This is a genomic window from Erythrobacter sp. S259, from assembly GCF_057364965.1.
Window position 1 is genome coordinate 1,707,679 of record NZ_CP200286.1, and the last position, 55,493, is coordinate 1,763,171.

Genomic DNA, 55,493 nt, shown 5'->3' on the forward strand with positions numbered 1-55,493 from the left:
CGCCGCGACTGTGGTTTGCTGTAGCATTACCTCCGACAACCACACACGGTAGGGATAGGCCGGGTCATTGGGCCGCGCTACGCCGGGCGGAACCCGCCACGGCAATTCGCGCGCATGCTTATCATACCAGTCCAAAAGCGTGTCAGAGATGGTGGCGGTCACGCGCGCTCTATGGCATGGGTCCTTGCACCATGGGAACCACAGGCGACGAAAAGCCCCCAACTAAGGGCGGCACCAAAAAGAGACGCGGAAAAGCGGGACAACATTATTCCCGTCCGCGCGGCCGCGGTGCCAAAGCCATCGGCGACCTTATGCCTGAAATCGGGCGCACAGCTTTTAGGCGCTTTGGCTTTGTCCAAAGCTCGGTTGTCACCCGCTGGCCGGAGATTGTTGGGCCGACCCATTCGCTAATCTGCGCACCAGAAGCGATCCGTTTCCCTCCGGGTGAGAAATCCGAAGGCATCCTGCAATTGGTGGTAAAGCCCGCACACGCGCCGCTGATCCAGCAAGTGCTTCCTGAAATTATCGAGCGGGTGAACCGCTTCTTTGGCTATAAAGCGGTGGCTCGCGCCAAAATCCGGCAAGGCGAGGTTAAGCCGCCATCTGGCAACGCCCGCCCCAAACCGCCGCCTTCTTTGAAGCCTATTCCGATGGAATTGGGCGACAGTTTGCGCGATATTGGGGACCCGGAACTGCGCACCGTACTGGAATCGCTCGCGCGCAGTCTTGGTGATGATGAGAAAGACGACTGAGAAATGACAAGTTTTAAGCGAACAGCCCTTGGCGTCCTTAGCACAGCGGGATTGATGTTGGCAGGCGGCGTAAGCGCGCAAGAAACAACGCAGCAAAATCAGCTGAAAGACGTGCCAAGCGCATTCATGGTCGATAAGCGCCGCGCCTCTTGGCATGCGGAGGTCCAGAAAACCGAGCGTGGGCATATGATCGGCAATCCCGACGCAGAAGCCGCATTGATCGAGTGGATCAGCTACACCTGCGGTCACTGCGCTACATTTGCCCGCGAGGGCGAAGGAGCGCTCGATCTTGCCTTGCTTGCGCCGGGGCACATGAGCGTCGAAGTCCGCCCCGTTATTCGCAACGCCATTGATCTCACCGTTTCGCTTCTCGTACAGTGCGGCGGAAGCGAAGGGTTCAAGGATCGGCACCGTATGTATCTGATCCAGCAAGACAAATGGTTGGATAAAGCACGCAAAGCACCGCAGAGCCAAATGGCCGCGTGGTCACGCGGAGATCGGGCTTCGCGCATTAGCGCTGCAGCCGCGCTTGATCTTGATGATATGTTGGCCGAAACAGGTGTTTCTCGCAGGGATATCACCACGTGCCTGAGCGATGATGCCGCAGCGCAAGAGCTGATGAAAAATGGGGTCGCTGACAACGAGGAATTTGCAGTGCCAGGCACGCCAAGCTTCGCGCTTGATGGTGAATTGCTGGCCAATGTTCACAGTTGGGGCACGCTTTACCCGGTCATTGCGGAGCGCTTCAAACCCGAAAATTCGCCGCGCTAACTGCTAGTTTCAACCCGTTTCTTGAGCAAACCGGGGTGAACTTCCTTGTGTTTTGGCCTATCCACTCGTTTTTGCACACCGTTTTGCACAGGCCCCCATGCTTGTGCTCTTCCGACCCCCGGAACGTAACGTATAGTCTTTTTGCTTAGATCAGAGGATTCTTAACCGTCATGACCGCGCTTCGCAGCTCTTTCAAATTGGCTTTTGCCGCTCCGCTCATTCTTGCTTTGTCCGCCTGCGGTGATGAGGTAGTGGATGGCAGCGTCGAAGGCGACGTTATCGCTCCTATCGCCGCACCTGACGGGGCCAATTGGGTTGATACCGTCACGGTGAGTGAGGACAAGCAAGGCTACATCATCGGCAACCCGGATGCGCCGCTAAAGCTCACTGAATACGCCTCGCACACATGTTCTGCATGCGCGCGCTTTGCTCAAACGGGCAAGGAACCGCTCAAAGAATACGTCAAACAAGGGATCGTCAGCTTTGAACAGCGCGAGGTTTTCTTAAACCCGTTTGACGCAGTGGTCGCGGTGATCGTTCAGTGCGGCGCCCCCTCACAGGTTCAAGCGCTCTCTGATGAAATGTGGCAAAACTTTTCATCGGTCATGACCAATCTTCAATCCAATCAAGCCGCCATCCAGGCCGCTGACCAATTACCGCCAGAACGCAAGTTTGCAGCGCTTGGCGAGGCCACCGGATTAATCGACTTTTTTGCAGCACGCGGCATCTCCGCTGATCAGGCGCGGGCCTGTTTGACCGATGTGGACAAGATCAAGGCCATGAATGAAACGGTCACAGCAAAGGCTGAATCTGTGCCTGTCACCGGGACGCCGACTTTCGTGCTCAATGGCCGTAAACTCGACGCGCTCAGCTGGGACGACCTTGAAGGGATCTTGCAGCGCGCAGGTGCCAGACAGGAGTAAGCTACAAGAATAAGCGCTAAGAGTAAGAGGGAAGCGCACAACAACGATGCAGATCAATCGGCTCAAAGTTTCAGGCTTTAAAAGCTTTGTAGAACCGGCTGAATTGCGCATTGAACCCGGCCTTACCGGGGTTGTGGGGCCCAATGGCTGCGGAAAATCCAATGTTTTGGAAGCCATCCGCTGGGTCATGGGGGAGACGTCCGCCAAGTCGATGCGCTCTGGCGGGATGGAAGATGTGATCTTTGCAGGCACCGACGCAAGGCCGCAGCGCGCCTTTGCCGAAGTGGTCTTGCACGCCGAGGATGACCGCGGCGAAGAGCTGGTTGTCACTCGCCGGATCGAACGCGGTGCTGGTTCTGCCTACCGCGTCAATGGCCGCGATGTGCGCGCCAAAGACGTCGCTCTGACCTTTGCCGATGCAGCGACCGGTGCGCATTCGCCTGCTTTGGTCAGCCAAGGCAAGATCGCTCAAGTGATTGCAGCAAAACCTGCCGAACGGCGCATGATGCTGGAAGAGGCTGCGGGGATCGCTGGCCTGCACGTCCGGCGCAAGGATGCCGAGAGCAAGCTGCGCTCGACAGAGAAGAATTTGGAGCGGCTTGAGGACCTCATGGCAGGGCTCGACGCGCAAATGGCAACCCTGCGTCGTCAGGCAAAGCAGGCGGAACGCTACACCAAGCTTACCGAGCAGATTGCCCACGCCGAGGCGCGCGTTGTCTTCGCAAGGTGGCGCGATGCAGCCTATGCGGCGAAAGAAGCGCGCGAGGCTGCACAAGGGGCAGAGGACCGTGTAACGCTGGCTCAGGCGACCGCGGCTGAGGCTCAGAAACAGCAGGCGGAAGCAGCGTCAAAACTTGCCGACGCGCGCGAGGAACTGGCCGACAGGCGCGATGATGCCAGCGCACATGGCCACCGCATGGCCGCTTTGTCGGAGAAATTGGAGGCCGCCGAACAGCGGCTCAAAGACCTCGACCGGCAGCGCAATCGCCTCGAAGAAGACCGCAAGGACGCCGACCGCCTGACCAAGGACGCAGCCGAAGCGCTCACCCGGCTTGAGCGCGAGGTGGAAACATCGCGCGATACGCTCGCCAAAGCGGAGAGCGAGCGCCCTGCCCTTGCCAACAAAAGCGAAGACGCCGAACGCGCAAGCCGCACCGCCGAACTCGCGCTTGCCAAGGCGACAGCAGATCACGCAGGTGTAGAAGCCGAATGGCGCGTGGCAGAAGCCGCGATTGGTCAGGCCGAAGCACGCCTAGCCCGCGTAGAGCGTGAGGGTGAACGCATTGCCCAGTGCCCGCGCAAGTCTCGAAAGCGGCGAAGATATCGAAGCGGCGGTTGCCGAGGCGCGTGAGGCGGTGGATGATGCCGCCAAAGATGTGGCCCGGCTGCGCACTCGTCTTGAAGAAGAGCAGGCGCGCAAAGGCGAGTTACAAACTTCGCGTGATGATGCGGCAACGGCATTGGCAAGCGCTAAAGCTGAGCTTGCCGGAATTGAGCGGGAATACACAGCCCTCGTGCGAGACCGCGACGCGCGGGCAAAACGGGAAAGGGGCCGCCAAGGGCTTCCCGCAGCGCTCGACAAAGTGCGTATCGCCAAAGGGTATGAGCGCGCCATTGCCGCCGTCCTTGGCCGCGATGCGAAGTCGCCTTTGGGTCGGCCCGCAGATAATCCCGATGGGCGGTTTTGGACAGGCGGCGCGGATGGGGCCTCGGCTGTGGCAGACAATCTGCTCGATCACATCACCGATTGTCCAGAAGAATTGCGCGCACGCCTCGCCCTCGTCCATGTAACGGACAGCGATGATGGCCGCACGCTTGGCCCGGGCGAATGGTTGGTCACAAAGGCGGGCCATTTGCGCCGCTGGGACGGCTTTGTGGCGCGGGGCGAAGGATCTGCGGAAGCCGCGCGTTTGGAAGCGGCCAATAGGCTCAGCGAGTTGGAAACCCAGCTGCCACCCTTGCACGAGGCGCTGGAGGCGGCACAAGCTGGCGAAGCGTCCGCGCGTGAGGAACTCTCAGCGCTGCAAACCGGCCTCATTGCCCGCGAACGTGAACTGGCCGGCGCTATCGAGGGGGAACGCTCGGCGCTTCGCTTGCTCGACCAAGCCGAAGCCGCGCGCGAGCGCAACGCTGCGCGTCTTGAAGAACTCGCTGCATCGAGCGCCGATCTTGAAGAACAACTGACCTCAGCCAAAAATGAAGTCACTGAGGCGGCGCAGGCCCGCGCTGCGCTTCCTTCGCCCGACACTGGCCGCGCGGCTCTAGAGGCTGCGCGGGCCAAGCATGAAGCGGCAAAATCAGGCGTGCAGGCGGTAGTGGCAGAGCTTGCCGCGCATGACCAAGGCCTCGCCGTGGCCCGCGAAAGATTGGCCGCTCAACAGGCGGACAAGAACAATTGGGAAGCGCGCTCTGGCGAGGCGACCAAGCGCGTGGCCGATGCCAATTACCGCCTCGAGGAGATTGAGCAGGAGCGCAATGTCGTCGCTGCCAAGCCCGCCTCGCTTATGACCGAAATCGAGCAAGGCGAAGGAATCGCCAAGCGCCTCACCGAAGAGCTCCAAAAGGCGCAAGGCGAAATGGATCGCTGTCAAAGCGCCATCACCGAAGTCGATCGCCAATTGGCGGCTGCGCAAGAAGCCCTCGCCGTCGCGCGCGAAGGCCGAGCCACGCTCGCCGCACGCGCAGAGAACGAAGAGGCCCGCCGTCAGGAAATGGCGCGGATCTCAGGCGAGAAATTTCAATGCCCGCCCCCGCTGCTCGCCGAACGCTTTGAGTTTGAAGAAGACAGCGTAGAGCCCGCCTCAACCGAAAGCGCGGAGATGGAGCGACTTACTGCCAGCCGCGAACGCATCGGTCCGGTCAATCTTGTCGCCGCCGAGGAACTCGCGCGGATCGAAGAAGAAGCGGGCACAAGCGCCTCTGAACAAGCGGAATTGACCGAAGCGGTCGGACGCCTGCGCGCCTCTATTGGCAACCTCAACCGCGAAGGCAGGGAGCGTTTGCGGGCAGCATTTGAAGAGGTCGATGGCCACTTCCGGGTTCTGTTCACCCGCCTCTTCCAAGGCGGCAAGGCGCACCTCGCGCTTGTTGATAGCGATGACCCATTGGAAGCAGGCCTGGAAATCTACGCCCAGCCGCCCGGTAAGAAATTGCAAAGCCTATCGCTGCTTTCAGGCGGCGAGCAGGCACTGACCGCGACGGCTCTCATCTTCGGCCTGTTCCTCACGAACCCTGCGCCCATTTGCGTGCTGGACGAGGTCGATGCGCCATTGGACGACGCGAATGTCGAACGCTTCTGCGACCTACTGGAATCGATGGTCGAGACCACAAAGACGCGCTATCTCATCGTCACCCACAACGCAGTCACCATGAGTAGGATGCACCGCTTGTTCGGTGTCACGATGGCTGAAAAAGGAGTCTCACGCCTGGTCAGCGTTGACCTTGGCGAAGCGGCTTTGATGGCGGCGGAATAGCGGTGCCGAATGAAGCTTAGGCTTCAATGGCCCGAGCAAGCCGAGCGCGGATTTGTTTAAGTTTTGCAATGTTTTCAGCGAGCGCTGAATCGTCATTAGCATCCGGCGCAGCGTTAGGTTTTGCCTCGCCTCCCGCCGCTTCAGACGCCACAAACTCCTCACCATCACGGCGATCGAATTCGCGGCGCTCGGATTTGCGGCGTTCTGCACCCGAGACACCGCTTGCACGCAAAACAGCCTCAGCCCCTTTGAGTGTATAGCCCTCTTGGTTCACAAGCTGATCAATAGCCTCGACCATCTCGATATCACTTGGGCGATACAACCGCCGCCCGCCGCTGCGTTTCATGGGTTTAAGCAGCGAAAACTGCTGCTCCCAATAACGCAGGACATGCGGTTTTATGCCAAGCGCCTCGCTTACCTCGCCAATCGTGCGAAAGGCACTTTTCGCTTTTCCATCGGAGAAGTCTACCATGCGAAGTTTCTCAAAGTCCCGAAGCGGTCTTTACGACGCGTCGGCGATCTTTTCCTTAAGGAGCTGGCTCGCGCGGAATGTCAGAACACGGCGCGGTGTGATCGGAACCTCAACACCGGTTTTCGGATTGCGGCCAATCCGTTCATTCTTGTCGCGCAGGACAAAGCTGCCAAAGCCTGAGATTTTCACATTCTCACCCTTGGCGAGTGCGTCGGACATCTTGTCCAAAATCGCCTCAACCAAATCGAGCGATTCCGCACGGCTAAAGCCCATTTTGCGGTTGATTGTTTCGGCCAAATCGGCCCGGGTAAGAGTGCCAACTGAACGCATCATATAGAGGTCTCCAATAACCGGCGCGATCACAATAACTGCTGAGAGTGTAAGGCTTTTCTCAAGCGCGCGCAAACGAATGTGTTGGTAATACAACAAACTGGCGTTTCTGTACAATTTTGTCTCACATTCGGATGAGACTTGCACCCCACGTAAATCCGCCGCCCATCGCTTCCATCATCACCAGGTCGCCGGACTTGATCCGGCCGTCCTTGCGCGCCGTGTCAAAAGCGAGCGGGACGGAGGCCGCCGATGTGTTGGCGTGCTGGTCGACCGTCACGACAACCCGTTCAGCGCCGATTTTTAGCTTGCGAGCGGTCGCATCAAGGATGCGTTTGTTGGCTTGATGGGGAACAATCCAGTCGATTTCATCTGAAGAAATCCCTGCGTCGTCAATGACTTCTTTGAGGACGCTCGAAAGGTTTACCACGGCGTGCTTGAACACTTCAGGTCCGCGCATGCGCAAATGTCCAACAGTCTGAGTGGTCGATGGGCCGCCATCAACATAAAGCAAATCGTGCTGCGCGCCGTCTGCATGAAGGCGGCTTGCGATTATGCCGGCGCCGTCTTTTTGCACCGGATTGGACGCATCTGGCGCATCCAAGACGATGGCGCCCGCCCCGTCGCCGAATAGGACACAGGTTGTGCGGTCTTCCCAATCGAGAATTCGGCTGAAAGTCTCAGCCCCGATTACAAGCGCACGCTTCGCCATACCAGTGGTCAGCAACGAGTCGGCGGTGGTCAATGCATAGAGAAACCCGGAACACACCGCCGCCACGTCAAATGCGATCCCGCCATGACAGCCCAGCGCATGCTGCACCTTGGTCGCGGTTGCAGGAAAGGTGTTGTCGGGAGTGGCAGTTGCAATAACAATGAGATCAATATCCGCAGGCGTCAGCCCAGCATCATCCAAGGCTGCCCTTGCCGCCTCTGCCGCGAGCGTAGAGGTGGTTTCCCCTTCACCCGCAATATAGCGCTGACGAATGCCGGTGCGTTCGACAATCCACTCATCGGATGTGTCAACCATAGTGGCCAATTCGGCATTGGTGACAACGCGGCCTGGCAGGGCAGAGCCGGAGCCCAATATTCGCGAACCGGGCACTCTTGATCCTGGCACGTGGGTCTCCGCTGACTTTACGTTACGTTAGGTTGAGGCCGCTCTCGGCTTCTTTCACTTATGTTTCAAGGCCTCACCTATTAAAATCTGGGCCCAATTCACCCAGATCATCCGCGATCCGGTCGATCAAACGGTTCTCTAGGAGCCGCGCCGCGACGGTCACAGCTTGCGCCACACCTTTCGCAGTGGCGCTGCCATGAGACTTCACCACCACGCCGTTGAGCCCCAAGAAAACCGCGCCATTGTGGTTGTTGGGATCGAGATGGTGGCGCAAAAGCTCGGTCGCAGGCTTCGATACCAGAAAACCGATTTTGGAACGGAGCGAACTTGTGAAAGCCTGTTTCAGCAGGTCGGTCACAAAGCGCGCAGACCCCTCTATGGCCTTCAGCGCAATATTTCCGGAGAAACCATCGGTCACGACAACATGCGTCTCGCCGCGGTTGATTTTGTCACTTTCGACAAAGCCATCGAAATTAAGCGCAAGGCCCGCGGCATCCGTCAGCAAGGCGGCCGCATCACGCAGGCTTTCTGTACCTTTGATATCCTCTGTACCAATGTTGAGAAGCCGTACAGATGGGCATTCAAACCCATTAACAATCCGCGAATAGGCCGCTCCCATTACAGCGAACTGCACAAGGTTGCGGGCATCGGCTTCGGTATTTGCGCCAAGGTCAAGCATCACAACATCGTGCGGCTCAAGCGTCGGCATAAGAGCGGCCAATGCGGGCCGGTCGATGCCCGGAAGCGTGCGAAGGGCGATCTTGCTCATCGCCATCAAAGCGCCCGTGTTGCCAGCGCTCACCGCAGCGCCAGCCGCGCCCTCTTTTACCGCATTGACGGCGAGGCCCATGCTAGTGGTCTTGGCGCGGCGGATCGCCCTGGAGGGCAGCTCATCGCCGCTGATCACATCATCACAGTGGAGAATTTCTGAGGCGCCGGCCATACCCGGGTGGCTTTCAAGCGCGCGTTCAATCCGCTCTTGATCGCCCACCAGAAGAAATTGGAAACCTGCATGGTCACGGCGAGCAAGGCTCGCGCCTTCAACCATAACGCGCACGCCTTCATCGCCGCCCATCGCATCAATGGCGATACGCGGGAGGGTCATGCACGAATTCCTTCTTTAGTGACGGCTTAGATGCCCTTCGGGGCAAGCACCAAACGGCCGTTGTAATAACCGCAGTGGTGGCACATCGTGTGCGGACGCTTAAGCTCACCGCAGTTTGAGCATTCCGCGAAAGCTTCAACTTTCAGCGAATCATGCGCGCGCCGATTGCCACGGCGATGCGGGGATACTTTTCTCTTAGGGACAGCCATGGCTCAGCCATTTCCTCAAATAAATGTCGCAAGGAAAACCGCGGATTTGCGCGATTTCCTTATGTTTCGGTGACGCCCTTAAGCCAAGGGTGCCATACGCACAAGGTGAATCACCTCCGCGAGGGGCACGTCCGAGCCAGAAGCGGCGGGAAGGCGCGCGATATAACGCAAATTTCCAAGCTTGCAAGCAGGAAGCCTTACACAATTGCTCCGCTCCGGCGTTGCAAGATCAATGCGATCTCGTTAACTCAGTTTCAGAATAAAACCAAAAAGTGAATTTTGAGGGGATCGTTTAATGGAACTGCTTCCAGTTACTTTGTCTGCTGCGGCGGCGGCAGCAATCTTGAATGTTTGGCTGATGCTGCGCGTTGGCGCGGTTCGTAACGCTGAGAAAATCTCTATCGGCCACCAGGACAATGAGAACCTCGTGCGGCGGATGCGAGCGCAAGCAAACTTCGTAGAAAATGCGCCTTTTGTGCTCATACTTCTCGGCGCGATTGAGATATCGGGACGCGGCGAACCATGGCTGGCGTGGGTTGCAGGCCTCTTCATCATCGGCCGCATTGCTCATGCCTTCGGGATGGAGGGCGACAAGCTTATGGCAGGCCGCATCGTCGGCATTGTGATCACGATGCTTACACTGCTTGGTCTGGCTGTTGTGGCGGCCTTGATCGCAGCGGGCGTGATGTAGAAAGAGCTCGGGGCGTTCCCTTGAGCGCCCCGCTCAACTCAACACATAGTCGCTCACAAAAGCGTTCGTTTGGCGCTCTTGGCCAAAAGTGCTGGTGGGACCGTGGCCGGGGATGAAGGTGATGTCTTCGCCCAATGGCCAGAGGCGCTTCGTGATCGAATCGATTAGGTCTTGGTGATTGCCGCGCGGGAAATCGGTTCGGCCGATCGAGCCTTGGAACAAAACGTCGCCCACAATTGCAAACTTGCTGGGGCCGTGAACGAAGACGACGTGGCCCGGCGTGTGGCCGGGGCAATGGATGACGTCGAGGGTAAGCTCGCCCACCGTCACCGTATCGCCCTGCTCTAACCAGCGGTCAGGGGTAAAGCTCTTTGCCTCCATCCCGTAACGCGCGCCATCGCTGTCGAGTTGCTCGATCCAGAAAAGGTCGTCCTTATGAGGCCCTTCGATGGGAACGCCCAATTCTTCCGCAAGCATGCCTGCTTGCCCGCAATGGTCGAGATGGCCGTGAGTGATGAGGATCTTCTCCAAGGTCACGCCCGCCTTGGCGATGCCGTCTTTAAGCTTGTGCAAGTCCCCGCCCGGATCGGTCAACGCGGCCTTCATCGTCTTGGTGCACCAGATCAGCGAGCAGTTTTGCTGCAAAGGCGTCACGGGGATGATGGCGGCCTTCATGGGCGGTTGTTTGGTAGCGTCGTTCATGCACTGCGAAATGGCGCGGGCTTCATGCAAATGCAAGCGCTCTCAAAAATCGGTTTCCCAATAAGACCCAATCGCTATGGTTCGTGTGAAACGGGGAGAAACATTGAAATGACAATCGCAAGTACGCTCACATTGCCCTGCGGCACGGTGTTGCCCAATCGGTTGGCGAAAGCGGCGATGACAGAGGGGCTCGCTGACCCGCAAGGCCTCCCCACGAGTGAACTCACACGGCTTTACAGGATTTGGGCACAGGGCGGCGCAGGGATGCTGCTGTCTGGCAATATTCAAGTGGACGCTGATCATCTGGAGAGGCCCGGCAATGTCATTATCGACCGCGAACTGACTGAGGACGAGCTTGCCCTGTTCCGTGAGTGGACCGCGGCAGGCACCTCCAACGGCAACCACTTCTGGGCACAAATCAGCCATGCGGGGCGCCAATGCTTCAAGATCGTGAACGAGGCCCCTAAGGCTCCCTCAGCCGTCAAAGTCGGCATCCCCGGAGGCCAGTTTGGAGAGCCGGTCGCGCTTAAGGCCCACGAGATCGAGGCGATCATCGTTAGCTTTGTACGCGCAGTTCGCACCTGCAAAGAGGCCGGCTTTACCGGCGTGCAAATCCACGGCGCACACGGCTACCTCATCTCGCAATTCCTCTCCCCGCGCACCAATATTCGCACCGATGAGTGGGGCGGAAGCTTGGAAAACCGCGCGCGCCTGCTCACCGAAGTCATTCGTGGGTCGCGCGAGGCAGTGGGGCCAGACTTCCCCATCAGCGTCAAACTCAACAGCGCGGATTTCCAAAAAGGCGGCTTTGCCTTTGAGGACAGTTTGCAAGTGGTCGCATGGCTTGAGGAACTCGGCGTTGACCTGATCGAAGTCTCTGGCGGCACTTATGAGCAACCCAAGCTCCTCGGCATTGAAGGCATGGAGCCAGCCGAAAACCCCAATGTCAAAGCCTCGACTGCCAAGCGCGAGGCCTATTTCGTGGACTTCGCGAAGGCGATGAAAGAGGCGTGCAAAGTGCCCCTGATGGTCACCGGCGGCTTTCGCAGCAAAGCGGCGATGGAACAGGCATTGGAGAGCGGAGCGGCCGATTTGATCGGCTTGGGGCGGCCCCTATGCGCCGACCCTGACGGGCCCAAACGCCTGCTTGAAGGTGAGGATGCCTTGCACCGCTACGAAGACGAACTCTCGCTTTTCCCAGCACCTTTGCGGTTCCTCACGGGTATCAAAGCCCTTCGCGCAGCGGCGAGCTTTGCTGTGCAGTTCTGGTTCTATGGCCAGATTTACGCGCTGGGCCGCACGGGCAAACCGGATAAAGACCTCTCGGTCTTCGCCGCATGGCGTAAGACTGAGGCGACACATAAGGATTGGCTAAAGCGGCGGCGGAGTTAGCTTACACTTCCCTCGTCCGTTCGTGCTGAGCTTGTCGAAGCACGCTCGCCAAGGTCCCCGCGCGCCCTTCGACAGGCTCAGGGCGAACGGGTATGAAGCTGACATCTCCTAATTAGACCCAAAACTGGATCACAACCACCGTCATAATGACCGGACCTGCCATGAGCCGCGCAACCATTGTACGGGCAGAACGGCTAAGCACCATGATTGCCACGGCCAATCCTGAGAGCAAGACCATCGCGAGGCCACTTATTAAATCGGCCTCTTTGCTCGCATATCTCTAGATGCCTGCAACAGGTCCTTCCGCTCCCCAAGGGTAGCAATCAGGGCCTGCGCTTGGGAACCGAAAGCTTGAGCTCCTAGAGCTGAGGGTAAATCTGCTAGAATGATAATAGAGATCAAAGTGAAGATTCCGAGGACGACCCAAAGCACCGCGTAGCCCCTCTAAATGCGCCCTCCTTTCCAAACCACCCGTCCAATCACTTCCATCTCATCTGCCGCCACATCCACCGGCGGATAGGCCAAGTTCTGGCTAAGCAGCGAAAACCGCCCTGCCCCGGCTTGCGCCACGCGTTTGACCATCAGTGTATCGCCAAGGCGCACCACATGCACCCCATCTCGAAAAGCTCTCGGCGATGTATCGATCAGAATTTCGTCACCGTCATTGAGCAGCGGCTCCATCGAATCGCCCGCTACCGTGATCGCCTGGAGTTTTGCGCCCTCCAAACCCTGTTCCGTCAACCAGCGGCGGGAAAAGCGGAAGGCGTCAAAAGCCTTCTCAATATCGGGCGATGCCCCCGGCCCCGCTGAGGCCCCAATATTGAGCCTTGGAACATCAATCCAATCGCCAAAAGCTGCGCCCCAACTCGCCGAATAGGATTTTTCCTTTACTCCATTCTCTGGCGCACCAAGCTCTGATTCGTCCACACCAAAAAACTCCGCAAGCATCTTGCGGTCGCCTTCCTCAAGCTTGCGCGGACTGCCTTTCTTAATGAATTGCTGCAGGTAGGAGGCGTTTCTTCCCAATAATTCCGACAGGCTCGCAAGGCTTGTCCCGCGCTCTTTTGACAATTGTGCCAAGCGGTTACGTGCATCTGTCTGGCTCATTCTTCAGCTCCCTTTCGCGAAGTATTGAGGAACATCGTTCACAAATCCTTCCTACATGAAGGATTTTTCCTAGACAAGTAGGAATTCGGGTGGAACATAAATAGAACATCGAGCGAATCGCGGTGCAGGCCTTCAGCTCGATCGACGTGAAAGACAACACCTGAAAGGGGTCACCGATGTTGATTCGAAAAGTTGAGAGCTTCCTGCAAACCCACAAAATGGCCGCCACAAAGTTTGGCCGGCTTGCAGCGCATGATCCGCGCTTTGTGCTGGACCTTCGCATGGGCCGTATCCCGCGTAAGAAAACCGAAGAGCGCACGCTTGAATGGATGGATGAGTACAACGCTGGCCGCCGCGTGGAGGCCCGCCCTCATTCTTTCCGCGTCGTCTCAAACAAAGCGCCCGCTCTGGAAGTGAAAGGATTTCGCTATGCTGCTTGATCCGCAAATTTTGGGCGCAGCACCGTTTGGCGGAGCGCTTGGTTCGCTGCTTGGCCTCAAACCGCTGGAAACGAAATCAGCCGGCGTCAAAACCGGCGACCGCCCCCATCCCATACGCGCTCGGCGCACATCGTCAGACCATTTGCGCGATGCATTGGTCAAGCTGGGAGGAGGCTGCGGCACCTGCTTGAGCCATGATGAAAAGGCGTGGAGTTCAATCACCTTTTCCGGCACGCGTCACGAAATCGTCCTTCGCTTTGAGGGTGCAGAAGCCGTGGCGCAGGGCGAAGAGCTTATGGAGCTATTGCCTGAGCACGAGTTCGCTATCCCCGGTCAACTGGTAGCCGATGCGACCATTCGCGAGGTCGATCACCACTTCGGCATGCACGAACGGCTAGAGATCACAGCAGTACTGCTGCTGCTCGAAGACAGTTGATCCAAACCCGCCGCACAAACCTGCACTACACCGAGCGGCTGGCACGGCCGCGTTCGCCTTCAGATTGGCTGGCATGCGAGCCGCTCAAGATAAACCCTGAGGTCAACTCTCCTGACCAACCAGCGATGATGCCCCCCAGATAGGGGGCGCAGGTCAAACCTACGCGTTGATTACAATCATCTTCTCGATCGTCATTTCGTGCATTGTATAGGGGATGCCGCCGGTGCCATGGCCAGAGGTTTTAAGCCCCGCGAAAGGCATCCAATCCACCCGGAAGGCGGAGTGATCGTTCACCATCACGGCTGACGCATTGATGTTGCGATAGGTGTGCATTGCGCCTTTCAGGTCATTGGTAAAGACCGCCGCCTGAAATGACACATCCAGCGCATTGGCCTGAGCAATCGCATCATTCACATCATCATAGGAATAGATGCAGACCACCGGACCGAATACCTCATTGGTCGACACTTTGGCGTTTGCGGGCGGGTTCAAAAGAACGGTGGGCGCGTAGGTTGTATCGGACAGCTTTTGGCCGCCGCTCAAGACTTTCGCCCCGCCTTCGCGCGCTTCCTCCACCCATTCAGCGACTCGGTCGGTCTCCGCAGGACGGATCAAGGGCCCGCATTCGGTATCCTCAGCGATGGCGTTGCCCACTTTGAGCTCCTTCGCAGCCGCCGCCATGCGATTGCTCAGCTCTTCGACCACCGAAGAGTGCGCGAAGATTCGCTGAACTGATACGCACACCTGGCCCGAATGGTAGAAACCGCCCTTCATTAAAGCGGGCACCGCTGCATCAAGATCAGCTGTCTGATCTACGATGACCGGCGCGACGCCGCCATGTTCCAATGCGCAGCGTGTGCCAGGTGAGAGTTTGGAGCGAAGACCCCAACCGACACCAGCTGAGCCGATGAAAGTGAAGAAGGCGACGCGCGGGTCGGTCACCATCTTTTCAGACGCCTCACGCGATGGTGCAACCGCTTTGGCCCATTCCTTTGGCAGACCCGCTTCGTGCAATATGCCGATGAACTCAAAGCAGGAAAGCGGCGTGTCGCTCGCCGGTTTGACGATAACAGGGCACCCGGTCGCAACGGCTGGCGCGACTTGGTGGACGATCAGGTTCAGGGGGTGATTGAAAGCCGAGACCGCAACCACAGGCCCGATGGGCTCACGCGTGGTCCAGGCAAATCGTCCGTCCCCCGATGGGCTGAGGCCCATGGGTATTTCCGTGCCGCGCACATTTCCAAGATCTTCAATGCACAGCTCAACCCCCTTGATCGCCCGGTCTGCTTCGACCCGTGCATCAATCAATGGCTTGCCGCCTTCATTGGCAATCTGGAAGGCGAGATGATCGCGCCGATCCTTCATGATCTCCACGACCTTCTCAAGGATGGCCGCGCGCTCATGCGTTTTCATCCAAGTCGAGCGGTCTTCGCAAAGCTCATGCGCGCGGGCCAGAAACGCGTCGATTTCATCCCATTCGGCGGTCGGCACCTGGCCGATTTCAGAAAGGTCGAACGGGTTTACTACAGTCTTCATCGTCATCTCCTGATCAAAGCAGTGAAGCGATCAAAGCTCAGCGCTGCGTTCTTTGATGTCGATGTTCAAAATCTGGTCGTTTTCGGAATAATCGACCGGGCAATCAATCAAGTGCACGCCCGGCGTATCGCGGCAATGCGCCAGCACTTCGGTGAGGTGCTCGCTGCTCTCGACCCGATGTCCATGTCCGCCATAGCTTTCGACATATTTGACGAAGTCTGGGTTGCCATAGGTCAAACCAAAGTCGTTGAAGCCCATATTCGCCTGTTTCCAACGGATCATGCCGTAAGCATCATCGCGAAGGATCAGTACTGTGATGTTGAGCCCCAACCGCACAGCGGTCTCAAGCTCTTGGCTGTTCATCATAAAGCCGCCGTCGCCGCAAATCGCCATGACATGGCGGTCTGGATAGAGCATTGCGCTCATCATGGCAGACGGTAGGCCAGCGCCCATGGTCGCAAGCGCATTGTCGAGCAGCACGGTATTGGGCAGATAAGCGGTGAACCCTCGCGCAAACCAGATCTTGTAGACGCCATTATCGAGGCAGATAATGCCATCATGCGGCACACAATCGCGCACTTGCTTCACCAAATGCGGCGGGAAAATCGGGAAGCGTGTATCATTCTCCAGCGGCTCGGTATGCGCAACCTCTGCCGCGCGGTAAGCGAGCATCTGGTCAAAATTCCAGCTGCGGTTCGGCGAGATGTCTTCTTTCATCTGCCAGATCGCGTTGCCGATATCGCCGATAACCTCGATCTGCGGGAAATAGACAGGGTCCACCTCTGCCGTCTTGGTCGAGACGTGGACAACGGTGACACCATTGTCGTGCATGAAGAAAGGCGGCTTTTCGATTACATCATGGCCGACGTTGATGATGCAATCTGCCGCTTCAACCGCGCGGTGGACGAAATCGCCAGCTGACAGCGCTGCGCAACCGAGGAATTTCGGATGGCGTTCGTCAATAACGCCTTTGCCCATTTGGGTGGTAAGAAAGGGAATACCTGTCTTCTCAACCAATTGCTCGAGCATGCGGCCCGCGGTCTTGCGGTTGGCGCCAGCGCCGATGACAAGAATCGGGTTCTTCGAGTTTTCAATAGCCTCAACCGCCTTGCGAACAGCCTTGGCTTCAGCCGATGGACGGCGCGCAACGCTTTTGGGAAGCGGGTGCCAGTCGGTGGTGGGCTCTTCTGCGATATCTTCGGGAAGCTCGATGAGAGTCGCACCCGGCTTTTCCTCTTCCGCGAGGCGATACGCTTCGCGGACGCGGCTGGGGATGTTGTCGCCCGCAGCAATCTGGATCGAGTATTTCGTCACCGGCTCCATGAGGGAGACGATGTCGACGATCTGGAAGCGGCCTTGCTTGGACTTTTTGATCGGCTTTTGCCCGGTGATCATCAGCACCGGCATTCCGCCAAGCTGAGCATAGGCTGCCGAAGTCACAAAGTTCGTTGCCCCCGGACCAAGCGTTGCGACGCATACGCCGGTCTTGCCTGTGTGGCGGCCGTAAGTCGCAGCCATAAAGCCTGCGCCTTGTTCGTGGCGCGTCAGGATGAGCTTGATTTTGTCAGAGCGCCCGAGCGAATCGAGAAAGTCGAGGTTTTCTTCACCCGGCACACCAAAGATGTACTCGCAGCCCTCAGCCTCAAGACATTCGATGAAAACGTCGGACGCTTTTTTGGTATCAGTCATTTAGTATTCCCCCCAAGTTTTGCACGCAACCTAGGCGTCGGTGCGTGGGCCAAATTTTAAGCCGATTTCGCATAACGTAGCCAGTCTATTTCGTCGGCGCGGTGCACCTAATATCCAAGCGCGCGCACGACATTGCCACTTTGTATGACCATGTATTGCAGGAATCCGTCAGATTCCAAGTGCACAATACACATTTTGCAATCAGCGCAGATATTTGACAAAAATCAGTAACCCAGTTTTGGGTCGAAAACCGGGGCTACAGGCTCACCGCGAAGGTACTTTTGCAGGTTATCGAGAAACCGCTCAGCGCTGCGGATAAACATCATATTCTGCGCGCGGCCCGACAAATGCATCGAGATATGCGCATTATCGAGGGTCCAAAGCTCGTGATCGGATGGAAGAGGCTCCGGCGTCGTTACGTCAAGAAACGCGCCTTCGATGGACCGGGTCTTTAGCGCTTTGATCAAAGCGGGCTGGTCGACCACTTCGCCGCGCGCGATGTTCACCAGCACGCATTCGCGCTTCATTGCGGCCAGCTCATCGGCGCCGATCATGTTCACGGTCTCAGGCGTCGAGGGCACTGCAAGGATCACCCAGTCAAACTCGCCCAGTTTGCCGCGCCACTGATCCGGGGTCAGCACGCCCTCGCCTCCCGAGCGCCGGACTACAGTGACGTCCACATCAAAAGCTTCAAGGCGCGGTTTGATGAGTTTGCCAATCGCGCCGTAGCCGAGCAGAAGCGCTTTGGAGCCTGCAAGTTCGCGCTTGCCGGGGCTGTCCATCAGCCACTCGCGGCGTTCCTGTGCGCGAATAACCTCGCGGTAGCCCTTGGCGATGTTGAGCATGCCCATGATGGTATATTCGGCAATGGTGACCGCGTTGATACCAACACCGTTGGTCACCGTAATTCCGCGATCAATCAGTACATCCATCGGCAGGAAATCGAGGCCAGCGTAGATCGAATTGAGCCATTTGAGTTCGGTCGCGGCATGAAGCGCTGCTGCCATGGCCTCTTTCTCGTTCATATCGAACCAGCCGATCTCCGCGCCCTTGACCGCTTCGAGGGCTTCTTCATGCGTCATGAACCAATTGACTTCGAGGTCTTTGGCAAGCTTACGTTCGAGAAGCGGACGGATGAGGCCGGAAATTGCGAGTTTGGTCATGGCGCTTCGTTACGCGCGGAATGCAAGCCACGCCACCCCAAGTAAGAATGGAAGGCCTGCAAGGTCTGCAATCGCTATACGCTTAAGCGGCTCGGGAAAGCCGGCACCGGCGTAAAGCACTAGGAAACTCAGCATGCTGATCCCAACCACTAACACCGCCAATCTGCGCCCATCAGGCACAAACGCCGCCCAAACACAGGCGACGAACACCGCAAGAAACAGTGCGGCACGGTGCTGCATGAGGAGGAACAGCGGGCTGTCAGCTGCAATGCCATACAAAGAGGTCAATGTCGCAGGTCGAAACAAGGCGGCGGCTGGAAGCGCGTGGATTGCAGCAAGGACGAGCCATAATATAGGTTGCATCACGAAACTTACCTAGCGAAGGCTACGAGATGGTCAACCCAGCTTCCAATCCCAGCCCAGCGGATCGCCATCCATCACGTCCACGCCTTTGGCAGCAAGTTCATCGCGGATCGCGTCAGAGGCAGCAAAGTCCTTTTCAGCGCGCGCAGCCCTGCGGCGGGCGATCGCGTCTTCGATTTCATTCTCGGTAATCTCAGCGGAGACCGGACGAATACGCAGGTCTCCGCGGGTGAGCCCAAAAAGATTGAGCCCCAGCACCGCGTCCATATGCTCAACCACAGCACGCTTAACCTCAGGCGCGACCTTCTTGACCGCGAGGGCGTCTTCCAAAGCCGTCAGCGCCACCGGCGTGCCAAGGTCTTCGCAAATCGCCTCATCGAACTTGGCAAGCGGGGCTGCAAACTTCGGGTGCTCGGCAACCGGCTGGCTCTCGGCGTCCTTCAGCCGCTCGGCCGCCATCACCATGCGCTTCAGCCGCGTCAGAGCCGCCTCGAGCCCTTCCCAGCTAAACTCCAACTCAGAGCGGTAGTGCGCCTGCAGGCACATCATGCGGTAGGCAAGCGGGTGAAAGCCTTTGTCGACGAGCAGTTGCAGCCGCAAGAATTCCCCAGAGGACTTCGACATTTTGCCGGAGCGCTCAACAAGGAAATTGTTGTGCATCCAGATGTTCGCGCCCGAATTGCGCGCTTCGCTCAGCCCCTCACCCCCGCAGCATGAAAACGCCTGGTTCTGCGCGATTTCATTGGGGTGGTGGATTTCGCGGTGGTCGATCCCGCCGGTGTGAATATCGAAGGGGAAGCCAAGCAGCTTCTCGCCCATGACAGAGCATTCAAGGTGCCAACCGGGCGCACCTTTGCCCCAAGGTGACTCCCATTCCATCTGGCGCGTTTCGCCCGCCGGGGTCTTGCGCCAAATCGCAAAGTCGCCCGCGTTGCGCTTACCTTCCAGCTTCTCAATACGGCCCTCACCCTCTTCGGTCACGGCGCGCGCAAGCTTGCCGTAATCCGCGACGGTGGAGATGTCGAAATAGAGGCCGCTTTCAAGCTCATAGCAGTGCGCATCCGCGATGCTCTTGCCCCATGCGATCATCTCTTCGACATATTCGGTGGCGCGCGGGTGCTGCTTTTGCTGCACATTGAGGCGCGCCAGATCGGCTTCAAAATCGGCCTGATAAAAGGCGGCGATATCCCAGGCAGACTTGCCCTGCGTCGCTGCCATTTTCTCCATCTTGTCCTCGCCCTCATCAGCATCAGACGTCAGATGCCCCACATCAGTGATGTTGATGACATGGGTGAGTTTGAGCCCCTTGTATTGGAGCGTCCGGCCGAGCGTATCGGCGAACACATAGGCGCGCATATTGCCGATGTGCTGATAGTTGTAGACCGTGGGCCCGCAAGAATAGACCCGCGCCTCGCCATCGTGGACGGGGGTAAAGGGTTCGATTTCGCGGGTGAGCGAGTTGAAGAGTTTGAGCTCTGACATAGCCACGGGCTTTTATGCGAGCGGCGATTTGGGTCAACCGTCCCAATCGCGCGAGGCAAAGGTTTCTTTGGCAAAGGCGAGCGGTTCCGCCTCAAGCTCGCTGCCAATCGTGTCATTGTAGCGGTTGAGGAACCCGAAGAGCGATATCACCGCCACAATCTCAACAATCTGCTTGTTGGAATAGTGCTTTTTAAGCTCATCGAAATGCGCATCACTCGCGCCATTGGGCACCTGCCCACCGGCAAGCGCAAGATCGAGTGCCGCACGTTCGGCATCGGTAAACAGGTCGCTTGTTTGGTATTCCCAAACTCGCGCGACCTTCTCAGCATCCCCGCCAGCGCGCTGCGCCTGATGCGCCGTGTGCGCCATGCAGTATCGGCAACCCGCCGCACTACTGGCAACCGCTGCGATCATGTTCTTGAGAGAACGATCCAGCTCACCCCCACCAAGGATATTGGCCGCGAAAGGTGCAAAGGTCTGAGCCAATTCAGGCCAATGCGCCATAGAGACAGAGGAATTGGGCAAGAAGCCCATAAAGGCCTCCGCCATTGCAAAACCTTGCTTTTGCTCAGGAGTAAGCTCGTCCTCGGCCGGTGGGTCGATGCGCGCCACCGGCTTTACTCAAAGCCGTGAAAGCTGACGTGTTCGTCCAAAGGCACCCGTTCACGCTCAAAATTGTTGAGCGGGGCATCCGGGTCGCGGTAGCCGATCGCCATACCGCAAAAGAGCATATACCGCTCATGATCGAGGCCAAGGTGATCGCGGATCGTGTTCGCATACATCGCCATCGCCTCCTGATAGCAGCTGTCGAGGCCCTCTTCGCGCAGCAGCAAAGCGACGGTTTGCAGCCACATGCCCGTATCCGACCACTGGGGCTCTTTCATAAAGCGCGGGAAGTAAGTGAACATGACGACCGGCGCATCAAAGCTGGTGGTGTTGCGCGCCATCGCCTTCATGCGCGCCTCAGTGTCATCGCGCGCAATCCCCATCGCACCAAACATGCCAGCACCCACCGCGTGAAGGCGCGATTTGTAGGCGTCTTCTTGCTCTGGAGCCGTCCAGTCATATTCCGGCTTTTGCGGGCCGTTCTCGATGATCTTGGCCTGAAGTTGTTTGAGCGAGTCCCCGGTAACAACAGCGGCTTCCCAAGGTTGGAAGTTGCAGCCTGACGCGGCCCAACGCGCAGTGTCGAGCACGCGGCGGATGGTTTCAAGCTCGACCTTTTGGTCGGTGAACATGCGCACAGAGCGGCGGCTGGTGACGGCTTCGGTTACGTTCATTCGGGATAGCTCCTAGTGACTTCGATCGTTCCTACAATCGCAGCGTTGAAATCGTCCAATTCTTCGGCTGGAATCCAGTATTCGGCGTGCTCTTTTCCGCCCGCTAGCTGCACATCGTATTGGTCGAGGTAGTCTTTGCGCACTTCGAACCGCGTGACAAATCCAGAGCCGCTTGCTCGCACGTTCCAGTCACGCGCGATCTTGATCGCATATTCTTCGGTCGTGACGGGATAAAAAATCGGTTGTTCGGGCAGACGTGGAGGCCAGACTTTCCAGCCTGAGTCTTCAACAAGCTTGAGCTCTTGCGGGCCTGTTGGCCTCCAAAGAGTGACGGTTTCAACCAAGTTGTAACTCCTCCCTCGTCACCCCGGCGAAGGCCGGGGTCCAGATAACATCGCGTCTTAACACCAGCCTTAGCTGGATTCCTGCCTTCGCAGGAATGACGAATTGTTCTTCACCGCCGCCGTCCGCCCTTTTCATCCTCGAACAGCTCCGCGAGCTGCTCCATGATCGTGCCGCCGAGTTGCTCGACGTCCATGATCGTCACCGCGCGGCGGTAGTAGCGGGTTACGTCGTGGCCGATGCCGATGGCGACGAGTTGAACAGGGCTGACGTTCTCGATCCAGTCGATCACGCCGCGAAGATGGGCTTCCAGATAGCCGGCCGAATTCACGCTGAGCGTAGAATCATCCACTGGCGCGCCGTCGGAGATCACCATTAGGATGCGGCGTTCCTCAGGGCGATAGACCAGCCGCGAGTGCGCCCACAAAAGCGCTTCGCCGTCGATATTCTCTTTGAGCAGCCCCTCGCGCATCATCAGGCCCAGATTTCGGCGCGCGCGGCGCCATGGTTCGTCGGCTTGTTTGTAGATGATGTGGCGCAGATCGTTGAGGCGGCCGGGACCTTGCGGCTTGCCATCGGCGAGCCACGCCTCGCGCGATTGACCGCCTTTCCACGCCTTGGTCGTAAAGCCGAGGATTTCGGTCTTCACCCCGCACCGCTCCAACGTGCGCGCAAGGATATCGGCGCTGATCGCGGCAATCGAAATCGGCCGCCCGCGCATTGAGCCTGAATTGTCGATCAGCAAGGTCACAATCGTGTCCTTGAACTCCACATCGCGCTCGACCTTGTAAGACAGCGCCGTACCGGGAGAGACGATTACGCGGCTAAGGCGCGCTGCGTCCAAAACGCCCTCTTCTTGATCGAAGTCCCAGCTGCGATTTTGCTGCGCCATCAAGCGGCGTTGCAAACGGTTGGCTAGCCGTGTCACCACGCCTTGAAGTCCCGTCAGCTGGCTGTCGAGATAAGCGCGGAGGCGGTCGAGTTCCTCCGCATCGCACAGCTCTGGCGCTTCGATTTCTTCGTCGAACTTCTCTGTAAAGGCCTTGTAGTCGAGGCCTTCGGGAATGTCGGCTTGCGGGCGGTTTGGACGCGTGGGCGCGTTGGAGGCATCGCCGTCTTCGCCGGGCTCCCCTTCCTCAAAATCCTCATCGCCCTGCATCTCGGCCTCGGTGTCACCGTCAGCCTCGCCCTCTTGCATTTCGCCTGCAACATCGGCGGCGTCGGGCTCTGCCTCGCCTTCCTGCTGCTCATCGCCCGCGTCCTCTTCGTCTTGGCCGTCATCCTCGTCGGAATCGTCTTCGTCAGTCTGATCCTGATCTTCGGTAGGCCGCGTCAGGTCCAAGTCACGAAGCATGTCGAGCGCGAGTTTCTGGAAGGCCTCTTGGTCGCCAAGGCTATCTGCGAGCGCGGACAAATCGCCACCCACCGCCTTCTCAATCGCCTCGCGCACAAGGCTTAGGCCCGTGACGGCTCGCTCTGGGATAGGCTCTCCGGTGAGTTCCTCGCGCACCATGAGCGCCAGCGCGGTCTGCAAAGGCACTTCGGAGGCATTTTGCGCGCGGGTAATGCCGTCGGAATTGAGGCGCATCTCGGTCGCGTCATCAAGGTTTGCTTTTATACCGCCGAACCGGTTTGCGCCAAGCGCTTCGTAGCGCACCTGCTCGATCGCATCGAAGCATGCGCGCGCGACCGGCTCAGGTGGTGCGTTCACGGCATGAAGCCCTGCATCATGGTGGCGCAGTTTTAGCGCGAAACTGTCAGCAAAGCCGCGCGCTTCGCTCACTTGCTCTGCTGGCAAATCGCGGCCCGGAAGAGGCACTCGGAAGCGGTTGCCAGATGCGCCGGGCACGTCTGCGCTCCATGCGACTTCAACCTCAGCATCCTGAGCGATGGCCCGCGATGCTCCGGTGAGCGCTTGTTTGAATTTATCGAGAGGGGTTTCTTCGGTCACGCAGAATCCAGATGAGACATTGACTAGGGTCAGTGCCTCATGCCTCTAGTCATCTAAAGCCGATTAATCAAAAACCTCGTGGTCGTCGTCATCGACCCACCGCCGCTTGAGCATGAAATAGTAAAAAACGAAACACAGCGCTGCAGGAACCGCTAGCCTCAAAAGGACAGTGAAATATGAGGCCAATAGGTTTCCTGCAAGGTCCGCCGGCATGGCGGCCTCGACCTGGTAGGCGAATATAAGGGACAAAACCAAAGCCGACACACAGGTCGTCGCGAGAGCCCTTTGCAGCGGTGGCTGTGTCTTGAAAACGAAGAACGAGACGAACCAGTTGAGCACAGCAATGTAAACTAATGGCAATATTGTTAGGATGACGAAACCGATCATAAGTGCGCCCTGATAATTCTATCCATTACCATCAAACGATGCTTTGCCCCGTTGCTTCCCAATCCTTGAGGAAGCCTTCGATGCCTTTGTCGGTCAGCACGTGGTTGAACAGTGCATGGATCACTTTGGGCGGCGCGGTCATGACGTCGGCTCCGATCTTGGCGCTTTCGAGCACGTGGGTGACGTGGCGCACGGATGCGACGAGGATTTCGGTTTCGAAACCGTAATTGTCATAGATCAGGCGGATGTCTTCGATAAGGTCCATACCGTCAAAGCCATTGTCGTCGTGGCGACCTACGAAGGGCGAGATGAAAGTTGCACCTGCTTTGGCAGCGAGGAGCGCTTGGTTGGCTGAGAAGCACAGCGTCACATTGACCATCGTGCCCTCGCCCGTCAGCGCCTTGCAGGTCTTGAGACCATCAACCGTCAGCGGCACTTTGATGCAGACATTGTCAGCGATTTTGCGAAGGACTTCGGCCTCTTTCATCATGGTCTCGTGATCGAGAGCGACGACTTCGGCGCTGACCGGACCGTCGGTGATGCCGCAGATCTCTTTCGTAACTTCCATAAAATCGCGGCCCGATTTGTGGATCAGCGAAGGGTTGGTTGTAACCCCGTCCAAAAGGCCCGTTGCAGCAAGGTCCTTGATCGCATCAATCTCAGCGGTGTCGGCGAAGAATTTCATGTCGGCTGTGCCTTTCAATCGAGTCGGTTGCAAATTGGAATGCCGCCGCACTCACGAGTTTTCAACCAAGTGCCCGAGGTCGCCGGTGACAAACGGTGGATTTCTTGAAGCTTAGAGCGCCCTGCCTAGCCCAAACACACCGATCAGAAGCGGGTCATTGGTCGCCTGCGGGTCAGCTCGGATCAGCGCCTCTTCGGCGCCGATCTCGTTCCAGATTGCATCATCAATATTGCCCGCAAACCCTTGAGCAATGGCGCTAATATCAGTGCCGCTTACCTGCCGTAGAAGCTCTGCCACACCGGGGTTGGAGGCAATGCGGATCGCGTCCCCCAACTCCGGCACCATCTGTTCGACCAAGCGCCCGCCAAGCTCTCCGCGAAGCGCTGTGGTCGCAGCCTTTGGCCCGCCGCGAACGAGCTGCACCGCATTGGCAAAGCCGATGGTGCGCACTGCTTCGGTAACGATCGGCGCAGCGCGCAATGAGGCATCGACTGCGAAGTCGGCAAAGGCGTCTTCCAATTGGTCCTTCACCAATGATGATGTGAATATGCGGGTCAGAACATTACCGCGCGAACCCAGCACATCCCCTAGTCCCAGCCGCGCGACCTGATTGTCCCAATAGCCGCCATCTGCCGTGAGACGCGCAAAGGCGTTTTCGCTCGAAATAAGGAGCAATCGCCGCACGGCTTCGGTGAGGCTAATGCCGGTGGTGCCTGCGCAAGCGGGCAATGTGAGTGCAGCGGAAAGCGCGAGCCCTCCGCCGATGAACTGGCGGCGCGCGAAGGGTGTGTGCGGGGACTTGTGCATATGTGCCTCTCTCATGGCTGGCTTATCACGATGTGCGTGCATAGATATTGGCACCATGCAGCGCGTCCGAATTCTTGTCCTCAATGCAGCACTTGGGCCTCTTGATTACAAGTTGCCGGATGGAATGGCTGTGGAAGCAGGCAGCGTTGTGGTCGCGCCTTTGGGGCCGCGCACGGTCACAGGCGTGGTGTGGGATGAGGGGCGATTGCCGGGCGCTGAGGTGGATGCATCAAAACTGCGCGCGCTACGCGAAGTCGTGCAAGTCCCCCCTATTTCTCACGCCCTGCGCCGCCTGATTGAGTGGACTTCGGAGTATTACTGCGCTCCATTAGCAAGCGTTGCGCGCATGGTGCTCTCCAGCGGGGGCGCTTTGGGTGGGCCGACCACCACCACCGAATACCGGCTGGTCGAAGGGGCAGTGCCTGAGCGCATGACCCCGCAGCGCGAGGCGGCGATGGATCTACTTCAAGGCGAACAGGGCATCTTGCGCGAATTAGCGGAGGTTTCAGGGGTTTCCACCGGGGTCTTGCGCGGACTTGTGAACCAAGGGGTGATTGAGCCTGTCACGGTCGCCATTGACCGCCCCTATCCGCCCGCAGACGCGGATTTTCACCAGCCCGCCCTGTCCGGCGATCAAATGCGGGTTGCCAAGACCTTAGTACAAGCCGTTGAAAAGCGTACATTTGAACCCTTTCTACTCGATGGGGTCACTGGGTCGGGCAAGACCGAGACTTATTTCGAACCCGTGGCAGAAGCCCTGCGCATGGGGCGTCAGGTCTTGGTGCTGCTACCCGAAATTGCGCTTACCGAAAACTTCCTCACCCGCTTTGAACAGCGCTTTGGGACGCCCCCGGTGCAGTGGCACTCTTCGCTCAAATCAACCGAGCGCAGGCGCGCTTGGCGGGCGATTAGCGAAGGGAGCGCACAGGTCATTGTGGGCGCACGTTCCGCACTTTTTCTGCCATACGCCAATCTCGGGCTGATCGTGGTCGATGAAGCGCATGAGATCAGCTTCAAGCAGGATGACGGCGTGCGATACAATGCGCGTGATGTATCTGTCATGCGCGCGCGTTTCGAGGATATTCCGGTGGTGCTTGCGAGCGCTACCCCAGCGCTGGAAAGCCTCCATATGGCGAACAGCGGAACTTATACAAAGCTGGAACTTCCCAGCCGGTTTGGCGGCGCTGAGCTGCCAGCGATCAAGCTGATTGACCTTACCGAACATAAGCCAGGTGCGGGACGCTGGCTTGCGCAGCCCTTGGTCGAAGGGATTGAGAAGCGGCTGGAGGCCGGCGAGCAATCGCTGCTATTTCTCAACCGGCGCGGTTATGCACCGCTGACGCTTTGTCGCAACTGCGGGCACCGGTTCCAATGTCCCAATTGCAGCGCTTGGATGGTCGAACACCGACTGTCCCGCCGCCTCTCCTGCCACCATTGCGGGCTCGAAGGGCCTGTGCCGGAAAGCTGCCCGGAATGCGGCGTGGCGGACTGCCTTGTTGCCTGCGGGCCAGGTGTCGAACGCATCGCAGATGAAGTCGCCGAGCTGTTCCCCGAAGCGCGCGTCGCGGTGGCCACTTCTGACACATTGGGCTCACCCGAACGAGCCGCAGAATTCATAGCCAAGGCCGAAGCCAAAGCGATTGACGTGATTGTGGGCACGCAGCTTGTGACCAAGGGCTTTCACTTCCCTGAACTCACGCTTGTGGGCGTGGTGGACGCAGACCTTGGCCTCGAAGGCGGAGACCTGCGCGCAGCAGAACGCACCTATCAGCAGGTCGCCCAAGTCGCCGGACGCGCGGGCCGGGGCTCGAAGCCGGGTGAAGTTCTCATTCAAACGCGCCACCCCGAAGCCACCGTCATAGCCGCGCTTGCCGATGGCGACCGCGATGGGTTTTACGAAGCGGAGACCGAGGCTCGGCGCGATGCAGGGGCTCCGCCCTTTGGCAGATGGGCTGCGATCATCCTCTCGAGCGAAGACGAACGCGAAGTGCGCGATGTTGCCACCCGCATGGGCCATTCGCGCCCGAATTTGAGCGATGTGATGATCTTGGGGCCTGCCCCTGCTCCCATGGCGCTGCTGCGAAACCGCTACCGCTACCGCTTCCTCATCAACGCGCGGCGCAGCGCCAATCTCCAAGGCGCGCTTCGCGATTGGCTTGGGACCCGGGAATTTCCGCCCGGTGTGCGCGTGGGCGTCGATATTGATCCTTATAGCTTTGTTTGAGGCACGATTTGCGCGCCGGTGCGTTAGCGTGGCATGTCTTCTTGCCGCACCCTGATTCCCGTCCTTGGCGACCAACTCACCCGTACCCTCCCCTCTTTGATGGGCGCGGCCAAGAAGGACAGCGTCGTCCTGATGATGGAGGTCTGGGACGAGGCTACTTATGTCAAACACCACAAGCAGAAGATCGCACTCATCTTCGCCGCCATGCGCCATTTCGCCGCGGAGCTTCGCGCAGACGGCTGGAGCGTCGATTATGTAAAGCTTGATGACGACGGCAATTCAGGGGACTTCACAGGCGAGGTCGTCCGCGCCATTGAACGCCGAAATCCAGATGCCATCCGCGTGGTTGAGGCAGGCGAATGGCGGGTGCAGCAAGCGCTCGAAGAATGGCCCGATAAATTTGCCTGCGAGGTTGAAATCCTCACCGATGACCGCTTCATTTGTTCAATCTCAGAGTTCCGCGACTGGGCGAAGGATCGCAAGACCCTTACGATGGAGCATTTCTACCGCGAGATGCGCAAGAAGACCGGGCTTCTTATGGACCGCGATGGCCAAGGCAAAATGGAGCCCGTTGGCGGCAAATGGAACTACGATGCCGAAAATCGCGAGGCGCTCAATGGCGAAGATTTGTTCCTGCCCAAAGTGCCCAAGTTTGAACCCGACGCGATCACCCGTGAAGTCTTGGAACTCGTTGAGAACCGGTTTGGTGACCATTTCGGCAAGTTAGAGCCGTTCGAATGGCCTGCCACCGCTGCGGACGCGGAAAAAGCTGCGGATGCCTTTTTTGAAGAGCGCATTGAGAACTTTGGTCCTTATCAAGATGCGATGGTTTATGGGTCAGATGACCTTTATCACTCGATGCTCTCCACCAGCATCAATTGCGGGCTGCTTGACCCGCTCAAACTGTGTGAGCGCGCTGAAAAAGCATACCGTGACGGCCGCGCGCCATTGAATTCGGTTGAAGGTTTCATCCGTCAAATTATCGGCTGGCGCGAATATGTCCGCGGCTTTTACTGGCACTTTATGCCAGGGCTGAAAACCGACAACGCGATGGATGCTGAGCGCCCTCTTCCGGAGTTTTTCTGGACCGGTGAGACCGATATGCGGTGCCTGTCTGACTGTGTCCGATCGACCCACACCAATGCTCATGCTCACCATATTCAGCGCTTGATGGTGCTAGGGAATTTCTGCCTACTTGCTGGGATCAATCCGGCTGATGTGCAGGACTGGTATCTGGCCGTTTATGCCGATGCCTATGAGTGGGTGGAGCTGCCCAATGTGGCGGGCATGATCCTTTATGCAGATGGCGGAAAGCTTGCAACAAAACCCTATGCGGCCAGCGGCAATTACATCAACAAGATGTCGGATTATTGCAAAGGATGCCGGTACAAAGTCGCTCAGAAAACTGGGCCAGATGCGTGCCCGTTCAACCCGCTCTATTGGCACTTTATGAACCGCCACCGCGAACGTCTCGCAAGCAACCACCGCATCGGCCGCATTTATGCAACATGGGACCGGATGGGGGACGAGAAAAAGCGCGATTATCTTGAGACCGCCGATGCGTTTTTGGAAAGCTTAGAGCCAGCGAAACCCGGCTGGGCCCGAGAGAGCTCAGGCGACTAGGCTGGGGCAGCTTTCGGGGCCCAGCTATTCAGGCCCCATCTATTCGGGTCGCAGCGCCTTCAAGAGGCCAGCGGCAGCAGCGGTATCGACATACTCTCGAAGCTTGGTGATTTTGCCGTCGGCAACCTCGCCCACAATGCACAAAACCAGCTTGAACGTCGATCCATCCGGAAGCGTGCCGCACACGTCGTGCTCCTCGACAAATCCGCCCTCGGTTTGCCAGCGCACCGCGTTCTCGTACCGGAAATCCGGCACAATCGAATGCACCGCCCCTGTGAACTGCATCAAGGTCGATTTGTCAATTGCGGGCCCGCCGTTCTGGCTGCCCTCGAATGTGTCAGCGCACAGAGCCGAGGCGCTTTCAAGATCGTTGACCTCAAGTGCAGTGAAAAGGCGGCGGCAGATTTCGATATTGTCCATAGCGCGCGATGCTAAAGCGCCCAGCCAAGGATGAAAAGCCCGCTCTATTGAACCGGCTTATTGGATCGGTACATCTTGCGCTTCGGCATCCTCGCGCTTCACCACCTTGTGCTGCGTTTCGGTAAGGCCGAGCTTCCAATAGCTGGAAGTGTAGAGGTTTCGCGGTCCAACGCCGGCCTCCTCCCGCAGGAAAGAGCGCAAAAGCTTCATCCCCTCAAACTCGCAGGCCGCCCATCCCGCGATCTCGCAATCAGGCACTTCAACTGAGCGAAGAGCATCGGCCAAAAGCGAAGGATGCAGACCTGGCTGAGGATTCACGATCCAACGCAGTTCCACACCCTCGGGCGCGTCAATCGGGACCGCGTCTTCCTCATGCTGTACCTCTAGCACGGCAACACCTTTGGCACCGCGCGGCATCGCCTCGAGGTTGGCAGTGATCGCAGGCAGAGCCGCCATATCTCCGGCAATGAGGTAAAACCCGCAAGTCTGAGGCAAGGGCTTTGCCGGACCGGGACCGCGAATGGTTATGGGATCGCCTACGTTGGCATTCAGGGCCCAGCTTGTCGCAGGGCCCGCTGCATGATCACCATGAAGCGCGAACAGCACATCAAGCTCGCTCTCCCGCTGACGGCGGATCGTGTAGGTGCGCATCAGAGCTTTCTTGCCCGCACTGCCCGGCTCAAGGATGAGCTTGAAATAGCCGCCATCCTGTCCTTTGGGAAAGCCGCGCAAGGCTTCTCCGCCAAGGGTAATCTGATGCATGGAAGGGGAAACACGCTCGGACGCGGTGACGGTGAGATCGTAGAAAGCTTGAGCCATGCAAGTGCACTTAATGAGAATAATTCGCAATTCAATAGCGGGCGCACAATTTCGCTCGACACGCTCGCCCCATTCGCCCAATCACTGAGGTAAATCATCATAAGGACCCGCCCTCATGCTCACAATTCACCACCTTCGCATCTCGCAATCGGAACGCATTGTCTGGCTGTGCGAGGAGTTGGGGCTTGAATACGATCTCAAGCTTTACAACCGCGATGCAGAGACGCGGCTTGCCCCGCCTGAGTTAAAGGCGCTCCACCCAATGGAAATCGCGCCCGTAATCACCGACGGCGATCTTGTGCTGGGCGAAAGCGGCGCGATTATGGATTATATCGTGGGCAAATATGCACCTGACACTGACCTTGTGCCCGGAGCAAACAACCCCGATTTCGCGCGCCATTTGTATTGGTATCACTTCGCCAATGCGACGCTCATGACCAATGGGATGATGAGCATTGCGGTGAACGCTGTAGGCGCAGAGATGCCGCCACCGCTTGCGAAACGCATTACCAATGCATGGGCGCATATCGAGAAAGCGCTGGGCGAAGCGGATTACTTTGGCGGTTCGAATTTCACGGCGGCAGACATCATGCTCGGTTTCTCCCTTACCACAGCCCGCGCGTTCAACGATATGAGCATTGAGGGCATGCCCAATTTGCAAGCCTATTTGCAATGCATCGGCGCGCGCCCTGCATATCAGGCCGCCATGGCGAAGGCGGAACCGGGCTTTCCGCCGAAACTGGATTGAGGAAAGTTATGCAACCTTACAAAGCCCTAAGCCGCTCCATTGCAGGCCACAAAGCCATCATCACCGGTGCAGCCAGCGGTATGGGCCGGGCCACCGCGCACCTGTTTGCTTCCGAAGGCGCGCACGTTGCGGTGACTGACCTTGATCAGACGAAATGTGACGCAGTTGCCGCAGAGATCAATGCAGCGGGCTATCCCGGCTCTGCCTTCCCCTTGGCCCTCGACGTAAGCGATGAAGCCGCGATCAAAACCGGCGTTGCTGAGATTACAGACAAGCTGGGGGGCCTCGATTTTGTGGTGAACAATGCAGGCTTTGCAAAACATGCTTTGATTGAAGACGAAAGCTATTCCGGGGTTTGGGATCAAAGCGTTGGCGCGATGCTTACAGCGCACCAGCGGATCATCAGGGAGGCCATGCCCCATCTTCGCAAAAGCCAGTGTCCGCGCATCGTCAATATTGCATCGACTGAGGGGCTTGGCGCAACGCCCGGCAATTCGCCTTATGTGGCCGCAAAGCACGGGGTGATCGGGCTCACACGGGGCCTAGCGGTGGATCTTGGCCGCGACGGGATTACGGTCAATTGCATCTGCCCCGGCCCTATTCGAACGGGCATCACGCAGGGCATTCCGGACGAGCACAAAGAAATCTACGCCAAACGCCGCGTGCCGCTTCGCCGGTATGGCATCCCTGAGGAAGTTGCACACATGACGCTCTCACTGGTGCTACCCTCGGCGAGCTTCCTCACCGGTGTTGCGATCCCAGTGGACGGCGGGCTGACGATCAAAAACGCCTGAAGCGCCTGGTTGCAAGCGGGAGGATAGAAAGCAGACGTTGCGTTTGCGACCCAGTTGCGGAAATTATTCTTGTCTCCATCGGCCGACCATTCCCGGACTAGCGCTAAGGCCCGTAACCTGCTTAATAGCCGTTTATGATCGCTGGAGCTAGGTGTTGGTTGGGGAAGCTATTGTCCAGATTGGTGATCCTAAGAGTTGCTTTTGCTGTTGTCGCGGTTGCAGCAGCATTAGAAATACCGTTGCAACAATCCGCGAGATCGCAAGGGAAGTCCATCTGCGCGGAGCTGATAGCTTCGGTCACCAACGGAGAACAATTGGAAAGCGGTGCTGGGAACAGATGCGCTGCTGAGCTACCAACACTCCCTGACGAGCAGCAAGCTGGCTTGATGGAAAACTACCTTCGGCTGCGCGCGAGTTTCATACCGAGAGATGAGCAACCAGCTCTAATCGAACAAGTTGCGCCCAATGCAGCACGCATGCTGAAGGTCCTTGAGATTGGGAGAAGCTTTGAAGAGCCTGGCGACGAGAAAGCCCGAGAACTGGACACGCTCGTTGCGCAATCACGATCTGCCAATGACGAACTGTCTCTGGCTTATCTCAATTTCTATCGAGGCATTCGTGCATTTCAACTGGATGGCGATACGGCTCGGATGGAGTCTTTTCTTCAAGACAGCCTGTCTTTCGCCGAGTCTAACGAGATGGTCGGGCTTTTGCCGGGTGTTGTTGGCGCGCTGGCTGTCAGGGCAAAAGCCGATGGCGACTATGCCGTTGCGATTGAACTTTACGAAAAAAACATCAGTTACAATTCAGCAATCGTTGGAGAAGCGGCCCTTGCTGGCATTTATGCGACGACGTCCAATATAGGGAATATCCTGTTTGACCTTGGGGATTACAAGGCAGCCCTGCGACGCCATGAGAGCGCGTTGGATGGATATCGTAAGCTTGAAACCCGATATGATGAGCGCATCGCGCTGTGCCTATTCAACATGGCAATTGCGTACTCTCGCATGGAAAATCATGATAAAGCAATTACTCTATTCGATGATGCCCGCGAAGCCGCGAGCGCAGGAAATGCCGCTTATCTCGATGGCTATATCGACTTTGAAGAGGCTATTTCCCTTTTCGCGATCGGCGATAGGGGCCGGGCGATTGAGTTAGCGGAGAAATCGATTGAGCCCAGAATAGAGTTCCGGGAACCCAGTGAGGCTGCCGTGGCACTGAATTGGTTGGCTGCGCGATATTTGGAAGTCGATGATTTTAATAAAACCATGGCTGCATTGGATCGGGCACAAATGATCATGGGTCTTCGGGACTCCGGTTCTAAAGGCTTGTTAGACAATCCTGGGAACACCTACTGGGCTCTTGAGTACGCCAAAACGCGTGGACGACTTTTGATGCAATTGGATCGATCTAGTGAAGCCAATCAATATCTTGATGCAGCTTTGACACTTAGCGAAGATCGCTTCGAGCAGGAAAAGGTAAGCGCCATAGTAAACTCTGAATTGCTCTTTGACCTTCGCGATAGAGACGCGTCACTTGAGTTGATGCGTGAAAAGGCGACAGTTGCCGATCTAAGGTTAAGAGAGCAAACCACTCGCAGTATACTTGGTTACTTGGCCGCTGGTCTCGTTGGAGTGCTGGCATTCTTCCTTTACAGATCCTACCGCTTGCAAAGGCGTCTTTCGAAAACCAAGGACACGTTTATTGCCGAGATAAATCATCGTGCAAAAAACAACCTACAGATCCTTTCGAGCCTGCTAAGCATGGAGGCGCGACGCAATCGCGATCCGAAAGTTGACACTAGTTCTCAAGTGGATGGTGCGAACCGCGCTCGGACAATGGCGCTTGTCAATGATCATCTCTTCAATCACAGCAAGCCAGACACGACAAAGGCAGATGTTGGACCATTTCTGGAAGGCCTGATTGAATTGCTTGACGAGAGTCTTGGTCGGGACGACGTGATGCTGAAAGTGAATAGCGTCTCAGCTGAGGTCGATGTTGATCGCCTAACGCCGCTCGGATTGATTGTGTGCGAACTTGTCACCAATGCCTTCAAGCATGCCTTCGCAGAAGGAGGCGGTGCGATCACGGTCACATTGACCGGAGAAGTGGGCTCACTCGTGTTGACCGTTCAAGATACTGGAAATGGGTTTGATCCCCAGAGAGCACGCGTAAGCGATAGCTCGCTTGGGTGGGAGCTATTGCATGATCTTTCGGAGCAGATCGATGGCAAGCTCGACGTTCAAACGGGCGCACAAGGCACGACACTGGAAACTTTCGCTAGCATAGGATCCTAATGTGTCTGGGGCCTCTCAAGAGTTGCCATTGTCATTTTGTTCCCAGTTAGCACCGATGATAGGGGTAAGCGGTGGAGCTTCTAAAGCCCCACTCTCTAAGGACCGACTAGACGCAGATTTGCAGAACAAAACTCCGATGCAGCGCGTGAGTAAGCTACAAACTTACGCTAGAAGCAGACTGTCCGCTCACACCCTCAATTCCAGTCAGTAGGCAGCCCCCTCCTTCAGCCAAGAGCGGCCATTCAATCGCGCCCCTCGCGTTTGAGCAACTCCGCCTTGATCTCTGGCCCATAGGCATAGCCGCCCACCCCGCCACTTGCTGGGACGACGCGGTGGCAGGGGATCAGGACGGCGATGTTGTTCGCGCCATTGGCGCTGCCCACCGCGCGGCTGGCTTTGGGGTTGCCGAGCATAGCGGCTTGCTCACCGTAGCTGCGGGTTTCGCCTGCTGGGATTTTGCGCAAGGCGTCCCAGCAGCGTTGCTGAAACGCGGTGCCTTTGACGTCGAGCGGTATGTGGGAGCTGTCCGAGCTTGGTTCTTCAACAGCGGCGACCACCTGTTTGAACAGAGCTGCGAACTCTTCGCCCGCCTCAATGATATCGGCCTTGGGGAAGCGGGCGCGCAGCTCCTTTTCGCCTTCGCCAAAGGATAGGCAGCAAACGCCCTTTTCGGTTGCTGCAACGAGCATGGTTCCAAGCGAGGTGTCGATCACGCTCCAATGCACACGGCGTCCCTCACCGCCATTTGTCCAATCGCTTGCCTGCATTCCCAGCCGTCCCTTCGTGTCTGCGTAAAAGCGCGATGGCGCAGAGTACCCTGCCGCGTAAAGCGCATCCGTGACGCTCGCCCCAGTTTCCAACGCACCGCGCACGCGTTCTTCGCGAATGGCCCGCGCAAAACCCGCGGGTGAAAGCCCAACGGTGCGTTTGAAAAGGCGCTGAAAATGGGCGGGCGAATAGCCGGTGAGCTCAGACAGCTGATCGAGGGTCAACGCGCCCTTACCCTGCTCGGCGGCACTTCGGATCGCGGAAATAGCAGCCAGCACGCATGCTTCCTCGGCGCTTTGCGTATTGGGCGAACATCGTTTGCAAGCTCTAAGCCCGGCCGCCTCTGCATCGCTGGCGTGTGCGAAAAACTCGACATTCTTGCGCAAAGGAAGGCGCGCAGGGCACGAAGGACGGCAGTAAATGCCGGTAGAGTGCACTCCCGTCACAAACGCGCCATCAAAGCGGCGGTCTTTCGCGCTGATGATTTGCCAGCGCTGGCTATCACTTAGATCGGTTTTGGTCATAGCCCTCCTATGATGGCTTTAAACCATAATCGCATCCCGAGCCTTGCGATCAATGTTAGACGCCCTTCATGTCAGACGTCTTTCTCAAGCGTCTCTTTCAAAGCGCCCAATCCAGCTTGCACGATCCCGCGAATGGTACCCTCCTCGCTATCGGGAAGGACATCTGCGATCCATTGAACGTGGCAGCTGCCGTCTGACCCGGCGAGAACCTGCATCGAGGCATTATGGTGGTCCCACGTCCCGCCGTGCGCCGTCCACGCGATCAGCATCGCCTCGTCATCATGGGCGATAATGGGCTCAACCAAGGTCACATCATTGGTAAAGGTCACTGTGCGCACGTTCTTTTGCGGATCATAATCGCACCGGGCGACCAATTGCGGAACGCTTGTTTCAAGTCCGCCAATATCTCCAACCGCCGCCCAAGTGCCCGAAGCATCACGTTTAATCTCAATCGTCTCGACAATTCTTGCCACGGCGCATTTCCCCTCGCTCACGATTTTTAGACAGTTTAGGAGGCAGCGTAATCGAACCTGACCTTGCCGCCAAGCGGCGCAAAGCACTAGACGCAAAGGTTCATGCAGACATTTATTCGATTCTTTTGCGCGGCGCTTATCGCGCTTATTTTACCGGCTGACGGGCTCAGCGCTGATCCAGGTGACATTGATGCTGCCGCGCGCGGCGTTGTGCGCGTTGTTCTGATTGACGATAGCGGCGGCGAGGTAGCACCGATTACGCATGGCAGCGGCTTTGCAGTGGGTCCGCGCCTGATCGTCACGAACGCTCACGTTATCCGTGAGGCTTTGGTCGATGACACGCTCAAGATCGGCATTGTGCCAAGCGAAGGGGACGCAGGCAACTTTGCAAGACCTGTTGCAGTATCCCCTCGCAATGATCTTGCATTGTTAGAGATCAATGATGGCAATTTGCGCCTGCCTCCGCTCACACTTTCAGGCGGAATGAGCGGGGACATGGGCAAGGTTTCGGCAGTCGGCTACCCGATGAATGTGGATTTGGCGCAAGGCCTCGAAATCCGAGATATCTTCCGCGCACAGCCTCCGGTAAAATCTCAAGGATTCTTGTCAGGCGAGCGCCCAAGCCGCCAGTTTGACACCATTTTGCACACCGCTCCTATCGCGCGAGGCAATTCTGGCGGACCGCTGCTTGATGGGTGTGGGCGCGTGCTTGGCGTGAACAGCTTTGGTGCCGATTCTGATGGATCCGATGCGGAATTCTATTTCGCCGTGTCCTTGCGCGAGCTTCTGCCTTTCCTTCGCGAAAACGGTTTGGAGCCGAGCGTCAACGCCCTTCCCTGTACTTCCATTGACGAATTGAATGCAGCCGAGCGTGCGCGGTTCGACCAACAACGCGCTGAGGCCGACGCACGCATCGAAGCGCGCGACGCGGAACTGCGCGACAAACGCAGCGCCGCTTTCATGCAGGCACAGATTGAGACCCTGGATGCGCGCGACAATTCGATGGCTTTGGCTATGATCTTGTTGCTGATCGGGATCGGCGCTGGCTATACCGCCGGGCAATTGCGCAGCGGTATGGCGCAAACGCCCGAGAACGAACGGCGCACCCAAAATCGAGCAATGATCGCAGCCGGGGTAGCTGGCGCTGCCCTGATCGGCGCGATACTCGTATGGATCACGCGCCCGAGCTATGGCGATATCGAAGAACGTGTCGCAGTGCTTATGGGCGAGGTCGAAGACCCGGATGCGCCCGCCCCAGATGGTGAGCCCGCCGCAGATGGCACGCTGATCTGCACGCTGGTGCCCGAACGAAGCCGAGTGACCGGTGCGCGCACCGATGATGTGGAATTTGATTGGCAGGCGGGCGGCTGTGTCAATGAGCGCACGCAATATGGCATGGTGGGCGGAGAATGGACCCGCGTGCTGGTGCCCTCGTCCGAGGCGGCCGTTTCGATCAGTTCCTATGACCCTGAAACCCGCACCTATCGCACAGACCGCTATTTGCTCAGCCAGAATGACATGGAGGCTGCCCGCAAGGCCCGCGGTGAATATGACCCGCCCGCTTGCGGTGTAACCGACGCGGCCCGTGTTCTGGGTGAGCAGCAGTCTGCACTCATCGCCATGCTGCCAGATCGGCCGAATGAACGGCTTGTCTATTCGTGTGAGAGTAAGAAAGCAGGCGGTGTCGGCGGCGCATTGGGCGCGGCGTTTGACGAAGAATTTGGGGTGGGTGAGTAGGCCCTAGCCGTCATTGCGAACCAAACGGACCGCCGAAGCGGTCCGCAAGGCCACGCGGCCGCCGCGGCTTATGCCGCGCCCATTTGGAGCGAGCGGCGCATGCCGCTTGAGCGTGAAATCAAATTACGCCGCCAAAGCTTCCCCGCTCAGCGTGATCCGGTGCATCTCGCGGTAGTGGCCTTGGTAGTCATTCATCGCGTTATGCCAGGTCGTGCGGTTATCCCAGATCGCTATCGTGCCCGGCTTCCATTGGAGGCGGCACTGGTTGGTTTCGGTCAGCGCTGCGTCCAGAAGCTTCGTCAGAAGCGGCAGGCTTTCCTCACGGGTCTGGCCTACGAAATGGATCGTGAAGCCGCTGTTCACATAGAGCATTTTGCGGCCTGTTTGCGGGTGACGGATCACAACTGGGTGAATGGCGCCCGTTTTCAGGTTCTGCCCGCGCAAATGCTCGCCCATGTCGGTTTGAGCATAAAGGCCGCCTTCCTCATAAACGTGGTCGGCAGTGTGATACGCCTCTAGCCCGTCGATTTCGGCCTTGAGATCATCCGATAGCGAATCGTAAGCTGCGCCCATATGCGCCCACATCGTGTCGCCGCCAGAGGGTGGAAGGTGACGCGCCACCAGAACCGAACCCATCGCCGGGATTTGGTCATAGGAATGGTCGGTATGCCATGCGCCGCCGATGTTCGTCTGTTGATCAGGCTCTTTCTTGACGATCGCGATTTCGTTGAACTCTTCCTGCAAAGGAAAGTAGTTGTTCACATCAATCCCGCCCCAGCGCCGGCCAAAGGTGATGTGGTTTTCCGGTGTGAACTCCTGATCGCGGAAAACCGCGACGCCGTGCTCGTAAATCGCCTGCCGGATCGCATCCATTTCGCTGTCGCTGCAATTGGCAAGCGACACGCCCGATACCTCAACGCCGCAATCTGGCGCCATGGGTGTGAATTCCATTCTCTCTCTCCCTCGCCCCTGCTTATATGCAAGGTGCTTTCCATCGTTTGCGGCAATTATTTGACGCAAGGCTGCGCGCATGTCCAGAGAATCCGCGTCACCCCGCTTGCATCGCCAAGTGCCCTTTGCTAGGCGCGCGCCAACTTCGGGAGGAAGGCCCCTCAAGACCCTCCGCAGTCCCGCAAGCAAAATGACTTTTTCTCAGGCCTCAAAGAGGACACCAGACGCGTGGACACTTCCGCCGGTATTCAGGCTAGCCTACAAGGGCGTTATGCCTCTGCTCTTTTCGATCTCGCCAGCGAGAACGGGACCGTAACTGCGGTCGAAAAAGACCTTGAGACATTGGGCGCAGCGCTAAGCGAATCGGATGATTTGCGGGCCGCGACGACCAACCCGCAGCTCACCCGAGCTGAGCAAGGCGCGGCCGTGGCGGCTGTGGCGAAGAAGTTGAAGCTTTCTGAGCTCACCACCAATTTCCTCGGTGTTCTGGCTGGCAATCGCCGCCTGTCAAAACTGCCAGAGATGATTGCCGCCTTCAAAGCCATCGCAGCGAACCAGCGCGGCGAGGTTTCGGCCAATGTCACCAGCGCGCATCCTCTCACCAAGGATCAGGTCAAGACACTCAAAGACAAGCTCACCGCACGCGTGGGCCGCACCGTTATGCTTACAACCGACACAGACGCTGACCTCCTTGGCGGTCTGGTCGTTACCATTGGATCAGAGCGCATCGACGCCTCGATCCGCACCCGTTTGAATTCACTATCGCAGGCCATGAAGGCCTAAAGGACTACTGACACATGGAAATCCGCGCCGCAGAAATTTCAAAGGTCATCAAAGACCAGATCGCCAATTTCGGTACCGAAGCTGAAGTCAGCGAAGTGGGCACCGTGCTCAGCGTTGGTGACGGCATCGCCCGTATTCACGGCCTCGACAAGGTTCAGGCAGGTGAGATGGTCGAGTTTGCCAACGGTGTTCAGGGCATGGCTCTGAACCTTGAAAGCGACAATGTCGGTGTCGTGATCTTCGGCTCTGACGCTGAGATTAAAGAAGGCGACACGGTTAAGCGGACCGAGACCATTGTGGATGTTCCTGTCGGCAAGGGCCTGCTGGGCCGCGTTGTTGACGCGCTTGGCAACCCGATCGACGGGAAAGGCCCGATCACGGACGTAACGCGCCAGCGTGTTGAAGTGAAAGCACCGGGCATTATCCCGCGCGAATCTGTGTCTGAGCCTGTTCAAACCGGCCTTAAAGCGGTTGACGCTCTGGTCCCTGTGGGCCGTGGTCAGCGCGAGCTTATCATTGGTGACCGTCAAACCGGTAAAACCGCTGTCGCAATCGACACCTTCATCAACCAGAAGGGCGTCAACGCAGGCGATGATGAAAAGAAGAAGCTTTACTGCGTATATGTAGCCGTCGGCCAAAAGCGTTCGACCGTTGCGCAAATCGTGAAGCAACTCGAAGAGAACGGCGCGATGGAATACTCCATCGTTATCGCTGCGACCGCTTCTGAGCCTGCTCCGCTGCAATATCTCGCACCGTACACTGGCTGTGCGATGGGTGAATTCTTCCGCGACAACGGCATGCACGCTGTGATCGTATATGACGATCTTTCCAAGCAAGCTGTTGCTTACCGTCAGATGTCGCTTCTGCTTCGTCGTCCTCCGGGCCGTGAAGCCTATCCGGGTGACGTTTTCTATCTTCACTCACGTCTTCTTGAACGTGCTGCAAAGATGAGCGAAAGCGAAGGCCACGGCTCATTGACCGCTCTGCCGATCATTGAAACGCAGGCTGGTGACGTGTCGGCCTATATTCCAACCAACGTGATTTCGATCACCGACGGTCAGATCTTCCTTGAAACGGACCTCTTCTACCAAGGCATCCGTCCTGCGATTAACGTGGGCCTGTCGGTGTCTCGTGTGGGCGGCGCTGCTCAAACCAAAGCGATGAAGAAGGTTTCGGGCTCGATGAAACTCGACCTTGCGCAATACCGCGAAATGGCGGCGTTTGCTCAGTTCGGTTCGGACCTTGATGCCTCGACGCAAAAACTCCTCAACCGCGGTGCGCGTTTGACCGAGCTGTTGAAGCAGAAGCAATTCTCGCCAATGCCATTTGAAGAGCAAACCGTTTCGATCTTCGCTGGCACCAATGGCTATATCGACGATGTCGCTGTTGAGCGTGTGGGCGAATATGAAGAGCAAATGCTCGCCTACTTCCGCAGCGAACATGCTGACGTTCTGAAAACGATCCGCGACAGCGGCAAGTTCGACGATGCTAAGGACGCGACTGTTGCGGCTTTGCAAGCCTTCGCCAAGCAGTTTGCGTAAGTAAATACAGTTCACCCGTCATCCTGAACTTGTTTCAGGATCCATGGTTCAACCAAGCGCTGTTTCCTGAGGACCAGCCACCAAGTTTTGAAATGGATGCTGAAACAAGTTCAGCATGACGAGTTAGGGAAAGATCGAAGCATACAATGCCAAGTCTTAAGGAACTAAAAGATCGGATCGGGTCGGTTAAATCGACTCAGAAGATCACCAAGGCCAAGCAAATGGTCGCCGCTGCAAAGCTGCGCCGTGCTCAAGCCTCTGCTGAAGCCGGACGGCCTTATGCCGAGCGGTTGAGCGCCGTTATGGCCTCGCTCGCCGGCAAAGTCTCCGGCGACAGCGCGCCAAAGCTTCTGGCTGGCACCGGTAGCGACCAACGCAACCTTCTGGTTGTGGTCAACACCGACAAAGGCCTGTGCGGCGGTTTGAACTCAAACATCGTCAAGGCTGCCAAAGCCAAGGCGGCCGAGCTTCAAGCCCAAGGCAAACAGGTCGAGTTTTACCTCGTGGGTAAAAAGGGCCGTGCGCCGCTCAAGCGCGAGTTTGAAAAAGCGATCACGGGCGGCTTTGACACCAGCACGGTGAAGACACCGGGCTTTGAAGAAGCCGACGCGATTTCTGCTGAACTCATCCAAATGTTTGAAGACGGCAAGTTTGACGTGGCGCACCTGATCTATCCGACATTCCAGTCGGCTCTGGTGCAAAACCCAACGGTCAATCAGTTGATCCCGGTCCCCTCACCCGAGGTTTCGGACGACGGCGGCGCCGTGGTTGAGTATGAGCCGGGCGAAGAGGAAATCCTCGAAGCTCTCCTGCCGCGTTATGTGAAGACGCAAGTTTTCGGCGCACTGCTTGAGCGTGAGGCATCAGAGCAAGGCGCTTCGATGACCGCGATGGACAATGCGACCCGCAACGCAGGCGACCTCATCAACAAGCTGACCATCCAGTACAACCGCAGCCGTCAGGCCGCGATCACGACCGAACTTATTGAAATTATTGCTGGCGCAGAAGCGCTGTAAACGAAGGCTAAGGAAACACCATGGCTACCGCACCCGCACTTAACCAAACAACCAACGGCACGATCAGTCAGATCATTGGCGCTGTTGTTGACGTGCAGTTCCCCGGCGAACTGCCCGCAATTCTCACCGCGCTTGAAACCAAGAACGATGGCAAGACGCTCGTTCTTGAAGTGGCACAGCACCTTGGTGAGAACACCGTTCGCACCATCGCGATGGACGCGACCGAAGGCCTCGTTCGCGGCGCTGAGGTGATCAACACCGGCGCGCAGATTTCTGTGCCTGTTGGCCCCAAAACCCTGGGCCGCATCATGAACGTCGTTGGTGAGCCAATTGACGAACTTGGCCCGGTTGGCGCTGATAAAGCCATGCCGATCCACGCTGATGCGCCTGACTTCGTGGACCAGTCCACCGAAGCGGCGATCCTCGTGACCGGCATTAAAGTGATCGACCTTCTCGCCCCTTACGCAAAAGGCGGTAAGATTGGTCTGTTCGGCGGTGCCGGCGTTGGCAAAACCGTTCTTATTCAGGAACTCATCAACAACATCGCAAAAGGCCACGGCGGTGTGTCTGTATTTGCCGGTGTTGGTGAGCGTACCCGTGAAGGTAACGATCTCTACCACGAATTCCTCGACGCAGAGGTGATCAAGAAAGACGAAAACGGCGTTGCAACGCCGGAAGGTTCAAAAGTGGCCCTCGTCTTTGGTCAAATGAACGAGCCTCCCGGCGCGCGTGCCCGTGTGGCGCTTTCCGGTCTCACCATGGCGGAATATTTCCGCGACGTGGAAGGCCAAGACGTTCTGTTCTTCGTCGACAACATCTTCCGCTTTACGCAAGCAGGCTCCGAAGTGTCCGCGCTTCTTGGCCGTATTCCGTCAGCTGTGGGCTATCAGCCAACTTTGTCGACCGACATGGGTAACCTGCAAGAGCGCATTACTTCGACCAACAAAGGTTCGATCACTTCGGTGCAAGCCATCTACGTTCCCGCAGATGACTTGACCGACCCTGCCCCTGCAACATCCTTTGCTCACTTGGATGCGACCACCACGCTGAACCGCGCGATTTCAGAGCTTGGTATTTACCCAGCTGTTGACCCGCTCGATTCAACCAGCCGCGTTCTTGAACCATCGGTTGTTGGCCAAGAGCACTATGACACGGCTCGCCGCGTTCAAGAGACGCTGCAGAAGTACAAGTCGCTGCAAGACATCATCGCCATTCTGGGCATGGATGAGCTTTCGGAAGAAGATAAGCTCACCGTTGCGCGCGCTCGTAAGATCCAGAAATTCCTCTCGCAGCCATTCCACGTGGCAGAGGTCTTCACCAACATCCCAGGTCTGTTCGTACAGGTCGAAGACACGGTGGCCTCGTTCAAGGCGGTTGTGGACGGTGAATACGATCACCTTCCAGAAGCAGCCTTCTACATGGTTGGCGGCATCGACATGGTGGTTGAGAAAGCCGCTAAGCTCGCTGAGGAAGGCTAAGCTAGCGTGACCGGTACGCTCGACATTAAGGACTGCGTCAATGAGACCTGTCCTTGGTCGGGCGATCCGGTTTCAGCAAACAGCCTGACGGTGTATCGCGGCAAAGTTGTGGGGTTCTGCAACCCCGGTTGCCGCGACAAATTTGAAAAAGCTTCGCGTCATTTCGATGCAAGCATTGATGGATGAAACGCGAAAATGGCACTCCATTTTGAACTCGTAACCCCTGCCAAGCAGGTCCGCTCTGAGGAAGTCCACATGGTTGTGGTCCCCGGCTCAGAGGGCGAATTCGGCGTTCTCGAAGGCCACGCGCCTTTTATGAGCACGATTGATGATGGCGCTGTGCAGGTGTTCAAATCAGCAGGCGGTGAGCCTGAGCTGATCAACGTCAAAGGCGGCTTTGCCGAGGTGAGCGAAAACGGCATCACCGTGCTCGCGGAGCATGTTGAAGCTTAAGGCTCCCACCTTCATATGAGATTTGAAAGGGCGGCTCTTTGGGGTCGCCCTTTTCATTTGTCGCGTGAACCCGCTACACCCCACTGCAAGAGGGGATCATCCATGAGCGCACTTAAAGTCTATCACCTGCCCGGTGCATGGAGCCTCCCCACGGTCAGCCCGTTCTGCCTCAAACTCGATGCGTTTCTGCGCATGGCGGATATCGAGCATGAGAGCATCACCGCTGGCACGCCTTTTCCCGGCCCTAAGAAGAAAGCGCCCTGGATTGAGTATCAGGGCAAGAAACTGGGCGACAGCGCGATCATCATCGACTTTCTCAAAAGCGAGTTTGGCAAAGACCCTGACGCACACCTCTCGCCCGCTGAGAATGGAAAGGCCCAAGCGATTCAGTGCCTCGTCGAAGAGCACCTCTACTGGGCGATGGTCTATGACCGATGGTGCCGCGAAGAAAACTGGGCGACGCTGAAAAACACAGTTCTGGGCAGCCTGCCAGCCGCTTTAAAGCTGATCATTCCGCCCATCGCGCGGCGCGGGGTTAAGAAACAGCTCGAAGGCCATGGCATGGGCCTCCACTCCCCTGCTGAGATTGAGGCGCTGGCAGCAAAAGATATCGACGCCTTGTCAGGTATGCTGGGAGACCAAACATGGTTCCACGGCACGCAGATCAGCTTAACAGATGCGACAGTCTATTCGCTTCTCGCCAATATCGCCTTTGTTGAATTTGAAAGCCCAATGAAGGCGATGATCGCGGGGCATGAAAACCTCACCGCGTGGCTCGAACGGTTTAGAGCCGAGGTCTATCCATAGGGCGCTCTAACCCACTTGCCGCTGCACCCAGCGCGCGACTTTCATCATATGCTCAGGGCTTTGGTTCATTGCCGCCTCTTGCATAATCATGGCGAGGGTCTTTGAGGCCAAAGCATCGCGGTAAGCGACCTCAGCATCAGCGAAGGCGCTGGCGATTTCGCACGGGGCTTTGCAGTCGCTTCGCTTCAGTTTGCAAGGCCCATTTTGGCGGATCTCAGTGCAGCGAAACGCTGGCGTTGGGCCTTCAATGGCACGCACAATATCAAGCAGGCTTATGTCGTCAGGGCCGCGGGCCAAGCGGTATCCCCCGCCCTTGCCCCGCACGCTTTCCACAATACCAGCCCGCCGCAGAAGCTGCATCTGCTTGGCAAGATAGGCAGAGGGGAGCTCATAAAACTCAGCAAGTACATCCACGCTGAGCCCCTTACCGGGCGGCAAAATGGCTACAATCGCACAGATATGCGTGGACCATTCGACGCCCTTACCCAATTGCATGCTTGACTCCTTAATTGGACATTCTTTATCCGGATAACATACATCCGATTAAGGAGTGATGACATGGCAACCACCTCAAAACAAGCCAAGCAGGCTCATGGGCGCGTTGCGATCCTGCTGATAATCTTCATCGCAGTGCATTTTGCGACGCACCTTTCCTCGCTTGGCGGGCTTGCTGTGCACACTGAGGTGCTGGGGTGGGTGCGGCTCCTTTATCAGTTTCCTCTGATCGAGATCGCCCTTGTCGGCGCATTTGCCACGCAAGTGGTGCTTGGGTTCAAGCTTCTTAGCGTGATCCGCAAGCGGAAGACCAAAAATCACTGGCATTGGATGCAATTTTTGAGCGGGTGCTATCTTGCCTATTTCATCATCCAGCACACGGCAGCTGCGCTGATTACGCGGCTTTATGCAGGGCTCGACACCAATTTCCTTTGGGCGGGCGGGACGCTCATAATCGAGCCGATCAAGTATGGCTTTGCCGTATACTACGCGCTGGCGGTGATCGCTGTAGTCTGCCACCTCCTTGCTGCCCTGCACTTCCGAGCGCCCAAGAGTTGGCACACCCCGGCCCTTGTTCTTGGCCCGGTGATCGCTGGTGCATTCTTGATCGGATATAGCGGCGTCCTCGCACCCTATGACCTGCCGCAAGAATACAGGGACTATTATACATTCCTTCCCGGCGTTGAGAGCTAGAATTGCCCCTTCACAAGGCCCCCACAAACCTCCACATACCAAGGCAGCAATCCTGTTTAGGAGAGAAGGTTTGAAACTTGTATCCACTCTTGCTTTGGCGGCTGTCATGACCATTGGCGCTGCAACCACCGCAAACGCTCAAGACGCATCCGATGATGGCGTTCCCGGCCCCGACCAAGACCCCTACATCTGGCTTGAAGAAGCGCGCAGCGATGAAGCGCTCGCCTGGGTCACGAAAGAGAATGAGCGCACGCTTGGCGTGCTCGAAGCCGACCCGCGCTTTGAAACGCTCAAAGCCGAAGCGCTTGCCATCTTCGATAGCGAAGACCGCATTCCTTTCGTGAGCTTCCGCCCCGATGGGCTATACAATTTCTGGCAGGATAAAGAGAACCCAAAGGGCCTGCTTCGCCGCACAACGATTGAAAGCTATCAATCCGATGAGCCGGTCTGGGAGACTGTGCTCGACGTTGACGCTCTTGCCGAGGCAGAAGGCAAGGAGTGGGTCTACAACGGCTCAACCTGCCTGCCTACAAACATGGAAATGTGCATGGTTGCGCTATCCGATGGGGGCGAGGATGCCACCATCATGCGCGAGTTCAACACGACCACCAAACAGTTCGTCGAAGGCGGCTTTGAGCTTCCGGAGAAAAGCCAGGGCGGAATTCAGTGGGTCGATGAAGACACGCTAATGGTGGGGCGCAACTTTGGCGAAGGCACCCTCACCGACAGCGAATACCCTTTCACTACCCGCGTGTGGAAGCGCGGCACTGACATCGCAGAGGCGCAAGAAATTTACCGCGGTGAGGCAAGCGATGTGTGGGCAGGCGCGAGCCTTGTGCGCGATGCAGCGGGCACGGTTCACGCGACAACCGCGTTCAGAGGCGTAAGCTTCCATGAAAGCGAATACTTCTGGCTGAGCCCCGCAGATGAGTGGGTGAAGCTCGATATTCCAAAGAAGGCGTCCCCTTATGGTATCGTCGATGGACACATGCTGCTTTCCACCGATGTGGATTGGCTGACAGATGGTCAGACCTTCCCTGCAGACAGCCTGATCGCCGTTGACCTTGAGGAGTTCAAAAAAGACCCGAACGCAGCGGCCAAAACCCTCGTTTGGGCTCCCGGTGATCGCCAGACCAAACGAGGCGGCGCGATTACGGCTGGTGCACTCTATGTAGGGCTCCTCGACAACGTCGTTGGCAAGGTTTTGAAGTTCAACTTCGAAGATGGCGCTTGGGTGAGCGAAGAGGTTGCCCTTCCCGATAACGCCACGGTAGGCATTGCGGCGAGTTCGAATGAGAGCGAGCAGATCATGTTCACTGTCACCGACTTCCTCAATCCCACAACGCTTTATTACACGGATGGTTCGGGCGACCCTCAAGCGCTCAAGACCTCGCCAGCGCGGTTCGATGCGACCGGGATGGAAGTTGAGCAGCACGAGGCAACGAGCGCTGATGGCACCAAAATACCCTATTTCATCGTCAAGCCTGCCGGCATGGCGATGGACGGCGACACCGCCGTCTTGATGACAGGTTATGGCGGCTTCCAGGTTCCTCGCTTACCGGGTTATCTTGGCACTACAGGTAAGATGTGGCTTGAGCGCGGCGGGGCTTATGTGCTTGGCAATATGCGCGGCGGGGGTGAATTTGGCCCTGGCTGGCATCAAACCGCTATCCGCGAAAACAAGCAGCGCACTTGGGACGATTTCATTGCGATTGGCGATGACCTTGTGGCCAAGGGCTTCACCTCGCCCGAACATCTCGGCATCCAAGGTGGTTCTCAAGGCGGCCTGTTGGTTGGCACCGCTTTTACGCAGCGGCCAGACCTGTTTGGTGCAGCCATCGTTCAAATTCCGCTGTTCGACATGCTTCGCTACCACGTCATTGGCCGAGGCGCATCGTGGATTGGCGAATATGGCGATCCGCGCATTCCTGAGCAGCGCGCATGGATTGAAGGCTATTCGCCCTATCAGATGATCAAAGAGGGCGTCGATTACCCCGCCCCCTTCCTTTGGGCATCAACAGCCGACGACCGCACTCATCCAGCGCACGCGCGCAAAGGAGCCGCTCGTCTCAAAGAGCAAGGTCATGACTACTATTACTTCGAGGACATGACCGGCGGGCACTCAGGCGGCGTCGACAATGAACAGCGCGCCAAGCTTCAAGCGCTGCAATACATCTATCTGATGCGGCAATTGATGGACTGATTTGGACCTTATCGGGAGGTCAAACGATTCTCAAAGGGCGGTTTCCTAGTAGGGAAATCGCCCTTTTTTATGGGCCGGGAGAGCGATCTGTAAGCCAAGCCGACACTTCCTCCTCCATTCGTCGCAGGGGAAACACGGAATCTTGCATCAATGCGAAATTAACCGTCTCTGGCAGGGTCCGGTTAAGCGCACAGGCCAATTCTCATCACATGAGGGGCGTAACAAGGAGCAAGTGAAATGGCATATCCCCGCGACATATCCATCGCCCATGCGATTAAGCAATATGGGCTTCCCAAAAGCCACCGTGCGCATTGGTCCCCAGCGCGCAAGGCTGGTGTAGTGCGCGCTGTGCATGAGCGCGCAATCAGCTTCCACGAAGCGCGTGAGCGGTATCTGCTGTCCCGCAGCGAGTTTGAGGAGTGGGAACGCGACTACACCACGGGCAGCGCTGCCTTGGCAAGCGCGCCGCTAGAAGACGCGTAAGAGGTTACCCCAGAGGTCGTCGTTTAGTGGTCTTCGGTGCCCGCTGGCTCATCCTTCCCCCGCTGGCAGGTGTCTTATTGGGCGGCGACCTCAAATAATCTCAACGCCGCGTAGGGGCATGGAAATCGGGCTCTTTGCGCTCGACCCATTTGACGAACTTCGCAACTGCGGGCGCGGCGCGGATCGCATCCGGATCATCGCCGATGCGCGCAAGCTCGGCATTGGTGAAATTGGTGTGTATCGCTTTGTGGCAGATCGGGTGAACAGGCACCGTCGCCCGGCCCTTTTTCGACTTGGGAACAGGGTGATGCCACTGGATTAGTGTCTCAAACGGGCGGCGGCACAGCCAGCAGGTAAGTGCTTGTTCACTCATCCCTTCTTGGAGGCCGCTTTCTTCTTTTTCATCGTGTCGTGAAAGCGATCTGCCCAGCCTTGTTTGACGAGCTGTTCGGCGCGTACCATTCTAAGGTCGCCTGCGCCCACATCTCGGCTGACGGCGCTGCCTGCTGCGACGATGGCGTCATCGCCAATCGTGACTGGCGCGATTAGGGCCGAGTTGGAACCGATAAAGGCGCGCTCGCCGATCACGGTCTGATATTTGAAATACCCATCATAATTGCAGGTGATGGTCCCCGCCCCGATGTTCGCGTCCTTTCCGACGATGGCATCGCCGATGTAGGACAGGTGGCTGGCCTTGGCGCCCACCCCGAGGGTTGCTTTTTTCATCTCTACAAAATTGCCAACAAAGCTGTTCTCTTCCATCACCGCTCCGGGACGAAGACGGGCGAAGGGGCCAGCCTGTGCACCTTTGGCAAGGGTGGCACCCTCTAGGTGGGTGTATGCCTTGATGTGGACGCCGTCCGCGACCGTCACTCCTGGGCCGAAAACCACATGCGGGTCCACTGTCACATCGCGGCCCAGCTGTGTGTCGTGGCTGAAGAAAACGGTGTCAGGGGCTTTAAGCGTCGCGCCTTCATCCATCGCCCGAACCCGGCGTGCGGCTTGCCAACGACCTTCAGCCTCGGCAAGTTCAGCGCGGGAGTTGATCCCGGCAACCTCATCAGCCTCGCATTCGATCACCACCACCCTCTGCCCGCGCGCGATGGCTCCAGTGGCGACATCGGGGAGGTAGTATTCGCCTTGCACGTTATCATTGCCAACCGCGCCGAGAAGCGGCCACATATCATCTGAATGCGCGACAATCAGACCGGAGTTGCACAGGTTCACCGCCCGCTCCTCTTCGCTCGCGTCTTTGTACTCAACCATCTTGGAAACGGTGCCGTCCTGCCCTGCAATGATCCGGCCATAGGCGAGAGCATCGACGGGCCGGAAACCCAGCACCGCGACCTTGGCCCCGTCCTCGAGCGCGCCGAGAAGCCTTTGCACGGTTGCTGCACTCACCATCGGCACGTCGCCAAAAGTCACCAGCACATGTCCGCTAAAACCTTCCAAAGCGCTCTTCGCCTGCAATGCGGCATGCGCCGTCCCATGTTGAGGGTCTTGCAGCGCCGTCACCACTTCGCGGCCCTCAATCGCAGCGTCAATCTGCTCGCGCCGGTCGCCTACGACCACCACGGTTTGCTTAGGCCCAAGCGTCTCAAACTCATCAAGGATGTGCATCAGCATCGGCTTGCCCGCGATCGGGTGGAGCACTTTGTGCATATCGCTTTTCATGCGAGTGCCCTTGCCCGCTGCAAGGATAATAGCGGCGAAATCTGTCATGAGAGGCCTTATACCGTGGAATTGCTAAGCTTCGCGCCTCACTTGCCAGCAATCCCTTGCAGTTTGAAGTCCGTTCCTTCACGCGAGGGATCAATATGAGCAATTTTCCCTTTTCAGCTGTCGGTTTTGACCTTGATGGCACCCTTGTCGACAGCTTTCGCGACCTTGGCGAAGCGGTGAACCATGCGCTTGAACTCGTGGGGTTTGACCGGGTGCCAGTGGATAGCTCCAAAGACCTTATCGGCGGGGGCGCGAAGATCATGCTTTCGAAGGCGGTCGATGCGCAAGGCGGCTTGCCAGCGGATGAGTTCAAGGCGCTCTACAAGAAAATGCTGGGGTACTATTCAGAAAATAACGCGGTCCACACCCGCCCTTACCCGTATGCCCGTGAAGTGGTCGCTGAACTCAAAGAGCGCGGCGTGAAGGTCATTGTGGTGACGAATAAATTTGAGGAATTTGCCCGCAATATCCTCACCCAGATTGGCTTTATCGAACCGTTTGAAGGCGTTATCGGAGGCAATTCGCTGGGCAAAGGGCCCGATGGTCAATTCCTCGCCAAGCCCCACCCAGACCCCATCATCAAGGCGCGCGAGATTTGCGGCGGTGGCAGTTTCGCCTTTGTTGGTGACAGCACTTACGACGTGAACGCCGCCAAAGCGGCCGGCGTCCCGGTGATCGGCGCGGTCTATGGATATTGCGACAAACCGCCCCATGAGCTCGGAGCGGACGATCTGATTGATTCGCTAGGCGGCCTTATTGCTGCCCTCGAATCGCTGTAAAACACCCATCTGACGCTACGGCAGCCACATCGCGCAAATCCCCCTGTTGCAACGCAGCGAAAATCCTGCCACCCAGCGCCTCACACAGAGTTTACGCAAGCGTAAAGCTCGCCTCAAACCGATAAGACAAAATTGGACGGAAAGGATACCATCCCCATGAGCATCGACTTCAAAGACAAAGTAGCCATCGTCACCGGCGCGGGCGGCGGTCTGGGCCGCGAATACGCGCTTGAGCTTGCACGCCGCGGCGCGAAGGTTGTTGTCAACGATCTGGGCGGTTCGCGCGATGGCACAGGCCACTCTGATATGGCGCTTGAAGTCGTTAAAGAGATCGAGGCCATGGGCGGCGAAGCCATGTCGAACGGCGGCTCTGTCACCGAGTACGACCAGATGGAAAAGATGGTCGCCGATGCCAAAGCCAAATGGGGCCGCGTCGACATCCTAATCAACAATGCTGGCGTCCTTCGTGACAAGACCTTCGCCAAAATGACCCCGGATGATTTTGAGTTCGTTCTCAAAGTCCACCTCACCGGTTCTGCATTCGTCACCAAGGCGTGCTGGGAAACCTTCCGCGAGCAAGGCTATGGCCGCATCCTGATGACCGCATCGTCAACCGGCCTGTTCGGTAACTTTGGTCAGGCGAACTATGGCGCAGCCAAGCTTGGCCTTGCAGGCCTTACCAAGACGCTTCAGCTCGAAGGCGCAAAGTACAACATCCGCGTGAACTCATTGTCGCCAGTGGCAGGCACGCGCATGACCGAAGACCTCTTCCCCGAAGAAGCTTTCAAGCTGTTCGATCCCGTCAACGTCGTACCCGCTGCGCTTTACCTCGTGAGCGAAGACGCCCCAACCAATGCCATCGTTGGCGCAGGCGCTGGCGGTTATCACTCCGCATGGGTTGCGATGAACGACGCTGTATGGCTCCCCGAAGGCGAGCGCACTGTCGAAGGCTTTGCGAACCGTTGGGATGACATCAACGACTTCTCCAACCTGATCGCCCCGCAATCGGGTTCCGAGCAATCAGGCGCGATCTTGAAAGCGATGCAGAAAGTCACCGGCACCGGGCCTAGCAGCGCGCGGGGGTAATTCGCCCAATTAGCCACGCACCAAGTTGAAATTTCACGGCTCTCGCGCAGACATGTGCGAGGGCCGTTTTTTACGTGCTCTCAAACCCCTCTTCCAAAATCACTTGCATGCTGACAGCAGCGCTCTAATCTGGCGCATTCCGCTGTAATGGAAGGAGATTTATGGCAGATTTGGGCCTGAACGAAGGCGTCGAACTTTTGCAATCGCGCGCCAAAAATGCAGAATACGCGATCTTCGGCGTGATGGGTTTGGGCGGTGTCGTTTTGGTCAGTGAGTTTCTCTCGCTGCTGGGAATGGTCGACTTTAACACCACTGAACTCGATATGCTTTCAAGCCTGTTCGCCTTTGCCACTTTGGCATTTCTCGTAGTATATTTTGTTTCCGTGGTGCTGGTCTGCATGTGGATTTACCGAGCGCATGCCAATCTGCATGCAGCTGGCAATGAATTGGAATTTACACCTGGTTGGGCTGTGGGCTGGTACTTCGTCCCGATCATGAATCTGTTCAAACCATTTCAGGTTATGAAGGAGCAATGGACCACTACATTTGGGGGCGAGAATAGCTTCGCGAGCGAGGCACCCAGTTCGATTAAAGTCTGGTGGATCAGCCTGATTGTCAGTGGTGTCTTTGGCAATGTAGCGGGCCGCCTTCAACAAGGGGCAGGCTATGAAGGCACCGGCAATACGGTAGGCCTTCTTTTGGCAATATCTGGAAGCGTCTTGATGTTGGTAAGCGCATGGAAACTGATGGAGTTGATCCGCGAAATCACCGCAGGCCACCGCAATGGGTTGAGTGTGGCGGAAACCTTCGCCTAATCCTCAACCGCCTTCATCAGCCGCCGCTCCATCGGCGCAAGGACGTTGGACAGGTCATTGCCACGCTTGAGCACTTGTCCGTGCTCTCCAAACAGCGTGTACATGCCTTGCTTGCGGCGAAGGCTGGGCCGCTTTTCAATGCGGGTATTGGGCCGTTCCGCGGCTCTCCTAAACGCGGAAAAAGTCGCGGCATGGCGGTCGAAATCCATCGCATAATCGCGCCACTGGCCGCCTGCGACCATGCGGCCATAAAGGTCGAGAATGCGCGAAAGCTCATCGCGGTCAAAGCCAACCTGACCCTGAGCGCCCTTACCCGGAAATGCTACAATCTGTCCGGTGCTTCCTCCACCGGCTCCTGAGGCTGAACCCATCAGTCCGCGGTTCCGCTTTTCTTGCCAAGGTCAAATGTCCTTTGCACCGGATCGCTTGAGGCGGCACCCGAAGAAGCGCTGGCAGCTTTGAGAGCGGCGATTTCGGCTTTCATCGCGCTAAGCTCGCTTTCAAGCTTTTCGATACAATCGACTGTATTGCCCTCTTCATCCTCGCACTGCATACCAAGCGGTGTGCCGTAGGGAATGAATTCCTTGATCCATTCTTCGGCTGGCAGCAGAGTTGAGCGCGCTTTGAGCCCAACCATGGTTGCGCCCTCTGGTACGTCGTCGGTCACCACCGCATTGGCACCAATGCGCCCTCGCGGACCAACCGTGATGGGGCCAATCACCTGAGCGCCCGAACCGATAATGACATTGTCGCATAGCGTTGGGTGGCGTTTCCCGCCCTTGCCATTGGTGGGGTTGGTCCCGCCCAAGGTCACGCACTGGTAAATCGTGACATTGTCGCCGATCTCGGCGGTCTCTCCGATGACAGTAAAACCGTGGTCGATGAAGAAATTTTTGCCAATCTTGGCCCCGGGGTGGATATCAATTGCAGTGAGCAGCCGGCTGAAATGATTTACGAAACGAGCAAGGAAAAAGAGCTTCGCATCGAACAGCCAGTGAGCAATCCGGTGCAATCCAAGGGCCAAAACCCCAGGGTACAGCAACACTTCCCAGCGCGAACGCGGCGCGGGATCGCGCGCTTTCACCGAGTCCAGATAGGCTTTGAGCTTAGTGAACATGATCGCGATTCTCCCACCAAATGCGCGAATTTGCAAATCTCAACTACAGCAGCTTTGCTTGGGACGGCCCATGCAAAGCTTCTAGCGCTGCTCGCCAGACAGACATGGTGGCAGGCACGGCGCGTTCAAGACTGATCCGGTCTATCACCTCAACCAGCCTCTCAATATCAGCAAAGCTGCGCCTTGTGCGCGGGATCAGATATTCCGCTGCGCCTTCTGCCAATGACAGCCCGCGCGCCTCAGCGCAGGCCTCGATCAAATCGGCTGCCATCGCATCATCAGGTTCGCCGATTACAAGCTGCATTGAGCCTCCCAAACGCGACCTCAGGTCAGGGAGAGAAACATGCCACGGGGTCTTATCGGCTATCAGCAAAAGCGGCCGGCCCGCATTGGAGCCGCCCTCTTGCACAGAATTCCAGCAGTGAAAAACTTCCGCTTCGTCCATTGCCTCCACGCCGTCCAGAACTGCCATCCCCTGCGTTTGAGCCCAGCGTCCCAAAAGCGATTTACCTGAGCGCCTAGGGCCGGTGAGCACAGCGGTTCGAAAGGGCCAACTTTCCGGGTTTCGCAGCGCTTCGACCACCTGCGCATTCGCAGATCCGAGCACAATGCGCCCCGGCTCCCCGCTTCCTGCAAGAGTAAGCGGCAAGGCAATTTGTGAAGGGTGAGCTGCCGCTTTTGTCATAAGCGTAAAAGACGGCTCTAACGGCTTATGGCGAGTGCGTTAGCGCCCTCGCGCACAGAGAACCCGCGAGCCCTAAGAGCGGCTGCGAGAGCCGATATGTCGCCTGCATAGCTCACTTGCATCACCGAGGTGCCGCCTATGGCCGTGCTGGTTACCGACACGCTGCGAATACCCGCGACTTGACGAACGCTCGCCAGGTTTGCGTCAAAGGTCTGCGGATCGGGAGTCGCAAACTGGATCGTAATTGTACTGACGCTCGCAGGAGCAGCGGTCGGCGCTGTGTTAGGCTGGACCGTCTCAGGTGCAAGCGCTGCGGCAGCGGCTTGCTCTTGCGCGCGGCTGCGAGCTTCGATC

59 protein-coding genes and 1 pseudogene (2 of these 60 only partly in view) are annotated in these 55,493 nt (G+C 57.5%); 27 read left to right on the forward strand and 33 right to left on the reverse strand.

Annotated features, from left to right (window positions below):
- On the reverse strand, positions 1-162 hold the beginning of the coding sequence (locus AC0V60_RS08205; RefSeq protein ID WP_486177990.1) for an A/G-specific adenine glycosylase. It extends 870 nt beyond the left edge of the window; the window shows 162 of its 1,032 coding nt (coding positions 1-162); the start codon lies at positions 160-162; the stop codon falls past the left edge of the window.
- Between the two features lie 29 nt (positions 163-191).
- Between AC0V60_RS08205 and AC0V60_RS08210 the strand changes: the two genes are divergently transcribed.
- The 4 genes and pseudogenes from AC0V60_RS08210 (at position 192) to AC0V60_RS08225 (ending at position 5,919) form a co-directional block, all read left to right on the forward strand.
- Positions 192-752, forward strand: coding sequence for a DUF721 domain-containing protein (locus AC0V60_RS08210; RefSeq protein ID WP_486177991.1), 561 nt, complete (start codon positions 192-194; stop codon positions 750-752).
- A 3-nt stretch (positions 753-755) separates the two neighbouring features.
- Positions 756-1,523, forward strand: coding sequence for a DsbA family protein (locus tag AC0V60_RS08215; protein WP_486177992.1), 768 nt, complete (start codon positions 756-758; stop codon positions 1,521-1,523).
- A 170-nt stretch (positions 1,524-1,693) separates the two neighbouring features.
- The gene (locus AC0V60_RS08220) at positions 1,694-2,446 is read left to right on the forward strand and encodes a thioredoxin domain-containing protein (RefSeq protein ID WP_486177993.1); all 753 of its coding nucleotides are present in this window, start codon (positions 1,694-1,696) and stop codon (positions 2,444-2,446) included.
- Between the two features lie 46 nt (positions 2,447-2,492).
- Positions 2,493-5,919 (forward strand): annotated as a pseudogene (locus AC0V60_RS08225) (AAA family ATPase).
- Positions 5,920-5,935: 16 nt separating this feature from the next.
- Here the strand turns inward: AC0V60_RS08225 and AC0V60_RS08230 are convergent.
- The 5 genes from AC0V60_RS08230 to rpmF form a co-directional block, all read right to left on the reverse strand.
- A complete protein-coding gene (locus tag AC0V60_RS08230) occupies positions 5,936-6,391 on the reverse strand; it encodes a MerR family transcriptional regulator (protein WP_486177994.1) in 456 nt (151 codons plus the stop codon).
- Positions 6,392-6,421: 30 nt separating this feature from the next.
- Positions 6,422-6,724 (reverse strand): integration host factor subunit alpha, encoded by a 303-nt coding sequence (locus AC0V60_RS08235; RefSeq protein WP_486177995.1) that lies wholly within the window; start codon positions 6,722-6,724, stop codon positions 6,422-6,424.
- 121 nt (positions 6,725-6,845) lie between these two features.
- Positions 6,846-7,823, reverse strand: a complete 978-nt coding sequence (locus AC0V60_RS08240) for a beta-ketoacyl-ACP synthase III (protein WP_486179467.1) — start codon at positions 7,821-7,823, stop codon at positions 6,846-6,848.
- A gap of 88 nt (positions 7,824-7,911) precedes the next feature.
- Positions 7,912-8,943, reverse strand: a complete 1,032-nt coding sequence (plsX, locus tag AC0V60_RS08245; protein WP_486177996.1) for a phosphate acyltransferase PlsX — start codon at positions 8,941-8,943, stop codon at positions 7,912-7,914.
- A 26-nt stretch (positions 8,944-8,969) separates the two neighbouring features.
- Positions 8,970-9,152 carry a 50S ribosomal protein L32 gene (gene rpmF, locus AC0V60_RS08250; protein ID WP_486177997.1) on the reverse strand — a complete coding sequence of 61 codons (183 nt, stop codon included), beginning with the start codon at positions 9,150-9,152 and terminating at the stop codon, positions 8,970-8,972.
- Positions 9,153-9,447: 295 nt separating this feature from the next.
- Here rpmF and AC0V60_RS08255 point away from each other — a divergent pair, with 295 nt between their 5' ends.
- Entirely contained in the window at positions 9,448-9,843 is a 396-nt protein-coding gene (locus AC0V60_RS08255; protein WP_486177998.1) for an MAPEG family protein, read from the forward strand.
- 33 nt (positions 9,844-9,876) lie between these two features.
- Here the strand turns inward: AC0V60_RS08255 and AC0V60_RS08260 are convergent, their stop codons facing one another.
- Positions 9,877-10,518, reverse strand: coding sequence for an MBL fold metallo-hydrolase (locus AC0V60_RS08260; protein WP_486179468.1), 642 nt, complete (start codon positions 10,516-10,518; stop codon positions 9,877-9,879).
- Between the two features lie 135 nt (positions 10,519-10,653).
- On the opposite strand from AC0V60_RS08260, the gene AC0V60_RS08265 reads away from it, so the two are divergent.
- Positions 10,654-11,937, forward strand: coding sequence for an NADH:flavin oxidoreductase/NADH oxidase family protein (locus AC0V60_RS08265; RefSeq protein ID WP_486177999.1), 1,284 nt, complete (start codon positions 10,654-10,656; stop codon positions 11,935-11,937).
- A 112-nt stretch (positions 11,938-12,049) separates the two neighbouring features.
- On the opposite strand, the gene AC0V60_RS08270 is transcribed toward AC0V60_RS08265, so the two are convergent.
- Both AC0V60_RS08270 and AC0V60_RS08275 read right to left on the reverse strand, forming a co-directional pair.
- Positions 12,050-12,175, reverse strand: a complete 126-nt coding sequence (locus AC0V60_RS08270; RefSeq protein ID WP_486178000.1) for a hypothetical protein — start codon at positions 12,173-12,175, stop codon at positions 12,050-12,052.
- Between the two features lie 206 nt (positions 12,176-12,381).
- Positions 12,382-13,044: a LexA family transcriptional regulator gene (locus AC0V60_RS08275; protein WP_486178001.1), complete on the reverse strand. Its 663-nt coding sequence runs from the start codon at positions 13,042-13,044 to the stop codon at positions 12,382-12,384.
- 176 nt (positions 13,045-13,220) lie between these two features.
- On the opposite strand from AC0V60_RS08275, the gene AC0V60_RS08280 reads away from it, so the two are divergent.
- Positions 13,221-13,484: a hypothetical protein gene (locus tag AC0V60_RS08280; protein WP_486178002.1), complete on the forward strand. Its 264-nt coding sequence runs from the start codon at positions 13,221-13,223 to the stop codon at positions 13,482-13,484.
- A complete protein-coding gene (locus AC0V60_RS08285; RefSeq protein WP_486178003.1) occupies positions 13,474-13,920 on the forward strand; it encodes a hypothetical protein in 447 nt (148 codons plus the stop codon). Before AC0V60_RS08280 ends, AC0V60_RS08285 begins: the two co-directional genes overlap by 11 nt.
- Positions 13,921-14,079: 159 nt before the next feature.
- Here the strand turns inward: AC0V60_RS08285 and AC0V60_RS08290 are convergent, their stop codons facing one another.
- From AC0V60_RS08290 to AC0V60_RS08345, 12 genes are all read right to left on the reverse strand, one after another.
- Positions 14,080-15,456 carry an aldehyde dehydrogenase family protein gene (locus tag AC0V60_RS08290; RefSeq protein WP_486178004.1) on the reverse strand — a complete coding sequence of 459 codons (1,377 nt, stop codon included), beginning with the start codon at positions 15,454-15,456 and terminating at the stop codon, positions 14,080-14,082.
- A gap of 30 nt (positions 15,457-15,486) precedes the next feature.
- Positions 15,487-17,145 (reverse strand): acetolactate synthase large subunit, encoded by a 1,659-nt coding sequence (locus tag AC0V60_RS08295; protein WP_486178005.1) that lies wholly within the window; start codon positions 17,143-17,145, stop codon positions 15,487-15,489.
- Positions 17,146-17,369: 224 nt separating this feature from the next.
- Positions 17,370-18,308 (reverse strand): D-2-hydroxyacid dehydrogenase, encoded by a 939-nt coding sequence (locus AC0V60_RS08300; protein ID WP_486178006.1) that lies wholly within the window; start codon positions 18,306-18,308, stop codon positions 17,370-17,372.
- A gap of 9 nt (positions 18,309-18,317) precedes the next feature.
- Positions 18,318-18,671: a hypothetical protein gene (locus AC0V60_RS08305; RefSeq protein ID WP_486178007.1), complete on the reverse strand. Its 354-nt coding sequence runs from the start codon at positions 18,669-18,671 to the stop codon at positions 18,318-18,320.
- 33 nt (positions 18,672-18,704) lie between these two features.
- Positions 18,705-20,153 (reverse strand): cysteine--tRNA ligase, encoded by a 1,449-nt coding sequence (cysS, locus tag AC0V60_RS08310; RefSeq protein ID WP_486178008.1) that lies wholly within the window; start codon positions 20,151-20,153, stop codon positions 18,705-18,707.
- 33 nt (positions 20,154-20,186) lie between these two features.
- Positions 20,187-20,765: a carboxymuconolactone decarboxylase family protein gene (locus AC0V60_RS08315; protein WP_486178009.1), complete on the reverse strand. Its 579-nt coding sequence runs from the start codon at positions 20,763-20,765 to the stop codon at positions 20,187-20,189.
- Positions 20,766-20,770: 5 nt separating this feature from the next.
- The gene (locus AC0V60_RS08320) at positions 20,771-21,433 is read right to left on the reverse strand and encodes a nitroreductase (RefSeq protein WP_486178010.1); all 663 of its coding nucleotides are present in this window, start codon (positions 21,431-21,433) and stop codon (positions 20,771-20,773) included.
- Positions 21,430-21,777 (reverse strand): hypothetical protein, encoded by a 348-nt coding sequence (locus AC0V60_RS08325; RefSeq protein ID WP_486178011.1) that lies wholly within the window; start codon positions 21,775-21,777, stop codon positions 21,430-21,432. Before AC0V60_RS08325 ends, AC0V60_RS08320 begins: the two co-directional genes overlap by 4 nt.
- A gap of 110 nt (positions 21,778-21,887) precedes the next feature.
- Positions 21,888-23,726, reverse strand: a complete 1,839-nt coding sequence (cobT, locus tag AC0V60_RS08330; RefSeq protein WP_486178012.1) for a cobaltochelatase subunit CobT — start codon at positions 23,724-23,726, stop codon at positions 21,888-21,890.
- A 63-nt stretch (positions 23,727-23,789) separates the two neighbouring features.
- On the reverse strand, positions 23,790-24,113 hold the full coding sequence (locus AC0V60_RS08335; RefSeq protein ID WP_486178013.1) for a hypothetical protein: 324 nt from the start codon (positions 24,111-24,113) through the stop codon (positions 23,790-23,792).
- Positions 24,114-24,144: 31 nt separating this feature from the next.
- Complete coding sequence (gene fsa, locus AC0V60_RS08340) at positions 24,145-24,798, reverse strand: fructose-6-phosphate aldolase (protein WP_486178014.1); 654 nt, start codon at positions 24,796-24,798, stop codon at positions 24,145-24,147.
- 111 nt (positions 24,799-24,909) lie between these two features.
- The gene (locus AC0V60_RS08345) at positions 24,910-25,605 is read right to left on the reverse strand and encodes a DUF4197 domain-containing protein (RefSeq protein WP_486178015.1); all 696 of its coding nucleotides are present in this window, start codon (positions 25,603-25,605) and stop codon (positions 24,910-24,912) included.
- Between the two features lie 55 nt (positions 25,606-25,660).
- Here AC0V60_RS08345 and AC0V60_RS08350 point away from each other — a divergent pair, with 55 nt between their 5' ends.
- The gene (locus AC0V60_RS08350) at positions 25,661-27,829 is read left to right on the forward strand and encodes a primosomal protein N' (RefSeq protein WP_486178016.1); all 2,169 of its coding nucleotides are present in this window, start codon (positions 25,661-25,663) and stop codon (positions 27,827-27,829) included.
- 33 nt (positions 27,830-27,862) lie between these two features.
- On the forward strand, positions 27,863-29,452 hold the full coding sequence (locus AC0V60_RS08355; protein ID WP_486178017.1) for a cryptochrome/photolyase family protein: 1,590 nt from the start codon (positions 27,863-27,865) through the stop codon (positions 29,450-29,452).
- A 39-nt stretch (positions 29,453-29,491) separates the two neighbouring features.
- Here the strand turns inward: AC0V60_RS08355 and AC0V60_RS08360 are convergent, their stop codons facing one another.
- Both AC0V60_RS08360 and AC0V60_RS08365 read right to left on the reverse strand, forming a co-directional pair.
- Entirely contained in the window at positions 29,492-29,872 is a 381-nt protein-coding gene (locus AC0V60_RS08360; protein ID WP_486178018.1) for a nuclear transport factor 2 family protein, read from the reverse strand.
- 57 nt (positions 29,873-29,929) lie between these two features.
- Positions 29,930-30,691 carry a siderophore-interacting protein gene (locus tag AC0V60_RS08365; protein WP_486178019.1) on the reverse strand — a complete coding sequence of 254 codons (762 nt, stop codon included), beginning with the start codon at positions 30,689-30,691 and terminating at the stop codon, positions 29,930-29,932.
- Positions 30,692-30,806: 115 nt separating this feature from the next.
- Between AC0V60_RS08365 and AC0V60_RS08370 the strand changes: the two genes are divergently transcribed.
- The 3 genes from AC0V60_RS08370 to AC0V60_RS08380 all read left to right on the forward strand — a co-directional run bounded on the left by AC0V60_RS08370 (position 30,807) and on the right by AC0V60_RS08380 (position 34,530).
- Positions 30,807-31,439 (forward strand): glutathione S-transferase family protein, encoded by a 633-nt coding sequence (locus AC0V60_RS08370; RefSeq protein ID WP_486178020.1) that lies wholly within the window; start codon positions 30,807-30,809, stop codon positions 31,437-31,439.
- 8 nt (positions 31,440-31,447) lie between these two features.
- Positions 31,448-32,233 carry an SDR family NAD(P)-dependent oxidoreductase gene (locus tag AC0V60_RS08375; RefSeq protein ID WP_486178021.1) on the forward strand — a complete coding sequence of 262 codons (786 nt, stop codon included), beginning with the start codon at positions 31,448-31,450 and terminating at the stop codon, positions 32,231-32,233.
- 182 nt (positions 32,234-32,415) lie between these two features.
- Entirely contained in the window at positions 32,416-34,530 is a 2,115-nt protein-coding gene (locus tag AC0V60_RS08380) for a sensor histidine kinase (RefSeq protein WP_486179469.1), read from the forward strand.
- Positions 34,531-34,772: 242 nt separating this feature from the next.
- Here the strand turns inward: AC0V60_RS08380 and ada are convergent, their stop codons facing one another.
- Both ada and AC0V60_RS08390 read right to left on the reverse strand, forming a co-directional pair.
- Positions 34,773-35,822 carry a bifunctional DNA-binding transcriptional regulator/O6-methylguanine-DNA methyltransferase Ada gene (ada, locus tag AC0V60_RS08385; RefSeq protein ID WP_486178022.1) on the reverse strand — a complete coding sequence of 350 codons (1,050 nt, stop codon included), beginning with the start codon at positions 35,820-35,822 and terminating at the stop codon, positions 34,773-34,775.
- Positions 35,823-35,893: 71 nt separating this feature from the next.
- On the reverse strand, positions 35,894-36,295 hold the full coding sequence (locus tag AC0V60_RS08390) for an SRPBCC family protein (protein WP_486178023.1): 402 nt from the start codon (positions 36,293-36,295) through the stop codon (positions 35,894-35,896).
- 102 nt (positions 36,296-36,397) lie between these two features.
- Here AC0V60_RS08390 and AC0V60_RS08395 point away from each other — a divergent pair, with 102 nt between their 5' ends.
- Positions 36,398-38,032, forward strand: coding sequence for a S1 family peptidase (locus AC0V60_RS08395; protein ID WP_486178024.1), 1,635 nt, complete (start codon positions 36,398-36,400; stop codon positions 38,030-38,032).
- 123 nt (positions 38,033-38,155) lie between these two features.
- On the opposite strand, the gene AC0V60_RS08400 is transcribed toward AC0V60_RS08395, so the two are convergent.
- Positions 38,156-38,983, reverse strand: a complete 828-nt coding sequence (locus AC0V60_RS08400) for a TauD/TfdA dioxygenase family protein (RefSeq protein WP_486178025.1) — start codon at positions 38,981-38,983, stop codon at positions 38,156-38,158.
- Between the two features lie 228 nt (positions 38,984-39,211).
- Here AC0V60_RS08400 and AC0V60_RS08405 point away from each other — a divergent pair, with 228 nt between their 5' ends.
- The 7 genes from AC0V60_RS08405 (at position 39,212) to AC0V60_RS08435 (ending at position 45,061) form a co-directional block, all read left to right on the forward strand.
- Positions 39,212-39,766 carry a F0F1 ATP synthase subunit delta gene (locus AC0V60_RS08405; RefSeq protein ID WP_486178026.1) on the forward strand — a complete coding sequence of 185 codons (555 nt, stop codon included), beginning with the start codon at positions 39,212-39,214 and terminating at the stop codon, positions 39,764-39,766.
- A 14-nt stretch (positions 39,767-39,780) separates the two neighbouring features.
- Positions 39,781-41,307 carry a F0F1 ATP synthase subunit alpha gene (gene atpA / locus AC0V60_RS08410; RefSeq protein ID WP_486178027.1) on the forward strand — a complete coding sequence of 509 codons (1,527 nt, stop codon included), beginning with the start codon at positions 39,781-39,783 and terminating at the stop codon, positions 41,305-41,307.
- 146 nt (positions 41,308-41,453) lie between these two features.
- A complete protein-coding gene (locus AC0V60_RS08415) occupies positions 41,454-42,323 on the forward strand; it encodes a F0F1 ATP synthase subunit gamma (protein ID WP_486178028.1) in 870 nt (289 codons plus the stop codon).
- 20 nt (positions 42,324-42,343) lie between these two features.
- Positions 42,344-43,801 carry a F0F1 ATP synthase subunit beta gene (gene atpD, locus AC0V60_RS08420; protein ID WP_486178029.1) on the forward strand — a complete coding sequence of 486 codons (1,458 nt, stop codon included), beginning with the start codon at positions 42,344-42,346 and terminating at the stop codon, positions 43,799-43,801.
- Positions 43,802-43,807: 6 nt separating this feature from the next.
- Entirely contained in the window at positions 43,808-43,987 is a 180-nt protein-coding gene (locus AC0V60_RS08425) for a glutathione S-transferase (RefSeq protein WP_486178030.1), read from the forward strand.
- Positions 43,988-43,996: 9 nt separating this feature from the next.
- The gene (locus AC0V60_RS08430) at positions 43,997-44,254 is read left to right on the forward strand and encodes an ATP synthase F1 subunit epsilon (protein ID WP_298303941.1); all 258 of its coding nucleotides are present in this window, start codon (positions 43,997-43,999) and stop codon (positions 44,252-44,254) included.
- A gap of 102 nt (positions 44,255-44,356) precedes the next feature.
- Complete coding sequence (locus tag AC0V60_RS08435) at positions 44,357-45,061, forward strand: glutathione S-transferase family protein (RefSeq protein ID WP_486178031.1); 705 nt, start codon at positions 44,357-44,359, stop codon at positions 45,059-45,061.
- Positions 45,062-45,067: 6 nt separating this feature from the next.
- Here the strand turns inward: AC0V60_RS08435 and AC0V60_RS08440 are convergent, their stop codons facing one another.
- On the reverse strand, positions 45,068-45,556 hold the full coding sequence (locus AC0V60_RS08440) for an RrF2 family transcriptional regulator (RefSeq protein ID WP_486178032.1): 489 nt from the start codon (positions 45,554-45,556) through the stop codon (positions 45,068-45,070).
- 63 nt (positions 45,557-45,619) lie between these two features.
- Between AC0V60_RS08440 and AC0V60_RS08445 the strand changes: the two genes are divergently transcribed.
- The 3 genes from AC0V60_RS08445 to AC0V60_RS08455 all read left to right on the forward strand — a co-directional run bounded on the left by AC0V60_RS08445 (position 45,620) and on the right by AC0V60_RS08455 (position 48,935).
- Entirely contained in the window at positions 45,620-46,249 is a 630-nt protein-coding gene (locus tag AC0V60_RS08445; protein WP_486178033.1) for a hypothetical protein, read from the forward strand.
- 70 nt (positions 46,250-46,319) lie between these two features.
- A complete protein-coding gene (locus tag AC0V60_RS08450) occupies positions 46,320-48,452 on the forward strand; it encodes a prolyl oligopeptidase family serine peptidase (protein ID WP_486178034.1) in 2,133 nt (710 codons plus the stop codon).
- A gap of 237 nt (positions 48,453-48,689) precedes the next feature.
- On the forward strand, positions 48,690-48,935 hold the full coding sequence (locus AC0V60_RS08455; RefSeq protein WP_486178035.1) for a DUF1153 domain-containing protein: 246 nt from the start codon (positions 48,690-48,692) through the stop codon (positions 48,933-48,935).
- A 100-nt stretch (positions 48,936-49,035) separates the two neighbouring features.
- On the opposite strand, the gene AC0V60_RS08460 is transcribed toward AC0V60_RS08455, so the two are convergent.
- Positions 49,036-49,308: an HNH endonuclease gene (locus tag AC0V60_RS08460; RefSeq protein WP_486178036.1), complete on the reverse strand. Its 273-nt coding sequence runs from the start codon at positions 49,306-49,308 to the stop codon at positions 49,036-49,038.
- Positions 49,305-50,657, reverse strand: a complete 1,353-nt coding sequence (gene glmU / locus AC0V60_RS08465) for a bifunctional UDP-N-acetylglucosamine diphosphorylase/glucosamine-1-phosphate N-acetyltransferase GlmU (protein WP_486178037.1) — start codon at positions 50,655-50,657, stop codon at positions 49,305-49,307. Before glmU ends, AC0V60_RS08460 begins: the two co-directional genes overlap by 4 nt.
- Positions 50,658-50,752: 95 nt before the next feature.
- On the opposite strand from glmU, the gene AC0V60_RS08470 reads away from it, so the two are divergent.
- From AC0V60_RS08470 to AC0V60_RS08480, 3 genes are all read left to right on the forward strand, one after another.
- A complete protein-coding gene (locus AC0V60_RS08470; RefSeq protein ID WP_486178038.1) occupies positions 50,753-51,436 on the forward strand; it encodes an HAD family hydrolase in 684 nt (227 codons plus the stop codon).
- Between the two features lie 156 nt (positions 51,437-51,592).
- Positions 51,593-52,522 (forward strand): SDR family NAD(P)-dependent oxidoreductase, encoded by a 930-nt coding sequence (locus AC0V60_RS08475; RefSeq protein ID WP_486178039.1) that lies wholly within the window; start codon positions 51,593-51,595, stop codon positions 52,520-52,522.
- Positions 52,523-52,683: 161 nt separating this feature from the next.
- Positions 52,684-53,337: a DUF4328 domain-containing protein gene (locus AC0V60_RS08480; RefSeq protein WP_486178040.1), complete on the forward strand. Its 654-nt coding sequence runs from the start codon at positions 52,684-52,686 to the stop codon at positions 53,335-53,337.
- On the opposite strand, the gene AC0V60_RS08485 is transcribed toward AC0V60_RS08480, so the two are convergent.
- The 4 genes in view from AC0V60_RS08485 to AC0V60_RS08500 are tightly spaced (at most 43 nt apart) and all read right to left on the reverse strand, a layout consistent with a single transcriptional unit that may run on beyond the window.
- Positions 53,334-53,708, reverse strand: a complete 375-nt coding sequence (locus AC0V60_RS08485; RefSeq protein WP_486178041.1) for a DUF2794 domain-containing protein — start codon at positions 53,706-53,708, stop codon at positions 53,334-53,336. The genes AC0V60_RS08480 and AC0V60_RS08485 overlap by 4 nt on opposite strands.
- Complete coding sequence (gene epsC / locus AC0V60_RS08490) at positions 53,708-54,454, reverse strand: serine O-acetyltransferase EpsC (protein ID WP_486178042.1); 747 nt, start codon at positions 54,452-54,454, stop codon at positions 53,708-53,710. The genes AC0V60_RS08485 and epsC overlap by 1 nt, the downstream gene beginning before the upstream one ends.
- Positions 54,455-54,497: 43 nt before the next feature.
- Positions 54,498-55,139 (reverse strand): P-loop NTPase family protein, encoded by a 642-nt coding sequence (locus tag AC0V60_RS08495; RefSeq protein ID WP_486178043.1) that lies wholly within the window; start codon positions 55,137-55,139, stop codon positions 54,498-54,500.
- Positions 55,140-55,156: 17 nt separating this feature from the next.
- Positions 55,157-55,493: the 3' end of a heavy-metal-associated domain-containing protein gene (locus AC0V60_RS08500; RefSeq protein ID WP_486178044.1), read on the reverse strand. Its footprint extends 968 nt past the window's final position; the window shows 337 of its 1,305 coding nt (coding positions 969-1,305); the start codon falls outside the window, past its right edge; its stop codon occupies positions 55,157-55,159.

Bases quoted from the DNA above. Each gene is read 5' to 3' on its own strand.
- AC0V60_RS08210 (WP_486177991.1), top strand. From the start codon at position 192: ATGGGAACCACAGGCGACGAAAAGCCCCCAACTAAGGGCGGCACCAAA.
- AC0V60_RS08215 (WP_486177992.1), top strand. From the start codon at position 756: ATGACAAGTTTTAAGCGAACAGCCCTTGGCGTCCTTAGCACAGCGGGA.
- AC0V60_RS08220 (WP_486177993.1), top strand. From the start codon at position 1,694: ATGACCGCGCTTCGCAGCTCTTTCAAATTGGCTTTTGCCGCTCCGCTC.
- AC0V60_RS08230 (WP_486177994.1), bottom strand. From the start codon at position 6,391: ATGGTAGACTTCTCCGATGGAAAAGCGAAAAGTGCCTTTCGCACGATT.
- AC0V60_RS08235 (WP_486177995.1), bottom strand. From the start codon at position 6,724: ATGATGCGTTCAGTTGGCACTCTTACCCGGGCCGATTTGGCCGAAACA.
- plsX (WP_486177996.1), bottom strand. From the start codon at position 8,943: ATGACCCTCCCGCGTATCGCCATTGATGCGATGGGCGGCGATGAAGGC.
- rpmF (WP_486177997.1), bottom strand. From the start codon at position 9,152: ATGGCTGTCCCTAAGAGAAAAGTATCCCCGCATCGCCGTGGCAATCGG.
- AC0V60_RS08255 (WP_486177998.1), top strand. From the start codon at position 9,448: ATGGAACTGCTTCCAGTTACTTTGTCTGCTGCGGCGGCGGCAGCAATC.
- AC0V60_RS08260 (WP_486179468.1), bottom strand. From the start codon at position 10,518: ATGAAGGCCGCCATCATCCCCGTGACGCCTTTGCAGCAAAACTGCTCG.
- AC0V60_RS08265 (WP_486177999.1), top strand. From the start codon at position 10,654: ATGACAATCGCAAGTACGCTCACATTGCCCTGCGGCACGGTGTTGCCC.
- AC0V60_RS08270 (WP_486178000.1), bottom strand. From the start codon at position 12,175: ATGGTCTTGCTCTCAGGATTGGCCGTGGCAATCATGGTGCTTAGCCGT.
- AC0V60_RS08275 (WP_486178001.1), bottom strand. From the start codon at position 13,044: ATGAGCCAGACAGATGCACGTAACCGCTTGGCACAATTGTCAAAAGAG.
- AC0V60_RS08280 (WP_486178002.1), top strand. From the start codon at position 13,221: ATGTTGATTCGAAAAGTTGAGAGCTTCCTGCAAACCCACAAAATGGCC.
- AC0V60_RS08285 (WP_486178003.1), top strand. From the start codon at position 13,474: ATGCTGCTTGATCCGCAAATTTTGGGCGCAGCACCGTTTGGCGGAGCG.
- AC0V60_RS08290 (WP_486178004.1), bottom strand. From the start codon at position 15,456: ATGAAGACTGTAGTAAACCCGTTCGACCTTTCTGAAATCGGCCAGGTG.
- AC0V60_RS08295 (WP_486178005.1), bottom strand. From the start codon at position 17,145: ATGACTGATACCAAAAAAGCGTCCGACGTTTTCATCGAATGTCTTGAG.
- AC0V60_RS08300 (WP_486178006.1), bottom strand. From the start codon at position 18,308: ATGACCAAACTCGCAATTTCCGGCCTCATCCGTCCGCTTCTCGAACGT.
- AC0V60_RS08305 (WP_486178007.1), bottom strand. From the start codon at position 18,671: ATGCAACCTATATTATGGCTCGTCCTTGCTGCAATCCACGCGCTTCCA.
- cysS (WP_486178008.1), bottom strand. From the start codon at position 20,153: ATGTCAGAGCTCAAACTCTTCAACTCGCTCACCCGCGAAATCGAACCC.
- AC0V60_RS08320 (WP_486178010.1), bottom strand. From the start codon at position 21,433: ATGAACGTAACCGAAGCCGTCACCAGCCGCCGCTCTGTGCGCATGTTC.
- AC0V60_RS08335 (WP_486178013.1), bottom strand. From the start codon at position 24,113: ATGATCGGTTTCGTCATCCTAACAATATTGCCATTAGTTTACATTGCT.
- fsa (WP_486178014.1), bottom strand. From the start codon at position 24,798: ATGAAATTCTTCGCCGACACCGCTGAGATTGATGCGATCAAGGACCTT.
- AC0V60_RS08345 (WP_486178015.1), bottom strand. From the start codon at position 25,605: ATGCACAAGTCCCCGCACACACCCTTCGCGCGCCGCCAGTTCATCGGC.
- AC0V60_RS08350 (WP_486178016.1), top strand. From the start codon at position 25,661: ATGCAGCGCGTCCGAATTCTTGTCCTCAATGCAGCACTTGGGCCTCTT.
- AC0V60_RS08355 (WP_486178017.1), top strand. From the start codon at position 27,863: ATGTCTTCTTGCCGCACCCTGATTCCCGTCCTTGGCGACCAACTCACC.
- AC0V60_RS08360 (WP_486178018.1), bottom strand. From the start codon at position 29,872: ATGGACAATATCGAAATCTGCCGCCGCCTTTTCACTGCACTTGAGGTC.
- AC0V60_RS08365 (WP_486178019.1), bottom strand. From the start codon at position 30,691: ATGGCTCAAGCTTTCTACGATCTCACCGTCACCGCGTCCGAGCGTGTT.
- AC0V60_RS08370 (WP_486178020.1), top strand. From the start codon at position 30,807: ATGCTCACAATTCACCACCTTCGCATCTCGCAATCGGAACGCATTGTC.
- AC0V60_RS08375 (WP_486178021.1), top strand. From the start codon at position 31,448: ATGCAACCTTACAAAGCCCTAAGCCGCTCCATTGCAGGCCACAAAGCC.
- ada (WP_486178022.1), bottom strand. From the start codon at position 35,822: ATGACCAAAACCGATCTAAGTGATAGCCAGCGCTGGCAAATCATCAGC.
- AC0V60_RS08395 (WP_486178024.1), top strand. From the start codon at position 36,398: ATGCAGACATTTATTCGATTCTTTTGCGCGGCGCTTATCGCGCTTATT.
- AC0V60_RS08400 (WP_486178025.1), bottom strand. From the start codon at position 38,983: ATGGAATTCACACCCATGGCGCCAGATTGCGGCGTTGAGGTATCGGGC.
- atpA (WP_486178027.1), top strand. From the start codon at position 39,781: ATGGAAATCCGCGCCGCAGAAATTTCAAAGGTCATCAAAGACCAGATC.
- AC0V60_RS08415 (WP_486178028.1), top strand. From the start codon at position 41,454: ATGCCAAGTCTTAAGGAACTAAAAGATCGGATCGGGTCGGTTAAATCG.
- atpD (WP_486178029.1), top strand. From the start codon at position 42,344: ATGGCTACCGCACCCGCACTTAACCAAACAACCAACGGCACGATCAGT.
- AC0V60_RS08430 (WP_298303941.1), top strand. From the start codon at position 43,997: ATGGCACTCCATTTTGAACTCGTAACCCCTGCCAAGCAGGTCCGCTCT.
- AC0V60_RS08435 (WP_486178031.1), top strand. From the start codon at position 44,357: ATGAGCGCACTTAAAGTCTATCACCTGCCCGGTGCATGGAGCCTCCCC.
- AC0V60_RS08440 (WP_486178032.1), bottom strand. From the start codon at position 45,556: ATGCAATTGGGTAAGGGCGTCGAATGGTCCACGCATATCTGTGCGATT.
- AC0V60_RS08445 (WP_486178033.1), top strand. From the start codon at position 45,620: ATGGCAACCACCTCAAAACAAGCCAAGCAGGCTCATGGGCGCGTTGCG.
- AC0V60_RS08455 (WP_486178035.1), top strand. From the start codon at position 48,690: ATGGCATATCCCCGCGACATATCCATCGCCCATGCGATTAAGCAATAT.
- AC0V60_RS08460 (WP_486178036.1), bottom strand. From the start codon at position 49,308: ATGAGTGAACAAGCACTTACCTGCTGGCTGTGCCGCCGCCCGTTTGAG.
- glmU (WP_486178037.1), bottom strand. From the start codon at position 50,657: ATGACAGATTTCGCCGCTATTATCCTTGCAGCGGGCAAGGGCACTCGC.
- AC0V60_RS08470 (WP_486178038.1), top strand. From the start codon at position 50,753: ATGAGCAATTTTCCCTTTTCAGCTGTCGGTTTTGACCTTGATGGCACC.
- AC0V60_RS08475 (WP_486178039.1), top strand. From the start codon at position 51,593: ATGAGCATCGACTTCAAAGACAAAGTAGCCATCGTCACCGGCGCGGGC.
- AC0V60_RS08480 (WP_486178040.1), top strand. From the start codon at position 52,684: ATGGCAGATTTGGGCCTGAACGAAGGCGTCGAACTTTTGCAATCGCGC.
- AC0V60_RS08485 (WP_486178041.1), bottom strand. From the start codon at position 53,708: ATGGGTTCAGCCTCAGGAGCCGGTGGAGGAAGCACCGGACAGATTGTA.
- epsC (WP_486178042.1), bottom strand. From the start codon at position 54,454: ATGTTCACTAAGCTCAAAGCCTATCTGGACTCGGTGAAAGCGCGCGAT.
- AC0V60_RS08495 (WP_486178043.1), bottom strand. From the start codon at position 55,139: ATGACAAAAGCGGCAGCTCACCCTTCACAAATTGCCTTGCCGCTTACT.